This is a genomic window from Streptomyces sp. NPDC058335 (genome assembly GCF_042723915.1).
Classification (GTDB): domain Bacteria; phylum Actinomycetota; class Actinomycetes; order Streptomycetales; family Streptomycetaceae; genus Streptomyces.
In genome coordinates, this window is record NZ_JBHXHX010000018.1 from 1 (window position 1) to 56,287 (window position 56,287).

Below are 56,287 nucleotides of genomic sequence, written 5' to 3' on the forward strand. Positions count from 1 at the left end.
GCTCCCCCCGCGGGCCCCCCCGCTCTCCCCGCGTGCCGGGTCCCCCCCCCCCGATGACACAGCAACCGGGGGGGCGCCCCCCCCGGCGGCCCGCCGGCGGGCCCCCACCACGTCGAGCGGATGTCCGTCGCTGGTCGCTCAGCGGTCGGAACAGCGGAGGTCGCCACGACGAACCAGGCACTGCCGTCCCTGGTCGCCATGCGATACATGCCGACCAGGCCTTTGGCCACACGCCGATCGGAACCGCCCAGGCTGTCCTGCCCATGATCGCGGGACTGATGCTCACCCCCACCCTGGCCACCAGCGTGCTCGCATCTCGGCCTGGTGCTGCCCCCGTCCCCGGCCATGAGCCTGGGCACCTCCGGCATCTCCGCCGAGGACTCCGGAGGCGCCCCCGCCGCCACCACTTACCTGACCGGCAAGGCCCCCTGCGACCCGGCCGTCGCGGCCCAGGCCGCATGGAGAACTACTCCACCTCCTGGTCACCTGCGCCCCTGCTCCTCCGCCGCGGCAAGGTCGACGCAGCCCGGCGCCGGGCCGGTGGTGCCGATGAAGAGGGTGCCGAGGACCCCGGCCCGCCCCGGTTGCCCTGAGGCGGTCCCGCACGGCCGCCCTCCCCGAGGATGTCGACCCAGTGCCCCGGCGACCACGCGCCGTCCTTCCGAGGCAGGCGCTCCAGACCGGCCACAACGTCGGGCTCCTCCGCCATCTCGTCGAAGGCTGAGCGTTGTCACCGGAGGCCGATGGCCGGTAGGTGACTGTGGCGCCGGACTGATCACGTCGAGCTGAGGGTGACTGCTTTTCATCCTCCGGGCATGAACGGGCCGGTCGCGGGGGCTACGCATGTGTCGACGACGGTCTCCTCGCCGGCCGCCGAGCCGTCCAAGCAGAGCCGTCCGCCTCGGTCGCGCAGGTCGAGGAAGAACCGTGTGGCCGTACCGGACCGCCCGAGGTCGTGAATGCGCTCGTCGACATAGCCGAGGTCGTTCAGGGTCGCCCTGACCTCGGCGGGGGTGGGATCCGTCAGGTTCCAGAGCGCTTGGGTGATGCGCTCTTCATGGAGGGCGCCGGCGCACCGGTCGCGAGCGTTCAACTCCACCTCCGGCCCGGTGGTGGGGGCCATGGGCTCGATCGCGTCGCTCGGCGCTGTCCCAGCCGAACCGGGCGGCAGTGTCTGCGCCGGACCGGACGGCGGCGCCTCCGGCGGGGCGCTCGAGGGACACGACTGCGCGACGTCACTCAGCATCTCGGTGAAGGACGCGCTGGACCGGGCCCCGACCGTGTCAGCAGGCTTGCTCTGCGGTCCGCCCGCGCTCGTCTCCTCGCTACCGCAGGCAGTGAGCGCAAGAGCGGCGAGAGCAGTCACCGTGAGCGTGAGTCGCGGGCGGCGCGGGGAGCGGCCAACCGTGCTGTTCCGGGCGGGAGTTCGTCTCATGCGGCCAAGTCTCCGATCGAGCCGCCCCATGCACGTGAGCACCCGTACTCACGTCAGCAGGAATACGCACTCAAACTTCGCTGTGACGTGACCGACCTTCGGTGAGACACGACAACAGTGGCGGCTGCCGTCCGCCGCTGGGTACCCGACGAGGGAGGTGACGGGTCGGGGCCAGGTCGAGGAGCGCCTCGACCTGTGAGCGTCCAAGGACAAGCATCCCCTGAACCTCCCCGTCGCAGCCCACCCCCGTGAAGGGCCGCTCGGGCGAAAGCATGAACACACGGCAGCCCTCTCCGCCCCGACACGATGCCCCTGCCTTGGTGCGTCGACCGCCCGGGGTCCGCTCGCAGCACACGCGTAACGCTGGTCGCGGCCGTGGCCGTGACGGCGAACTGATGTGACGAGATGGGTTTGGGGGCGTTCGGGTGGTCCGCCGCAGGTTGTGCAACTGGCGACCGCGCAGGTCGCCTCCTGGACACCGAGCGAACGGCGAATGCTGGAGGTTGCATGCAGGAATGGACGTACTCACCGACCGCCGTGACGGTGCCTCAGCTGATTCTCGACCCCTACCGCTGCGGCTTCGACGCGCATACGACCCTGAACGGAGCGGAGACGGGAGGGCAGTGGGGCGACGAGGACTGGCGCGTGCCGCCACAGGCGCGGACCGAGGAGGAGGCATCGTGGCGTGTTCTCGATCCGGGCACGCGGCCGCCTGTGGCGCTGGCTCCGGCCGACCGTCGCCGGCTCGAACTGCACGCGGCACTCGTCCGAGCGGGAGTCGCGCCCGCGCCCGGAGACCTGCACGCCGTGGAAGTGCTGAGCATCCTCGACGACACCGTCAACGACGCCGTCCGACGCTGGATCGCCGCGTACTGACAGGAGGGCGAGCCGCGGGGCAGGACCGGCCGGGCGGCGACCCTCCCTTCGGAGGAGTTCGGCGCTGTCTGCGACTGCTGGTCGCAGTCCAGGGTGTTCGGGGACGCGGTGGCGGCGCTGACGACGGCCGCGACGCCCTTGGCGACCGGACCTTGACGGACGCCCGATCCGAGGTGTTCCCCAGCCTGGTGCAGTTGCCCGTGTGCGGCGAGTGCCCTCTGCGGTGGTCCCGCGGCCGGGGGTCAGGCGGTGGAGCAGAGCAACGCGGGGTCGGCGGGGACCGTGGAGCAGGGCGCGGTCACGTGCGTGGAACAGGTGGTGGGGACGGTGACCGCGGCCTGTGATCGGTCTTGCACGAAGACGACCAGGCACAGCACGGCGAATCGTGCGATACCGGCGAGCGCGGAGGCGGACAGGTAGACGGCCTGCTCGAGCATGGCGCTGGGCGCTGCCACCAGCTGCTGCAGGACAAGCATGGCCGCGCAGGTCACGGTGTAGGCGGCCGCCGCGGACCCTGCCGACTGTGCATGTTGGCGCCGGGTCGCGGGCCCGCCCCCGCCGAAGGTGAAGCGGGCGTGCAGCTCGGTGGCGAGGAGCGTGGAGGCCACGGTGATCACGGCGTTGGCCAGGACCCAGGGAATCCACGAGGCGAGGGCTGCCACGGCGAAGCCGGAGGTGAGGCCCACCGCACCGCCGAAGAGTGCGAAGCGGGCGAAAGCGGTGACGGCGCCGGGTGATGGCTGCCGCCTGCTCTGCGCTGTGTGCATGATCCGGCCTCCCCCATTGGTCGCTCGCTCCAGGAGCGGGCACAGCCCGGCCTGTGAGGCCTTCCGCTCGGTGTTTCTTGTTGTGGAAACGCTACGTTGCGTTCAGGGTTCGTGCAATGTATTTATCGCGCGAAATCTATAAAGACGCAGTTAGGAGCAGTGGAATCGTTGCAATGGTTTGGCGGGAACGCAATGAGATTACTCGGTTCGTTGCAATGAAATGAGAGTGAACGCTATAAGGACGTCTCGCGGATCGAGGCCGGGGACACCGTCAGCGTCTCCCGCGCCGACGGCACAAGGCGGTGCCCCACGAAGAAGGACTAGGGAACACCACGCACCCCGAGCTGCGCCTGATCGCCTGCGGCGGGTGACCTCACTGAGGTCATCGGCCCGACAACATCCGCCATAGCGCCCGCTCAGCCTGCCGCTCCCCGGCGTGAGCAGCAGCGTTCGACGACCGCCGCAGCAGGTCGATCGCGGCAGAGACGGCCGACGCCGCCCGGCAACACACCCCGGGCCCAGGGAGATCAGCCGTGACCTCCCCGAGGGCCCGGCCCGAGGGGCGCAGCGTCCAGCGACATCGCGGTCCCGCCGTCACGCGGGTGCCGGCTGCGAGCACCCGCACAGCACAGTGGCCACCTTCCGCGTCAACTTCGCTCCATGCGACGGAGGTCAACTTTCCAGCGCGTCGACGTCGTCGCACAGCCGGGCGCTCAGCCCCGCTTCCAGGGTGCGCATGGTCGGGGCCCGGCCCCGGAGACCGGCCTCCATCAGCCGGAGGCCAACGCCCTGTACCCGTCCGGCCCGGGGGTTGCAGGCTGCTTCCTCCGTGCTGCCGATCTCTTCCCTACCGGATCGCTAATCTGGTCGGGTCGTCGATGGGTACATGGGGGAGTCGTGGCTGAAGAGGTTCTCGAATACGCCGTTGAGAGCTGCGTCGAGTGGAACGCGGCCATGGCGACGTCCGCGACCGTGCGGGTCGAGCCCGACGAGACCGCCCCCGAGGTCATCCTCGTCGCCGGGACCTGCCCCCGCTGCGGCCATGCCTTCGCCCACGCCGAACCTCTCGTCAGCTACCGCGCGATCAACCGCGACGACCCCCTGCGCCCCGGAATCGGTGCCTTGCTGCGTGACGCCGCCCGCCGTGCGACGGCGGCGAACCGCTCGTACGACGTCTTCGGCTCGTGCAGCTGCCGCGTTCCGCACCCGGGCTCGCCGGAGGGTGCGACCGGCTGCGGCGCGTCCTGGTCCCTGCACGTCGAGTGGGGCACCTGACCGATGGCCGTCCGAGTCACACCCGGCCCGACGGACCCTTCGGAGGACCACACGCTCTCGGAGGCCGTCCGAGCCCGCACGGCCGACGAGCTGCGCGAGGTGCGAGAGGTGGCGGCCAACTGGCGTACGGCGCTGGCGGCCATGGTCACTCTGGTCACCGCGGTCTCGGTGATCCGCGGCCGGGACACGATCGTCGGTCTCGCGTCGGGAGCCCGGGTGCTCGTCGGGGTTCTCCTGCTGCTGGCGATCGTCGCGGCATCCGTGGGCGCCTTCCTGGCCTCCCGCTCGGCGTTCGGGCTACCGAAGGCGGAGCGGACGGTCCTGCGGCTCACCGATCTGGTGGCCGCCGAACGCGCCCGCGTTCACCGTGCGGTCCGCGACCTGCGTGCGGCGATCGTCCTGACCTTCGTCACCCTCGCGCTCATCGTCGCCGCGGTGGGCGTGGTCTGGTACGGGCCCGCCGCCTGACCGCTGGTTCAGTCCTGCCACTGCCCCAACGGCCGCAGTCCGGCTCGATGCGCTGCCAGAAGGCGTGGCCGCAGATCGTGCCAGAGCATCTCCACGGCCTGCTCCATGTTCTCACCGAGCCCGATCGCGGCTTCGATCTGAGGCGTGCTGTGACGACTCAACACATGGCGCAGAATCATGCGCCGCAGCACGGACGGTGGATGGGTGCCGGCTTCGGCCGATGTGTTCTCGTGGCCGTGGCGAAGCACGTTGATGGCGCGCTCGATGACGTGCGTCATGGTGAAGTAGAAGTCCGCCCCCAGGAAGCCGATCGGAACGTCGTGGCCCCGGGACTGACCCGCGGCGATCGACAGCGTGAGGCCCTGGGCATCCGCTTCGATCTCCTCCTGGTTGTTCCAGGCCAGCTCCTCCGGATCGGCCAGGTCCGGACCGCCGAGCCAGACCGCCGGGCGCCGTCGGCCGAGATGGCCCTTGAGGATGTGCCCGTACTCGTGCCCGAGCGCGAACAACTGGACGGAGTCGCAGAGCATCTGGGCCCAGGTGTTGCGCACACGGTCCTGCATGTACTGCGGCGCGTTGTACGGCACACCCGTCTCCAGGTACGCGGCCACCAGCTCACCGAACCGCCGCGCCGACTCCGGATGACGCTCGAGTCGTTCGCGGACCTTCGCGGGTTCGAGCTCGAAGGCCGCCCCGCCGTCCGGGGTCCGACGAAACGGCAGCACCTCCGCCACAGCCTTCGCTGCCAGATAGGTGAACCCGGAGAACTCCGACTCGAACAGCACCAGATGCTCGCCGGTGCCGGGCACGAGGAGAGTGATGACATTTACCCGTCCAGTGGGCAGAGTACCGAGCAGCGGACGCTCCGGGACCCGCCACCCCGCGATACGGCCAGCCCGCTCCAGACTGTCGGCCAACTTGTGGAGGGACTGCATCGTGCGCGCGTTCTCGTACTTGCTCACGGTCATGCCGCGCAGTCGCTGCTCGTTCTCGTACAGCCCTTCGCGCAGCCTCTCGAGCTCTTCGGAGCTGACCAGCGCGGCCTGCCTTCGCAGCAGATCCTCGATGATCCGCTCGGCCTCCGCGTCGTCCGCGGCCGAGGGCGGTCTCGGCGTGAGGTCCATGCCCTCCCAGACGTTCTCATGCATACGGTCCAGAAACTGCCGCGCCTGCTGCGAAGCCACGTCTTCTCTCTCCCCGTGCCAAGCCGGAACCCACGTTCTCATAACGGCATTGGCGCGAAAAGTAGTGGGTCAGCGCGCCGGTCGGCCCAGGTGGCGAGACACCCAGTGCAGGGCCGCGGGACGGGCCGCCGGCTGATCGATGGCCTTGGCTTCTCAGCGGACCGATCGTGGTGGTCTGGGACAATCTCAACACCCACCTGGCGGCCGGGCTGAAACGGTACGAGGCCGCACACGACTGGCTCACCACCGTCCACCTCCCGCCGTATGCACCCGACCTGAACCCCGTCGAGGCCGTCTGGTCACCGGTACGCCGCGCCGTGTTCAACACCGCCTTCGACACACCCGATGACCTCGACCGTGTCCTCCGCCGGGAGTTACGGAGCATCCAGCTCCGGCCACACCTGATCGACGGCTGCCTCACCGCGGGGTTGCTGCTCAGGCGTGGGCGTCGTCGTATGCCGGCGCGGCTTCTCTCAGGGTGCACGGGCAGGGCGCTCGGTGGAGTGACGCGTCCTGAGTGGCGTGTGCCGGGCCTGCGGCCTGGTCGGCCCAGGTGTCTGCTCGGCGCATGAGAGCGCGGGGCAGTGCGGGTCGAGGCACGTGAACCGACGCAGGGCGGCTCGGTGGGGGCACCCGTGGGCGGAACTGCGGCCTGCTGCGCCGCAGCCCCGCCTCGGGCGGTCAGCTTTGGCGCTTGGTCTGTGTCCGCTCCGCGTCGGTGGGCTGTCGGCCGGCTTCGTCGACGACGGCGTGTTCCAGCTCGGCCACGCTGGACAGCAGGGTCCCGGCCTTTCCGTATGGGGCGTCCTTGGTCAGGTAGCTGCGGGAGCCCAGGAAAGAGAAGTCCTTCTCGTCGAAGACCCACTCGGTCCGGATGCTGTACCGCGTGTCGTCGCGCGCGATACCGAGGCCCTTGCGGCCGATCGCGTCGCGGGCCTGAGGGGCCGGGGTGACACCCGGGATCTTCGCCGCGGCCCGGTAGAGGGCGGCGGCCGTACGGGGCGGCATCACCCCGCCGAGCAACGATCCGATCTGCTCGAACACCGCCTGATCACGTTCCCGTCCGTCGGCCTGCGGGGTCTTGGAGTACAGATAGGTCAGCAGCTTGACGGGGTCGGCGGGCAGCGAGCTGAGCCAGCGGTAGGTGGGCCGGTTGATACCGGCGGGTGTGCCCTCGGTGTCACCGAGTTCGGCGTTGATGGGCAGCGTCTCACCGTCCTCCCGGACCAGGCCGAGCTTCCGCAGGGGCCCCGGTTCCTCAGCGGCCCACACCTCACGGTCCATCAGCGGGCTGAGGACAGCCTTCCCGCTGGTCAGGTCGGCTCCGCGGGTCTTCTCCCTGGTGTAAAGGAACTGGTCGTCGCGCACCGTGGGGCCGACGCGCGTCTCCGTGGCATCGGAGATCCGGTCCAGGAGCGCGGCCGCGGGCTGCATGTCCGTGGCCGCACGGTGCGACGCGGTGCCGGCGGGCGCCGGGTCACCGCCGGTCAGCGCGATCCCCGCGGTCACCGCGCAGGCCAGGGCCAGAGCGGTCGCCGGCGCCAGGACCGCGGGCCGCAGCAGTCGGCGGACCGGCCCGGTACGGGCGAGCTGGTCGTGGTCGATGTGGTGCATCAGAAGGTCCCTGTGACGAAGGTGCTGCTCGTGCGGAAGGTCCCAGTCGGCCGGGGCCGGGAGCAGGCGGGCGATCTCCTCGCGGTCGCCGCGCCGCTCCGGGGAAGCGCCGGTGGTGTCGTCGTTCATGTGAGCCCCTCCCGTACGGGCAGGGCCGCGATCGCGGCCGCACTTGTCATCTCTCCGCGGGCGGCTGGTGGTTCCCGGTCTTCTTCCGCGAGGTGAGCGAGCTTCTTGCGGGCACGCGAAAGGCGGGACCGTACGGTTCCGACGGCGATGCCCAGCGCTTCGGCCGTCTGCTGGTAGTCCAGGCCGGACCACACGCACAGGGCCAGCACCTCCCGCTCCTGGCGCCGCAGCCGTCCCAGCGCGGTCTGTACGGCAAGCAAGTAGCGTGCGTCGTCGATGCGCCCGATCGTCCGAGGCGCGAAGTCCTCCTCCACACGTGGCTGCGGCTGACGCGCCAGGAACAACTGCCGTCTGCGGACTCCCCGGCGGGCGTTGTCCGCCTTGTGGGTGGCGATGCCCAGCAGCCAGGGCAGCAGGGAGCCGCCGTCCTCCTGCACCCGCTCGCGGGTGCGCCACGCGGTCAGGAACGTGTCGGACATGATCTCTTCGGCTGTCGACCAGTCGCCCGTCAATCGCAGCCCGTGGTTGTAGACGGCGCGGGCGAACTGCTCGTACAGCAGGGCGAACGCCTCTCGGTTCCCCTCGCGCACACGGCGGCGCACATCGTCTTCTGAGTCCCTCACGACCACTTCTCTCCGCGACACGGGAGGAGTTCCTGTGGCCTGTGTCACGAACCGCAGCGAACGCAACGCCGTAGTGCCCACGGCGCCCGCCGAGCTGACGCTGCCCCCATGGCCTTGATCAGGTGCTGACCGTGCCGACCTGCATGACGTCCTCCGCCTCGCCGCCACTCCGGTTACGGAACGGGCGGGCGGCGAAACTGACGTCGAGGCAACGCTCCATGGCCGTAAGCCGTCTCGTCAACCGAGATGGGGCTGAGTCGGTGCCCATCAGGAACGGAGCAAAACGTGTTGATCGGCTTGCTGACCGCCGTTGCGGCATCCGTCTGTTACGGCACAGGCTCAGTCCTGCAAGCCATCGGGTCCCGCAGGTCCGCGCGGAGCGGTGCGGCCACCACTGCCAGCACCCAGTACGGGGGGCCCAGCCTCTCCTCCACCGCGAAGGCCGCGATGACCTGGGAATTCGTCGTCGGTACCGTCCTGGACTTCGTGGGCTTCGCACTGGGTGCACTGGCTGCTCGGCTACTGCCCCTGTTCCTCTCGCAAGCCGTCATCAGCGCCAACCTGGTCATCACCGCCGTGCTGAGCGTCAGGCTCCTCCGAATCCGGCTGACTCGCGCCGAGTGGACGTCCATCGGCGTGGTCTGCGGGGCGCTCGTTCTGCTTGCGACGGCGGCGGGGGAGGAAGGCAGTGGACACGGCATCCCGCTCGCCACGCACTGGTGGCTCCTGGCGATCTCGCTTGCTCTGATGGTGGGCGGCACGCTCGCGGTACGCCTCCTCGGTCCCCGCGCCGCGATTCTTGCCGGACTGCTGTCCGGACTCGGTTTCGGTGCGCTCGGCGTGGGCGTCCGCGTCCTGAACGGTGTTACCCCCTTCGATCCGGCCGCCATGCTGACGGATCCCGCCCTGTACGCGATCGTGACGGCTGGCGTAGGTGGGATGTACCTGCACACCGTCGCCTTGCAGATCGGTTCGGTCAACGGGGCCACGGCGGCCCTGGTCGTCGGCGAGACCGTGTTGCCCGGCGCAATCGGCGTGCTGTGGCTCGGTGACGCCTCACGGGCTGGTCTCGCCTGGATGGCGATGCTCGGCTTCGTCCTGGCGGTGGCAGGCGCGGTCGCGGTGGCATGGTTTGGCGGGCCTGCGGCGCACGTGGAGGAGCAGCCGCAGCAGGCGGCAGAACTGACTCCCACGGGCTGAATACCCGACTCACCAGCACATTGACGGCCGGGTGCTGTTCTGCAGCCCGACCGAGCCCGGTCGCCGCGCAGACATCACCCACGCCCGCCGGTCCGGGCTGGTCAAACTGCTCATCTCAAGCGGCCATCGCCCAGGACGCCACCGTCCGTTTTCCCACCATCGTCTGGTGCAAGACCGCCCACGCGCCGGCCTCTCCTACGACACCCTGCGTGCCGTGGCCCTTCTGCTCCACCGCCGATCCCGCCATCACCCGCGTCCCGTGCCTGCGCGGTCTGGAAGAGCGCGACCTGCACACCCAACTCGCCGGCACCTGGCGCCGTTCGCCCGCAAGGCCTGGGCCGACCTGCAGCACCCCGAGGACGGCGCAGTCCACCTCCGACCACCACCACTACCCGAACATCTGGGCCCTCACCGGCCGATGACCGACGCCGACTTCCTCCCCCTGGAGGAGCCCCAGGACACCAACCCGGTCGTCGAACGGATCGTGGCTCAGGCGATCCACCGCCGGCCGCCGGACACGGGTCGGACTGGATGTCGCGTTCCGGTGGAAAGCCCAGCGGTGACCGAGAGTGCGAGCCAACCGCCGAGCACACGTCCAGCCCGGGGCTCTCCTCGGCCACTCAGCGTCCGGGGCGTCGGTGTACCGGAACAGACGCGTGGGGTGGGCGGTGTCTACGCGGTGCGTTCAGGCGCCTGCGGCGGGATCCCAGCGGTTTGGGTCGTACGGGATCCTGGCCGGGGGCTTCAACGCCTCTTCTCTCGTTACCCGCGCGCCCGTCGAGTCGCGGTAGATCATCTCGCCGTTCACCTTGTCGACGGAGTAGCCGGTACTCCGGTATCCCTCGTGGTACGTGCTGGGATTGAACAGCTTGTTCTCATCGACCTGATGGAATTCCACGTGAGCCCCTTCGGGGAACCACTCGGGCTTCTCCCTGGCGATTTCCTCCAGGATCTCCGGAACGGCCTGGATCAGGTCGAAGGCGACCCCCAGGCGCCCAGCCAAACCCTCGACGAGGGAGGGGCCTCTACCGCGGCTGACCTTGGGGACGGCTCCGGGCGCCGAGGACGACTTGCCCGCCGCCTTGGGTGCTGTGGCCTCGCCGACCCCTCCCGCCTTGGGTGACGCCGCCTCACCTGTGCTCGCCGCCTTGGGTGACGCCGCCTCACCTGTGCTCGCCGCCTTGGGTGACGCCGCCTCGCCCGTGCTCGCCGCCTTGGGTGACGCGCCCTCGCCCGTGCCCGCCGCCTTGGGTGGCGCCACCTCGGCCGTGCCCGTCCCTGTCTTCCCGGCCGGAGCCGGTGCGAGGGTCTCCGGCCCGATCGCTTTCGGCGGCTTGAGGGGCGGGGCGCCCTTGGATGCCGCGGGTGCTTTGGGTACGGCCGGCTTTTTGGAGGTGCCTCCCGCCTTGGGTTTCGTGACGGCTGCCTTGCCCACCTTGGATGCGGGAGCAGGAGGGCTCGCTCCCGCCGGCACGACCTTTCCCTTCTCGCCGATGACGAAGACGTCGCCTTCATTGAAGGGCACCGTGTGCTTCTGGATGTCCCTCATATCCTTGAGGGAGAGTTTTCCGCCTTTGCTGCGGACACGATCATTGATCATCTTGTGCCATCGGTTATGGGCAACGTTCTTCATCAAGACCAGGTTGCCGGGGTCGTTGGGAAACCTGGTCGGGAACCGGTGCGCGAATTCCAAGGGGGTGATGTGGTGGACCTGATACCCCGCCCCGGGCTGCAAGCCCTTCCCCATCGTCGCCGTGCGCCACTGGTACCTCGCGTCCGAGCGCAGTCGGTCCTTCATGCCCTTGGTGAGCTTCCTTCCCTGGGCGATCTGCCGCCTGATCTGGGCCCTTTCCTTGCTGGTCAGGGGGTTGTCGAAACCGCCGACGCCGGGCGAGACCGTCTGGGTCGCCGGAGCCGAGGCCGCCACGGCGGTCTGAGGCGCCCTGGCGATGCCCACGGCCGAGCCCTGGCTGACCGGGGCGGGGCCGAGCCCGTCGGCCCAGCGGGAAGAACCATCACCGGCAGCCCGTTCATGGCTGCCCGAGCCGGCGGGCGCGGCCCCGCCAAGAGCCTGCTGGACCGTGTGGATCAGCTCATGGGCGATCAGCGCCCGGCCCGCGGTGTGCTCGGGCCGGTACTGGCCCGGCCCGAAGACGATGTTCTGCCCGACCGTGTAGGCCCTGGCGCGCAGGGCGTTCGCCGATGCAGCTGCTGCGGGGGAGGTGTGGAGCCGGACCCCCGACAGATCGGCGCCGAGATGCGATTCCATCTCCGCCCGCAGCGACGGTTCGAGCGCGTGCCCGTCGGACGAGGACGCGTCCGGCGCGGTGCGGGCACCTCGCGCCCCCCGGGCCTCTCGGTTCAGGTACGCGCCGACGGCACGGTTGCCTGCGCCAGACGCGATCAGCCGCGCCAGCTCGTCCGGCCACCGTTCCCGCTCGTCCACCTGGGGCCCCGTCGGTGACGGCCTGCCGTGGGAGGCGCCGGCCTGTACGTCTGTGAGTCGTATGTGCTCGGCCATCAGGATTACCCGCTTGCGTCGGGGCCGATGGAATGAGTCCTCTACAGTTTAGTGCCGCCTGCCGGGGCCCGCTCTGCCCGTGGGTGCCGGCGGTGACCGTGCGGGGGATGTACCCGCGCAGCCCGATGAGTGCCCCCGGGCGCCGGCCGTTGAGGCCCACCTCGACAGGCCGGCCCGCCCCCGCATCCCAGCAGGAAGCGGCCGACTGGCCGGAGCCGGGGAGAAGCGGACAGTCTCGTTCCGTCCTTTGTGGTCAGGGAGCAGCGCCAGGGGCGACGCCGTCGACGACGTGGTCCCGGCGGGTGGTCGGTTCCGGGGCCAGCAAGTCCTCCAGGACCCGGATCGCCCCGCCGGTCCGCAGCAGCCCGTCCCGTGTCGCCGCCTCGTCCCGCATCAACTGCTGCAGCTGTGCCTGACCGCGCTGGTAGTCCCGCCTGAGTTCGGCGAGCCGCCCGCGCATCATCTCCTGTACGTCACTCGTCTGCTGATCGCTCATGGTGCAGCTTCTCTCTGTGCTTCACGAGACCGGCGCTCTCTGGCTGGCCGTGCTCCGCGGGGTGCAGGTAGTAGCCGCGGTCCACCAGCGGCTTGTCCTCCTCGACGGCGATGCGGTGGGCCTCGGCCCAGGCGTCCTGCCGCACCCCCGTGACCTGCCAGCAGACCTTGACGCCCGGCTGGTCGGTGCGCAGCGTGAAGCGGTTCTCCTTGATCTCCTCCGTCACTGCTGCGTGGGCCAGGGTGCCGACGGGGGTGAGCTGGTAGCGGAAGTCGCGGTTGATGGTCTCGAAGTACTCGGGGAGTACGACGGTCGCCTCGCCCTCCTCGTCGGTCTCCACCACCCCGTGGTAGAGGTTCGCCATGTCCGGGGACTCGACGAAGGAGTGGCACAGGTACTTGTTGCCGGGGTCCGAGGGGTGGTCGATCCTGAATCCGCCGCCCGCCTTGTCCACTCGGCCCGCCACACGCGCGTTGCCGTTCACGTCGAGCTTCTCCTGAGGGCTGATGGTCCCCAGCCCGAACAGGTCGTGCCCACCGCTGACGGCGACGACGTTGCCGCCGCTCTGGAGGGCAAGGACGCCGCCGCCCGTGTCGAAAACGGTCGAACCGAACAGGTGCAGCACGCCCGGCGCGTCCCGGCTACCGAAGTGCCGGTCGAACACGGCCTCCCCGGTGACGGACAGGCCGTTGCGGCAGGACACCCGCCCCGTCCCGGTGTCCATCACCATCCCCCAGCCGGCCCCGGTGTTGCCCCAGAAGCCGACGCTCGTGTCATTTTCCATCCCGACGAACGCGCGGTCCTCCCCGGGCGCCATCTGGTGGAACCAGATGCCGGCCGAGCTGTCACCGGACCTCTCCCGCACTCGCATCCGTCCCCGGACGTCGAGCGCGTCGCCCGAGTTGAGCCCGATCGAGAGCCTGTCCTCGCCGGACCACAGCCGGGCGGCTCCGGCGAAGGCGTACCAGACCCAGCGCTCCCCGGCGCCGGGGTTCTCGACGAAGTCCCCGAGACCGCGGTCCGCGAAGGAGTATCCGCCCCCACCGCCGCCCGAATGCAGACCCGTCCCGTCCACGTGGACGGCCGCCCGCGGGCTGTCGGCGGTCGACACGGCGAGGCTCTGCAGTCTCGCGTCCGTCGCGGCCAGTGTGCCGGCGCGCACGGTGTTGCCGACGTCGACCTCTCCGGGGACGGTCATGGAGCCTTCGGAATCGACGACCACGAGGTCGGCCTCGTCGCTCTCGTTGGTCAGGTGCCACGCCCCGTCGTCCCCGATGAGCATTCCGTAGGCCGGGCCGACGTCGTCGTTCTCGAGCTCGACGCCCAGCCCCGCCGTGGGCGAGGTGATCCGCAGTCCGTGTCCGGAGTCCCCGTCCGTGTGGATCTCCAGCATCCCGTCGGGCGTCTCCGTACCGATCCCGACCCGCCCGGTCGCCGTCACCGAGAGCGGGGTGAGCTCGCGGCCGTCCGTCTCGGGCACGGTGAGGTCCAAGCCCCCACCGCTTCGGGCGCGCAGTTCCGCCGTCGCCCCCTGGCCGACCCTTGTGACGTCCTCCGACGTCACCCGCGGGCAGTGCAGCTGCACCCGCTCCGTGGGTACGCCCACCGCCCGCCGTGGCCCCGGGGCCAGGGCTGTGACGGCGCCGGCGGCGTCGAGGGAGACCTCGGCGAGCACCACCTGCCGGCCCAGGCCCTCGAAGCCCTCGACCGGCAGCAGCCGCAGCCACGGGGCGTGCAGTCGGAAGAGACGGGTTTCACCGACGACCTCACGCCACGTCAGGGTCAGCCAATGCCTGCCCTCGGCGACTCCGGCGGTGTCCAGCCGAAGGCCGTCGGCGCCCACGTTCACGGTGGGGACGTCCAGCACCTGCTCCGGACCGGAGGCCCGGTCCACCACGGCGACCCCGCCCGCCGCGAGCACGGTGGTACGGCCCGCGGAGTCGAGCGTGGTGCCGGGCCGGACGGTCACCCCCGGCTGTCCCGGCGTCGCCTCCACCTCCAGACCCGCGCAGACGCCCCAGGTGTGCAGGGCGGACCCGCGTGCTTCGTCCAGCGGCCGGTAGTAGTCGTCCGTGTCCACCAGCGTCTCCGCCCGGACCGTGCCGCCACTGCGGGCACTGCCGGTGTCGAAGTTGAAGTACTCCGTGCGTTTGACTGCCATGCTGCTCACCGCTCATCGCTGCTAGGGCTCGGTCATGGTCACTTCGCTGAAGCGGCAGTGGGCGGGCATGTGCTGCCGGACGATGGTCTTGATGGTGCCCACCGCCTGGCTGAGCTCGCGTCGCTGCTCCACGGGGTCCGCCGAGAGCTGTGATCTCGAGAAGTGGATGACCACGTTGATGTCGAAAGGCCCGAACCGGGACCGGTAGCCGTCGAGGCGGACTCCCGATGACTCGATCTGGCCGGGGTCACAGATGATCAGATGCCCGCCGTGCGCCGTCATTCCGGTGGGATTGACGAAGTTCCCGGGCTCGGTGACCCGGAGCGTGCCGCCCGCTGCCTCGGGTGCCGTCTCCACGCGGACGACGACGGCCGGGCGGGCGGTGTGCAGGATGAACGGGTGCTCGGTGGCCGAGGGCCAGAAGGGACGGAGCCCGGCGTCGAGCACGTAGAGGCCATCGGCGTCCGTGCGGGCGACCGCCGTGGGCGCGACGAGCGGGTTCTGCGGCGGCAGCAGCCGGGTGTGCGTCCACTCGGCGTCGGAGCTCTCGCCGCGGACGATCCGCACCAGGTTGCCGCCGCCGGAGTCTTCCAGTGGCAGCGCCTCGCGGTCGCCTCCGTCGCCGACGACGAGCGCGCCGTCGTGATCGACGAACAGCGACAGGGGCTCCCTGACGAAGGCCGGGTCGAGGTCCTTGACCGTCACGCTCAGGGGAGCGGGCCGGACCACGAACACCTTGGGCCGGGCCACCTCCTCCGGCTGGAGTCCGCGGTCCAGGACCAGCAGGTCGCCCCTCCCATCGACCGCCATCGCCAGTCGGAACCCCGAGCCCGGCGAGAGCCTGGTCAGCTCCGTCACCGTCTCCGCCGTATATGGGCTCGGCAGGGCGAAGATCCGGCCGGTGCTGTCCAGGATGTACAGCGTCTCCGGCCGCCCGTCCCGCGCGGGGGCCACGGTCACGGCGATGATCTGACCGAACGTCTGCGCAGGCGCGAGCGGGCGGGGGAGCGGCTGACTGCCGTGGAGGTCCGGTTGCCCCGTCGTCGCGTCGAGCCGCCACACCCGTCGCCGCACCCCGGGGGCGAGATCTGTCGGCAGCCCGCGGTCGCCGGCGAACAGACTGCCGTCGGGACCTCGCGCGAGGCACCAGGGACGCAGCAGCCCCTCCCGCTGCCGTTCGGGGCCGCCGGATTCGTCGAGCAGCGGCCGGAAGGGCGACAGCGCGGAGACCGGCGCCGGCACACCGGCCACGACGTGTGCCACGAACAGGGAGGAGCCGTCGTCCACGGCCACCCGTGGCCGTACCTTGCCCACGGAGTACAGGTCGAGGAACGTGGTGAGCCCCGAACGTAGACCGCGCCGCCGGTGGACCGCGCTGATCGCAGCGGTGGCCTTGCGCCGTTGGTACTCGTCCCACAGCTGCCGGCCCTGTAGCTCGGGGAAGCGCAGCGACACCCAGAATGCCAGCCACGGCAGGTACTCCGGCGGCGTCGTCCAGGGGTCGAACAGCCGGTCCAGCAGGGCGATCCGCTCCGCGATCGAGTGGTGGGTGTGGCTCTCGGCCCCCGACCGCGTGTTCTTGGTGTGGACGATTCGTTCGTCGTCGTCGATGCCGGTGAGGATCTTCTCGAAGACGCAGAGGGCGCTGCCCAGGGAAAAGCCGGGGTCCGGGGCTGCGTCCTTCCACAGCACCGGTGGCAAGTACCGCAGATAGCTGCTCTCGGGCATGGCCGCACCTTCCTCTCTGGTCTCTCTCCGTGCCGCGTCAGGAAGTTGACTGTCTGATGGGCACGTCGGGCTCACCCGCGCAGACCAACTCGTAGTCGGCCACCTGGACCGAGGCCCCGGGCGGCGCCTGAGGGAAGGGGCGCTCGCCGGGATAGTCGTGCGGACCGGCGGTGACGGTGATCTGCTCGATGTATCCGACGTCGTCGGGTGGCATGGCCGCCCGGAACAGATCGGAGCTGAACACGTGCTGGCCCACCTCCCAGCCCCGCCCGGCCGGTCCGCCGCGGGTCGGGTGCAGAAACGCGGTGATCTTCCGCTCGACCTCCGCCTTGACCTCCTGCGGGTCGACCCCCGCGAGGGCCGCTTCCCTCCACACGACGATCGACACCTTCGCCATGACCGGCAGATACCGAGGGCCGAGCACGAACAGCCGCACGGTCAGGTCCCGGCGTTCGTCCAGATAGGTCCGTACCGCGTCGATCAGCTCGGGCGGCGGCTCCGGCCGCGCCACCGCGTCGCCCTGGTCCGGTACGACGATCACCGAGACGTTGCCGGGGGCGCGGTCGATGCCGCCGAATGTCCACGGGGTGCCGCGCGGCGGATGCGGTGCCAGACAGGCGCTGATGCGTACGTCGCTGGTCGCTTCCCGCGCGAGATAGGCGTAGTCGTCCGCCGTCACGGCCCGGTCACGGATCTTCAGCTCCTCGGGCGCCCGGCGCAGGGTGTCCTCGATGGGCTCCTCGTCAGTCCCGTCATTGGCCGCCGCCGGATTGGTGACCTCCAGCCCGCCGGGAACCGTCCCGTCGGGCGCGGTGCCCATCACCACGATCCGGCCGGGCGAGACATTGCCGGCCGATCCCGACGCGACATGCCGGTAGGTCCTCGCCCGGATCAGGCTGCCGGTCGGCGGGATGCTGCCGTGGCCGTCGCTTCGGCGCTCGTCGTGACTTCCGAAGCCGACCTCCCCGGTCACCGGGTTCAGCCGGTACACCTTGCCCGGCCCCGGCAGCAGCTCGGGGACCTGCTGCCAGCTCTCCCAGGCGGGCGGAGTCCCCTGCCCGACCTGGACGTCGACGTGCGCGTAAGGGGCCTTCGCGTCCGGCCCCCGGTACAGCGGACGGTGGCGCAGCGGGAACGTCTGGTAGGTCCCGCCGTCGCTCTTGCCCAGCATCTCGGGGGAGCGCAGGGTGAGCGCGGTGTGCGCGGGAGCGGCGTTGAACAGCACCCGGTCCAGGCCGATCTCCAGCGGCTCCTCGGACGGGTTGTCGATCCGCAGGCCGATCCAGAAGCGCTCCGCGTCGAACGCGGCGGTGTCGGATGCCGGCCGTGCGTCGTCCCAGGATTGCGTCGGGTTCTGCGCCGCCCACGACTGCGGCACGGACGTGGTGACCGGCCTGTCGTGCATGGCGTTCGTCGTACCGGCGGGGCCCACCTCCGGCCAGTCGCCGGGCTGTTCGCCGGGCACCGAGGCGGCCCAGGTCACCGATCCGGCCGGTGCCTCGGGAGCGGGCCGGAAGAGGCGCGGCCGGAGCACGATCTCCCCCTGGACCGCCTTCTCGAAGCCCAGACAGAAATGGGCCGTCAGCCCCGGCGGGACGCCGATCGGCCGCCGGCCGGTCCCCGGGCCGACCAGGTCGGCGGTGACGTCGTCGTAGAGCAGCTGGGAATCGTCCTCGGGATCGGGGGTGAGCAGCAGGGCGGTGGTGAGGGCGGTGGGCAGGACGGTGACGTCCTCGTCCGTCTCGAAGACGATGGGCGCCTCGCCCTCCTCTGGCAGGGTGTGGGCCTGGGTGCCCGCCGGCACGCGCACGGGCGTCGGCCCCTTGGCGCCGAACGACAGATAGGTGGTCGCGGGGGTGGTGGGGTCGCGGGTGATGCCCATCAAGTTGAGGAAGGCGATGTAGTTCTTCTCGGGTACCTGGTTCAGCCGGTAGATCAGCCCTTCGCCGAGCCAGGCGAACAGCTCGATGAGCGTGATGCCGATGTCGCTCGGCCGGTCGTCCGTCCATTGCGGCGCGTACGACGTCCTCAGGGCGCGCATCTGGTCGGACAGGTCCTGCCAGGTCCGGTCGTCCAGGTCGGGGGGCTGGATACGCCCACGCTTCGATTCCGGGGTCATGGCGACGGCTCCAGCGGGAAGGAATGGACGAGCCGGTCGGCGGCGCCGGTCGCGCGGATCCGGTAACTGATGTCGATCAGCAGCGCCGCAGCGCCGTCGTTGGTGACGGTGACGTCGAGGAGTTCGATGCGCGGCTCCCACCTGGTCAGCCCTTCCTCGACGTAGTAGCGGGCGAGGCTGGCCGTCGACGCGTTGTTGGGTGCGAACAGCAGGCGCTTGAGGTCGCAGCCGAAGTCGGGGCGCATCACCCGCTCGCCGTGCTGTGTCTCGAGGATGATGCGGATCGACTCCTGGATCCTGCGCGGACCGGCCGACTCGGCCGGTCCCGAGGTTCCCAGCCGCACTGGGAAGGCGAGGCCGCGGCCGTGGATGTCCGGGTCCATGAGAGCCTCCGGTCACACCGAGGTGAGCTTGGTCTGGTGGGGCGTCGGCTTCGCGAGCGATCCCGCGTTCGTCGTTGCCTCGAGGGTGTGGAGCAGGACGGGCACGCCGCCGGCCCGGAGCTTCTGCGACCTGCCGTCCTGCACGGCGGCAACCTGCGTACAGGGCGCTCCCGCCGCGGTGTTGGGACAGCCCGAAACGCTTTTGAGGACGCTCGTCTCGACGAGCACCGGCTCGCCCTCGACCTTCAGCTTCGCCTCACTGGAGACGGAGACCATGCCGGGCACGGGTGGCTCGGGCAGCGGGCTCGGCGCGTGCTGGCAGGTCACGGTGCTGGCTGTCGTGAGTACGTTTCCCATCCGAGGTCCCTCCTCAGGTGATGTCGACTGCTGTCTCGTTCACGGTGACCTTCGTGGCGCCGCCTGCCGCCGCCAGCGTGACGGACCCGTCGGCCGCGATCTTCAGGGCGCCCGCCGCGCTGATGTTCAGGTCACCGGCAGCGCTGATGGTCAGCGAACCATCGGCGGCGTTCAGGGTGATCCGGCTGCCGCGTCCGCCGTCCTCGATGACCAGTTCGCCGCCGGCCTTGTCGTCGTCGAAGGTGATGGTGTGCCCGGCCCGGCTCTTGATGACGCGGGTGCTGTTCGTGCCGTCGGTGTTGGTCTCCGGAGGCGTCTGGTCGGCGTTCCACAGGCCGCCGAGGACGTACGGCTTGCTCAGATCGCCGTGCTCGAAGGCGACGAGCACCTGGTCGCCGACCTCGGGCAGCCAGTAGAAGCCCATGTCCTTGCCGGCCATGGGGCGGGCGCACGGGGCCCACTCACTGGTGAAGCGGCCGGACAGCCCGGGGAAGGACACCTTGACACGGCCGATCGGAATCTTCGGTGGCACGGCCCTCACCTCGTGGTTGTCCTCGACCACCGCCGGGATCACCCCGTGGAAGGGTTCCGTGCGGTTGGGCGGCGGAGTCTCCGTGATCTGTTTGCGTAGCATGCCGAGCAGGCTCGAGTGACCCTGCTGGCTGATCGAGAAGTCGGTCGTGAAGCCGCCCTCGTCGATCCGGTGGGTGACCTTGCGCAGCCGGTAGGTGCCGCTGAACCGCTTGCCGACGCCGCGGATCTCGATGAACTTGCCCGCCGTCAGCGCGGGAATGCCGATGCACGAGCCGTTGCCCTCGTACATGCCCTCCAGCAGCCCCGTCAGCAGGGACTCCGCGAGGATCTGCGCGTCCAGCGGGTTGTCCAGGACGTGCCGGCGGATGCCCTTGCGCGCCAGGGTGAGGACGAGATCGGCCGCGGAGCTGCCGAGCCGCTCGATGAGCTGCTCCGGACCGAGGTCGGCGGCGAGCGCCAGGCCTTGAATGGTCTGCGCCAGTTCCTGGTTGTAGCCGCGCACGGCCTGCAGCCCGGCGGCGCCCGAGGCCGAGATGCGCGGACTGAAGCTCGACAGGTTCCGGCCCCACTCCAGGACATGGGCGGCGGCCTGTGGACGGGGGAACTGGAAGTGCAGCCGGTCCCACTCGACGTACACGTCGAAGTGGTAGCGGCGGGCGCGTTCCTTGAGGAACGCCATGTCGTTCCCGACCCGGGGGATCTTCTCCTTGAGGCCGGGGGTCGGGTCCACCACGGGGATCAGACCGTTCTCCACGGCGATCTGCGCGGCCACCATGCTGTCGTTCGTGAAGGTGTACTCGGTGGGCTCCTGCTCACCGCCGCGCATGCGGTACGACTTGTCGTAGCCGGACACCTGCACGGTCGGCGCGCCGCTCTGCGGGAACGACGGCTCGACGGCGGCGATCTCCCCGAGGAAGGCCGGCTTGAGGTCGTTGCCGTAGCCGAGGTGGATTTCCACCGTCTTGCCGGGGTCCAGGAGGGGCGAGTCGAGCAGCCGGTTGTCGGGGTTGCGCAGCACGAAGCCGAAGGTGCCGGCGAGGTCGAGGCTGGTCTCGACGGTCAGGGAGACCGCCTGGTCGGCGAGTTCGGCGGCCATGGTGAGTCCGGCGACCCGGATGTCGAAGCGCGGCGCGTACGAGGAGGTGCTCACGGTCGTGTGCCTCCCTGCTGCCGGGGCGGCACGACCAGACGGGTGCTGGGCGCGAGGTGGAGCGGGTCGACGATGGCGTTGGCCCGGGCGATCTCGCGCCACAGAGCGGGATCGCCCAGATAGGCGCCGGCGAGGCCGCTCAGCGTGTCGCCCTCCACCACCACATGCACCACCGGCTCCCGCGACGCCAGGGCCGACTCGGCGGCCGACACGGCCCTGCCCACGACCGCTGAGGCCGTCGGCGACGCGAAGAAGAGGCCGCGGCGCACTTCGACCTCCACCGGCACGTACTCCTGGAAGCGCACCGAGAGACTGGAGCGCACCGGGGTGCCGTTGCGCAGGAACATGGTGAAGCGCTGATTGGCGTCGACCAGGACACAACGGAACTGGAAGCCGCCGAGGGAGAAGAGCAGCACCGGCGGAGCCTGGGTGCCCGGCTGCTTGTTCAGCAGCCGCACGATCGGGCCCGTGTGCGCGCGGACGTCCTCGCCGGTCTCGTACGTGTCGAAGAAGAGGTCCATGGAGAGCGAGCGCGCCTTGCCGCGGACGTACTGCAGAGGCGGCGCGTTCAGCCCCGGGATGCCTATCTCGGCGAAGCTGTTGCCCTGGTCCAGCTTCAGCTCTTCCGGGTTGAACATCACCGGGTGGCTCTCACCCGACGTGGTGTCGATGATCTCGGCCTTGGTCAGGGCCGCGCTGACCGCCGCGGGGCCGCGCGGCGGGGACAGCCGGAAGAGGGCGTTCGCCATGTCAGCCTCCACGCTCGAATTCGGTGCGCAACTGGCGCATGACGTCGTCGATCAACTGTCTGCGCAGCCCCTGCACGTCCAGGGGCGGCGGCGCGACGGCGACGTCTCTGTGACGGTCGGTGTCGGCCCTCTGGGGGCGGAGGGCCGGTGTGGCGAAGGAGACGGGCGCCGGGGCCGGAGCAGGCGCCGGGGTACGTGCCGGGGCCTGCGGGCGGAGACCGGACGCCTCTTCGGCGTCGGTCGACGGCGGTGGCGAGCCGGTGCCGGTCCATCCGCCGAGGGCGACCGCGCGCTCGCTGGCCAGCGCCTTCCCCTCCTCGGTTTCCACTCCCGTGCCTGTCGCCCGATGCCAGGACGCGCCGGGCCGCAGGAGGGCCAGGACGTGCGTGGCCTCGTGCACGAGCAGCCCGAAGCCGCGCCGATCGGCGGGCTGGAGCCGACCGTGGCGGAAGTAGACGTCCCGCCCCACGGTGACGGCATCTGCCCGATGTTGCCGCGCGAGCGCGTCGGACGGGTCGTCGTGATGCACGCGCATCGCGTCGGCCGCGGGACCGACGGCCGGCCGCAGTCGCGACCTGACCTCCGCGGGCAGGGCGTCACCCGCGCCGTGGGGCGCCGCTGCCGCGGTCGGCGGCCGGTGCACCACGGGAGCTTCGGAAACCGGGGCGACCACCGTGCCCGGAGGCGTCGGAGGGGCGGCAGCCGACGAGTCGTCGCCGGTCCGCGGCCGGCGAGCGGCGGCCGTCGTGGTGAACCGGGGCGGACGGTCGGCGGCGTCCTCGATCCGGTCGAACCGGCCCGCGCCCATCACGAGCCCGGCCGCGTGGCCGATGAACACGCGCAGCGGACCCGCCCACGGCAGCGTCGTCAGCAACCGGGCGGCCGTTCGCCGCCCTTGGGCGTCGAGGCGTTCGCCCAGGGTCGGCAGGGCGGAGTCCTCTGTCATGGCGGGTCATCTCCTTCCCGTGCGGTCACGTCGGCGATCTCACGGATCCAGTGCAGTCGTTCGGAGTGGTCGAGGGTGAGCAATTCGGCGAGCGACCAGTGGACTTGGCGTCCCAGGAAGGCCACCTCCCGGCGGATCCGAGCCACGGGGTAGCCTCTTATCCCCCCAGCGGCGGCACCTCCGCCTCGTGTTCCCGGCCGCAGTGGGGGCAGGTGACGAAGACCGTGTCGGCAGCCAGCCCGTTGATCCGGTTGTAGAGATCCTGCAGATGCGCCAGGTCTTCCGAGTACAGGCCTTCGATGACCCCCGGTGTGACCTCCGGGACCCCGCCCAGCCTGGTCACGACGCGGGAGAGCAGCACCACGATCAGATACGCGGGCCAGCCCTGCACGCGCGGATCCTTCAGGGGGTAGATCTCGTCCGCCGCGGTGGCCAGCCGCATCACGCCGTTGCGGTGCAGGTTTCCGGCGTCGTCCACATAGCCCTTGGGCAGTTCGAACTCGACCTCGGTGACCAGCATCGCCATCACGCCCGGATCAGGCCCTCGTGGGCGAGGACGAGCGTGTCCACGGCCACGTCCGTGCCCTTGGCGTTGAACGACGCTCCTTCCCACTTGGAGGGCCAGGCGCTGACGAAGTTCCAGCGCGCCACCTCGCTGTGGTTGCTCAGGTCGAACACCACGATAGAGCCGTTCTTGCGGACCACGTTGCCGTCGACGACCTGCTGCCGCCAGGCCCACAGTTCCCGTGACGGGCTGATGCCCCACTTCAGGGTGATGTCCGAGTAGCTCGTCTTGCCGGGCAGCTTGCGCACCGTCGTGTTGTCGCCGCCCTCGCGGTTCTCGATGACCTCCGTGGTCGATCCGAGGCCGCTGCACTCGCTGAAGCTGGCCTGAGCGATGCCGTCCAGCTCGACAAGGAAGTTGAAGTTGCGGAAGGGATCGACCCGCTGACCTGTCTGTGCCATGTCCCGGTCCTTCTTTCTACGCGTCCTCGCGCGTCCTAGGCCTCGCTGATGGCGCCGCCGCCGGACCACAGACCGAGCCGGATCACAACCTTCTCCGCGGGCAAGGTGGGCGCGAGGCCGATCTCGATGAACACCTGGCCGAGGTCACGCACCGGAGCAGGATTCAGCTCCTCGTCGATCTTGACGTAGAAGGCCTCCTCGGCCATCCGCCCGAAGAGCGCACCGGCCTGCCACACCCGGGTCAGGAACTCCGTGACGGTCCGTTCCAGGGCCTTCCACAGCGCGGTGTTGTTCGGCTCGAACACGGCCCAGCGCAGACCCTGCAGCAGCGAGTCCGAGATGAACGCCACCAGCCGACGCACATTGACATAGCGCCATTCGGTCCGGTTGGCCAGCGCCCGGGCGCCCCACACCATGGGCCGGCCGCCCGGGAAGATGCGCAGCGCGTTGATGCTGAGGTTGTTGAGCCGTCCCTGTTCGGCGTCGTTGAGGTGGTGTGTCAGGTCGAGGGCTCCCCGTACGACCTCGTTGGCGGGCGCCTTGTGCACTCCACGCCGGGCGTCGCTGCGGGCCATCACGCCGGCAACGTGCCCGGAGGGGCCCACCTGCAGCTTGGCCCGCCCGGCGCCGTCCGCCTGCGGACCGGGATCGTCGATGACGATCCACGGCCAGTACAACGCGCCGAACCCGCGGTCGGTCATCAACCCGTCGCGCTGGGTCTCCAGCCCCGTTGTGTTGCCGGGGTCGTCGGTGCTGCGGGCACCGTCGAGGACGGCGAAGCGGTCGCCCATGGCCTCGCAGTGCTCGATGACCTTCTGCTGGTCCGCGAACTCCGTGTGCCCAGGCAGACAGACGAGGCTGACGTCGAGCGTGTGGGTGAGCGCGTCGAGGGCGCCCGGCAGGCCGGTCATGTCGGCCACCGGTACGACGTAGGCCAGCGTGCCGCCGTTCTCGAAGAACCCGCGGACCGCGTAGGGCAGGGCGAGCTGGGGGTCGAACCCGCCGAAATTCTGCACGTACGACGTCCAGTTGGTGACCAGTTCCGGCTTGCCCGGCACGACGGCGTCGCCGACCCTCTGCGCCGTGCCGATCAGGGCCGCCGTACTGGTGCCCGCCCCCGCGATCGGCCCGGCGGTCTCGACCTCCTGGAGATAGATGCCTGGTGCCCTGGTGTCGATGTCGCTCATCGAAGCCTCCTCGGCCTGGTCTGGTCACGGTGGGGGGAGTACGACGGTGTGAACGTGCCGGCCGGGCACGTGTTCCACCTGGGTGCGGGAGTCCGGGCGGTCCGGCCGCCGGACGAGCAGGGTGTAGGTGCCGAAGGTCAGGCGCTCGAAGGTGAACTCTCCGGAGGCGCCCACCACGGTGCCGCGGCCCGCCTCGAGCACCTCGACGCGCACCCCGGGCACCGGCTGCCGCGTGCCGTCCACGTCCTCCAGCAGCCGGCCCCTGAGTCTCGGGTGCGCGGCCGTGGGCTCGATGCGGACCTCCCGGACCCGCGGGACGGGCGCGGGTGGCTCGGGGGACTCGAGTGCGAGGGTCACCGTGAACGACAGCGCGGGCCGGGGCGGAGTGCCGAGGGCCGTCCAGAACTGGCTGGTGCCCGTGCCCTCCTTCGGGCGGCCCACGGAGGCCGGTATGGGGTACGCGGGGGGAGGCTGGGCCATCCGCCCGCGCAGGAAGCGTTCGTCGAGCAGCGGGAAGCGGCCGAGCCACAGCAGCAGTTCACCCAGCAGACGGTGCTCATCCTCGATCCTGACCGCGCCCGTCTTGTGCGACCAGACGGTGACGAGGTACGTGCAGTCGACGCGCAGCGGCGGGCGCCGGACGGTGAAGCTGTCGTCGCCGGCTTCCTCCAGGAGGGGCGCCTGATCCCTGAGGGACCGGTTCTCCTGGACGTCGTGGAGGAACAGGTTGACCGTGTCCTGGGCGGGCTTGAAGTCCTTGTCGGGCGTCATGAAGCTGACGTCGGCGGCGCGGAGGCTCTCGGGTGCCTCGTCGTCGCCCAGCATCGCCCTGAGCGTGGCGTCCAGATCCTGGAGCACGGCTCAGCCCAACTCTCCGCCGTCGGGCTGCCCGGACCCCGGCATCACCTGATCCAGCTTCTGGAACTCCCGCCGGGTGGCCCGCAGCAGGTGCGGCAGCCCGATCGGGGTGCCCGCGGACGCGGCCAGGAACGCGGCGTGCAGCACGACGTTGCGGATACTGCCGCCGGTCAGCGGGAAGTCGCGGGCCAGCCCGGCGAAGTCCAGCGCCGGGTCGCGCGGGGCCTCGGGCGGGAAGCACACCCGCCAGATACGTTCCCGGTCGGCCGGGCCCGGGACGGGGAACTCGACGATGAACTGCAGCCGCCGGGTGAACGCCTCGTCCAGATTGCGACGCAGGTTGGTGGTCAGGACGACCAGGCCCTCGTACTCCTCGATGCGTTGCAGCAGATACGCGATTTCGATGTTGGCGTAACGGTCGTGCGCGTCCCGTACCTCCGAGCGTCTGCCGAACAGTGCGTCGGCCTCGTCGAAGAGCAGGACGGCGTCGGTGTCGGTCGCGGCCCGGAAGATGCGGTCGAGGTTCTTCTCCGTCTCTCCGATGTACTTGCTGACCACCGTGGCGAGGTCGATCCTGGCCAGGCCGAGCCCCAGCTCATGGGCGATGACCTCCGCCGCCATGGTCTTGCCCGTGCCCGGCGGGCCGGTGAACAGACAGCTGACGCCCTTTCCGCGCGACAGGGTGTGCTCGAAGCCCCAGTCGTCCATGACCCGTCCGCTGTGTGCCACCCGTTCGCACACTTCGGTGAGCTGGGCGGCGCAGCCGGGCGATAGCACGATGTCGTCCCATCCGTGGACGGTCTCCACGTGCTGCGCCAGGCCCGCCAGGCGGTGACTGTTCTGGGCCCGGGCGGCGGCGAACAGCTCCGGCCGAGTCGGTGCCGCATCGGCGACTGCGTCCTGGGAGCCGGCCCGTGCCGCGCGCCGGCCGGCCTCGCCGACAGCGGTCAGAGTGGCGTCGGCGATCCGGTCCGGGCCGAGGTGGAAGCGGGCTGCGACATCGCGCACGTCGGCGGGGGCAGCGGTCACGCCGTGGGCGGCCAGTTCCCGCTCCCACAGCGCCCGCCGCGTGGCGAGGTCACAGCGGGGGACGGGCACGGGCACGACGCCGAGGGCGTGCCGGGCCGGGGGAGTCCAGTCGTGCTCCCCCTCCATGACGACGGGGCCGTCGTGCTCCGCAAGGAGGTCGCCGAGGACCCGTTCCGGGAGCCCGAGGTGCTCGACGCCGTCGATGTTCAGGAGCGCGCCAAGCAGCGACGCCTCCCGGAAGACCAGGGCCAACAGGTGCGCCGCCGCGTCGGTGTCGTCGTTCGGGAGCCCGGCGGGGTCCAGGGTCAGCAGCGCGACGCCCAGGCCCGCCGCGAGATCGTGGGCGAGCCGGCTTCTGGGGGACCCGGCAGGCCCCTGGGCGTACAGGCGCACCGGGCGTCGCCCGTCGGCCCAGCCGGCCCTGCGGGTGAGGTCCGCGTCGAGGGCCGGTGGTCCTTCCAGCCGGCAGCACCCGGCGAGTCTGCGGTCCAGGCCGCTCTGCCCGAGGAGTACGTCGGTGATCTGCTCGTCCGGCACCAGGAAGTGCGCGAGGAACGGAGGGGCCACTGGCCGGGGGTCGGGGACGAGGGTGAGGATGCGTTGTCCGAGCAGCGGCGCGTCGGGCGCCAGGACGCCCCGGATCGCGGGCCGCTCCTCGGGAGTGGCCGCCAGCAGGTCGAGGACGAGCCCGACCAGAGGGCGGCCGCGGCTCAGGTTGTCTTGGAGATAGCCGTAGATCCGCTCGTAGCGGAGGTCCACCTCGGGCGCCAGCGCCATCAGGACCAGGTCGAGTTCGAGGTCGGTGAGGGCGTGGCGGGTCCGCAGCCAGGACCAGCCGACGTGATCGTCCATGATGCGGTCCCAGCCGGGCCGGGGATCGATCGGCGGGCCCGCGCGGGGGAGTTGGAGCAGACGCCGGGCCCGGAAGGCGCTGATGTGCAGGCCAGGGATGATGGTGTCGGCCGCGCTCTCCGCCTCCCCACGGTCCGTCACCGCCTCGACGGCCTGGGCCAGCAGGTCGTCGAGGCGGGAGAGAGCCAGGAGCTGCGGTGCGTCCGGCAGGGGGCGTGACGGGGCGAAGACTCCTGACATGTCTACCACCGTCCTTGAGGATGTCTCGCCGGTGCCGAAGACGATGTCCCGGCCGGCCGTGTGGCCCGCGCCCGCACCGCGTTCGCCGACCGGGTGGCGGGGCCGGACAGGTGCGGCCATGAGGCTGGATCCCTCAGGGCCAGACCCCGGAGAAGTCGATCCGGCGGGCCCAGTCGGGATGGTCTATCAGCGGATTCCGGTTGCCCTGGAGTTCCGCGATGGCCGCGTTGCGGTGCAGCTCGTATTCGGTGACCGGCTCCCGCTCGTGCCACTTCAGCAGCACGGGCAGCCGGTCCTCGGGGAACTCGCGCGCGGCGTCGCCGACCTGTGCCGGATACCGGAGCAGGAAGTACAGAGTGGCCCGGGAGACCGCTCCCTTGCCGTTCTCCGGCTCGAATCCCACACTCTCGCGCATCCCGCAGTCGTCCCGGACCGCTTCCTCGAAGTCGGGGAAGTCGAAGTACGGGAAGTTGCCGCGGAAGCTGTTGCAGCCGACCTCGCAGGCGAACAGGTGGTGGAGATCACCCCGCATCGGCTCCTGCTTGGCGAACCACGACTGCGGAACCACGTGCTCGCAGTTGAACGGCATCGACGCCTCCAGCGCGTCGAACTCCGCCTCGAACTCGGCCGGACCCGCCGTGCTCTCCTGGAGCAGCAGTTCCTGCACCCTCGCCAGCCGCACCTCGGCGACGGCCGCGTCCGCCCTTATCAGCTCCTCGGGGGAGAAGTCCTTGCCCGAGTAGATGCTGCGCAGCCGGCCGTCCTTGTGCAGGTCGACCCAGGGGTAGACCAGCCGCATCGGCTTGTAGCGGGGCTGCGGGGTGTGGGTCTCCTCCAGCAGCGCGGTGAGCGCACGGCGCAGCGCGTCACCGTCGTGGGTGTCCACGCTCGCGTAGTACGCCTCGCGCGCCGCCGCGTCGGCGCTGCGGTCGTAGTACGGCCGCTCCTGCGCGAGCCGGTGGTTGACCAGCGCGGCGTCGACGTCCTTCTCGACCGCTGACACGACGTCCGTCCGCCCGGCCGAGGGCTGCGGCCCTGCTGTCGGCGACGGCGCGAGCGCAGGCATGGAGGCGAGGAGGCCGGCTGACGAGACCGACGAGGTGCCGAAGTCGACGGTAATCCGCAGCGGGACGGTGAGCTGCGCGGCACCGCCGGCCACCGGTGATGGCAGACCCTGTGCCTGTGCCTGTGCCTGTTCCTGCGCCTTCGAGTGGGCCTGGGTCCCTGACCCGTTGGTGCCCGCCATGAAGGTGCCGCCGCCGCCGTCGGCCGTCGGGGTGGGCATCGGCGGGGCACTCTCCACGGGCGACGGCGTGAGTCCGGTGGTGAAGACTTCGTCCCGCAGCCGGGCCGCCTCACCGGTCAGGTTGACCTCGCGCAGCGCACTCAGCACCCGGCTGATCCGCACGCCTTCGTTGGCCCGCCACGCCAGTTGCTGGTCACCCATGTCCGGGCGCCACACCGAGCCGTCGATGCTCAGTGGCCGGCCCTGGTCGTCGGTCTTCGGGACGGCCGAGTGGTGCAGGGCGACGACCTCCCACTGGTCGTTGAAGACGGGCGACCCCGACGAGCCCTCACGGGTGTCGGACTCGTAATGCAGGAACCGCTCCAGCACGTCGACAATCTGGTTCTCGCGCAGCGCGATCTGCTTCGGCTCGCCCCGGGGGTGCTGGATGATGTTGACGAACTCCCCGATGATGACCTTCCCCTGGGCTTCGCTGAGGACCAGCCGGCCGAACGACGACAGCGCCTCCCCCTGCGTGCCGCGCGGGGCCACTGCGACGAGGCTGTAGTCCAGCGCCCGGTCGGTGACGAAGAACCGCTGTGGCTCCAGTGCGAAGACCGCCGGCACCAGCGGGCCACCGTCGACGCCGTCCTGGAACGCGAACGCGACCCTGCTGCGGTGTGCGTCCTCGGGGTTGCGCAGCACATGGTTGTTGGTGAGCAGCAGGGACGGGGACACCATGAAGCCGGTGCCGTGTCCGCCGCCCGGTCCGGTGATCGTGACCCGGCCGACCGAGCGGGAGACTTGGAAGCCCTCCTCCAGGAACGCCACCGGGGCGAGGTTGTTGCGCCCGATGATGCGCTCCAGGCCCAGCACATCACTGGTGAAGGCATCCGGGGGCAGTTGCAGAGTGCTTCCCGCGCTGCTGGCGGGCTCCGTAGGTGTCCGCTCGATCGCCCGCGCCATCGCCCAGTCGGCGCCGAGCCGCGCCAGCCGCTTCTCGACCCGCTCGGGGGCGTCGGCGTACAGCACGCCGCGCGTCTTGAGAACGGTCTGGTTTCCCTCCCGCTGTTCGGTCCGGTTCTCGTAGCGTGCCGCGGCCATCGTCAGTTGCGACAGATAGTCCGACTCCCGTTCGGAAGTGAGTTCCGCCGTGGCCATGATGTGCCTCCTGGCCTGATCAATTGTGGCGGTCGTGTCTGAGAGACACAGTGTGCGTGGCAGGCGAGATGGCGTCGGATGAAAGGCGTCGGCTCTGCCGAGGTGCGGGCGGGCGGTGTCGCGCTGGCCGCATTCTGTACACGTTTTCCTGCTATCGATGCTTGCAGACATTGGAAACATGCGCAAAGTAGCCCAGCAGACCTGGTGGTTGAAGGTTCATCGGGTGACGGCGCAGTGCGGAACGCCCTGTCCCGCGGGGTCAGCGCGAGATCCGTCGGCTGGATCGGCTTGCGGTCGTCACACCCGGGCACGAACACTCGTACGCGGCGTTCGGACAGCCGCGCAGCTGCTCCACGGCCGCCTCGGTGCGGAACTCGCCGCCGTACCAGTGCGGCGCCATGAAGCCGGGGCCCCGCTGTTCGGCCCTGATGAAGCGGTCCAGCCAGCCGCCGGCCGGTCACCGCCATGGGACACAGCCGGAAGGCTGGTCGCCTCCGGCTTCGGCCGGAGGCCGGAGCCATGTCGCGGCGCAGGCCGCGGCAGACGGGTCTTCGCCGAGCGACCCGCTGTGGCCGACGACGACCCAGAGGGCGGAGACGTGCCCATCGCCTCCGTCGTCCAGCTGTCCGTCATCTACTTCGTCAACCCGGCCCTGCGGCACCTGTCCGTTCCGGACGTCGTCTGGCGCGGCTGATCCACCGCCCGCTCGAAGAAGAGCCGCGCTAGGTGCCGAAGGGCTGCTGACCGGCGGCGCGGGCGGTCCGGCCGTCGCGGCGTGGCTGTCAACTGCGATCGCCGGTGATCACGCCAGCGCGGCCGGAATCAGCTGACTCAGGTCGGGCCGGTTTCCGATCCGCTGGGTGGCCGGGCGTCCGGGCGCGTCCTGCTGAGGCCAGCCGGTGTTCCTCAGCAGGTCCCGGACCTGCCACCCGTCCAGTGGGCTACGGTCGCTTGCCTTCAGTACGCCCTGCACACAGGCGACAGCGCCAACGACGATCGGGGACGCGCTCGACGTCCCGCTGAACCTGTCGGTGTACCAGAAATCGGGATTCTCCCCGGCCTGCAGGTCGCCGTATCCCGTTGTGGTGACCTCTCGGCCCCAACCCTGCGTGTCCAGGCACGAGCCGAAGTTGGAGAAGTCGAGGCGGGAACGGTCGGGGCCCCAGTCCGCGCCGTGGGTGCCGGGCGGGGGAGCGCCGGCGCCGACGACGACGGCACCGGAGTCGAGCAGGCTGCGCCGGAAGGGGTTGGTCCACCACAGGGGGAAGCCAGGGGACTTGTCGTACACCGGGTCGTCGAGATTCTCCGCGCCGTTGCCGGCGGCTTCGACGACAACCACGCCTTTGCCCGTGGCATACCGGATGGCAAGAAAGTCATCCGGCCACCACTCGACCGCGATGAAGCCCTGCTGGCCTGTCCCGGTGGCCCGTGGCCCCGGCCGGTGAATCTCAAGGAGAAGGACGTCCCCGGGACCCAGTCGGTCCGCAGCGGCCCGGATGGCGGTCGCGGTCGGCAGAGAGAACGACGAGGCGCTGATCACCGCGTCGGGCGCGATGCCGGTGACGCCGAACCCGTTCGTGTCACCACTGATTTCGCCGAGGACGGCGGTGCCGTGATTGGTGTCGGTGCTGTTGATTCCTGAGATGACACCCCCCTGGTTCTGGAGCAGGTCCTCATGTCCGAAGCGCCAGCCCCATTCGCAGTCGATCACCCGGACCCCCTTCCCTGTGCCGCCCGGCTGCTTCCATGCGTGGCGGGCATTGATGCCGGCCGGTCCCGGGTCCAGGTAGATCTGGCGGACCGCGTAGTCGGGCGTCATCGACGGAGCGTCCGGCCCAATGGGGGCCATGTCGTTGATGGGCGATTCCTTGCGCTCGTGGGCCCTGAAGTAGGGGCGTGTCCAGGTCCGGGCCTCGGTTCCGGTCCGGGCGAGTTCGGCAGCAGGCTTGACGTAGGCGGTCTCGATGACGTCGAGTTCCCGGAGTCTTTGGGCGAGTTCCTCGAGCCGCTCCTCGGGCGCGTCCACCTGGTAGAAGCGCACCATTCTGCCGAGGTTCTCCTCAGCCTGATCAGCGGACTCGCCCGCCCGCGGCGTCTGTTGGGCCCTGCGGCCCAGCCGCGCCAGGTCCGTGTCGAACAACGGCTTCAGGACGAGGTCCGGCGCAGCCGCCAGCTCATTCAGTCCGGTCACATCAGCCCCTCGGGCCGAGGACGCGCCCGAGGGCGTGATCTCCACGCCCATGTCTTCCGCCACCACGCAGATGAGTTCGGGATGTCCTCGTGCTTCGTCGTACTGCGGCCGGCGGTTTGCGTCATTCATTCCCTGCCTGGGCATATTCGCTCTCCTTTCCACATCATGACGCGTGGCAGTCTGCGTTGGGGTCGGACCGAATCCGGCATGCGCCCTGCACCGGAAAGCCATGGTCTGCCGTACGGGGCTTCAGCCGCTGGCCTCCTGCGTCGGACGAAAAAGACATGCGGCACGATGCCACCGGCTGGGTCGGGTACGGCCCATCAGGCGTCGGCCTGCTCCGTGAAGTGCCGGAGAAGGGCTGCCTGGACGTGCTCGAGGAACAGGGTGTTCTGCTTGATCTGGGACAAGCGGGTCGTGGCGTGGGCGGCGTACTCCGGTCCTTCCACGGCCGAGGCCAGGAGGAAAGCGGCGAGTACGTCGATGCCGCACGCCGTATCCGCGAACTGGCCCACGGGGACCAGACGGCGGTCGAGCGGGACGGCGTCGTCGGCGACCACGTCGGTGGCCAGCGACGGCTGCCAGCTGTCCGCGTTGTTGAGCGAGTAATGGGTGTCGAACCGGATGGTGACTGTCTCACTGGCCGGCACATCGACGCTGTACGAGCCGTCGTCGTTGGTGTAGGCATGGCCGATGAGCGTGAGATCGGGGCGGTAGACGCTGACCTTGATCATGAAGATCGGCTCGTCCCCGGTGATGGCTTTTACATGCCCGTGCATGAGAGTCTCCTCTCTCGGGCGCGGCCGGGATTCTCGTCGAGGACGTGCGGGCGCGGCCCAGATCGGCGAACGCAAGCCTGATTGAATAAAGCTTCTGGGGGCCGTTCATGCGCGCCTGATTCCAGGTTCGCTCCGTGCGCAGACCATGTCAATTTCGGTCGGGGCGTGCGTCCGCGCTGCACAGGGGCTCCGGCCGTACGCCCACGACGTGGAGGAGCGCGTGGGTGGCCCGCTGCGATTTGGTGCGGATGCCGCCGTTGATTCACTCGCTGCCGTACCGCATCGAGGCACCTCCTGCTCGACATGGACCACGGCAATAGCACGTCCTCTTCACACAACGTTACAACCGTCCGTAAGAGGGCGGAAAGCGTGGAGCTGCACGATGATCAGCTGTCTCCGGCGCCCGGAATCGGTCAACAGTTTTGATGGCGAAAGCCGAATTCGGGTAACCGCTTCCTGTAGTCTTCACGATTTGCTGTCGGCCCCGTATCAGGCGCATCGTGGGAAGCACGGGCGGGGAAGCCCTGCTGCACGGCCCGTTGTTCGTCCGGTGCGCCTTCCCCGTTGCACCCGCTGCACCCCGATCATGTGCGGTGCGGGAGGGAGGATGCCAGCATGCCCAACCCGTGGATGCCCCAAGCTCTCAAGGTGGACGTGGGGGACCATGCGCCGTGTGACCCCGAGTTCCCGGCAAGGGCGATCGCGCACATCACGGCGGACAGGGAGGCAACCGCCGAAGCTCCTCTGGATCTGGTCCCGTTCGCCAATCTCATGGGCTTCTTCACCGGCAGCGGCAGAGGCCGGGCTCCGCATATCCTCTGGAATCCCTTCACCGGAGCGTTCGCCCAGTTCTTCCCGGCCACATCCCGCGCCAAAGCCCTGTTCGACGCGGTCGGTGGTACTCGTACGAACCGGGCCGGCAAAGTCGTCATCCAGATCGAGTCCTTGTTCTTCCCGCACTGCCGGGTGAACGGCAAGGTGTTCGCAAGGCTGATCGACACTCCTTGCGAGGGCTGGGACGATCTCCATGCATGGATCAGCTCATGGGGCGTACCGGACGTCTGGCCCATGGGCCGCCCCACCTCTCTGTCCCGCAATGCGTGTCCCGCCGACAAGTGGCGGACTCAAGGCGGGTGGTACGCCCATGCCCATGTCCCGGAGAACGACCACGTCGACCCGGGTTCCTGGCCGGCGTTCGTGTCCCAGCCGACCGACCCGTCCTCCGCTGAGAGCCAGTTCGAGCCGTTCCCCGGTGCGTCGTTCTTCCAGGCGGGAAGTAAATCTCCCGTCATCGAGGGAATGCACCGCCGACTGGTCGCCGAAGACTGTGACCGCTACACGTCCAATGCCGGTCTCGACGTGTGGGGAGCGGGCGATGTGAGGTCGTACACCGCCTGGCAGCAGAAGCTGGGCTTCGTGGGAAACGCTGCCGACGGTGTCCCCGGCCGGTTCAGCTGGGACAGGCTCGAGGTCCCGAAGGTCTGAGGGTGTCCGGGCCAGGCCACCGGAGCGCCAGGGCTTCGGTGAACTGCTCGTCAGGGAACCCGCCTGCCAGCGGTTTCCGGGTTTGCGCGCGACTCGCATCGGCCGCATGGTGGAAACAGGGTAACTGTGACCGACCGGCAGACGTACTCCCTGACCGGCGGCCTCCACGCTGCGGAGGAGGCGCGATGGTTGCTCTCTCCACAGTGCGCTTCGGGAAGCGCAACGATGAGGTCAAGGAAGTTCAGGCGGCGCTCATCGCAGTCGGAATAGACATACCCGCCGGCGTCACCGGGTTCTTCGGCGAGCAGACCAGAGCGGCCTACGCGAAATGGCAGCGCATGCTGGGACTCACCGGTTCGGCTGCCGATGGATTCCCCGGCTGCTCCTCACTGGTCCAACTCGGCGCCAGAGCAGGTTTTGCCGTGGAATGCCGCCATCCCGGTGCTATCGCCAAGAGTTCCGTACGCTTCTCGAAGAACTCGGGTGTGGCCGCGGGCGAGGCGACGGCCCGCGCGTTCGCCGAACGGGCATGCGACCTGGCCGGGGCGCCGAGGAGCTGGGTCACGGGAGTCGGCAACGGAGCGAATCTGCTGACCCTCATATTCCGGGAGTCGTCCCACCGGCCGAACGCGGTGAACCAGGCCGACGTGAACGCAACAGGCCCGGTCCAGGCGGACGGTGCGAAGCTCAACTGCTCACGCGGCTACGCCCAGGTGATACCCGGGACGTTCGCCGAGAACCACCAGGCGGGCACGTCCGACCGGATCTACGACCCGGTGGCCAACATCGCGGCAGCGATCAACTACATCTGGCGCCGGTACGGTGACATCTCGCGCGTTCAACAGGCCAATCCCCATCGCGATCCGGCGCCTTACTGAAAGGAGAGGACCATGCCTTCCTTGGCGCCATTCCCAGGAACGGGCTTCTTCCACAAGGGACAACGTAGCCCCCTGATCGCCTCGATGGGCAAACGCCTGGTGACGGAAGGGTGCGGCAAATACCGGACAGGTCCCGGGCCCGAGTGGACGGACGTCGACCAACAGTCCTACGCCGCCTGGCAGCGGAAGATCGGATTCGAAGGGGACGATGCCAACGGCATTCCAGGCAAGACCTCCTGGGACCGGCTTCGCGTCCCGACGCCCTCTGCTGTTTCTGGTGGCCGCGTCGCATCCCCTGTACCGAGGCACCGTGTCACGACCGCGTACCGCATAAAGGGACCCAACTGGAGCCTGGGCTATCACACGGGCGCTGACTACGCCGCTCGGGATGGCACACCATGCGTCGCGGTGCTCGGCGGTTCCATGGTCCGCAACGGACGCGACCGCAGTTTCGGCAACTTTCTCGTGCTGCGCGCCGGCGGGTTCGACTACTGGTACTGCCACCTCTCCGAACAGACCGTCAAAACGGGTCCGGTCAAGGCCGGCCAGAAGATCGGGGAAGTCGGCTCCACCGGGAACTCCACCGGCCCTCATCTCCACTTCGAGAAGCGCCCGGCCGGGGGCGGCTTCGGATCCGACGTGAAACCCACCTGGTAACCGTCGGAGGAATCCCTCCAGCCCAGGATGCGTGCAGAGAGATGCGATGGACCTGCTACCGATCGAGATCAAGGTCAACATCGAAGGTGACGTGCCGGCGGCAGTCTCGTCCCTCGGCGGATCACGCGGCCCGATGACGTCCCGCCGGATCTGGTTCGCGGAGGAGCGAGACAGTGCCGCAGAGGGCCGGGTGCCCCTGCTGGACGCCGGTGTGATCCTGCGGTTGAGGATCGGCGGGAACCGCGACGATCTGACCGTCAAGTTGCGTCCGTGTACCCGGGAACAACTGGTGGGCCGCTTCTCAGCCCCCTTCGAAGCGGAACCGTTCACGTACAAGATCGAGGAGGACTGGTCGGGGCACCGCCGGGTGATGGCCGCCTCTTTGGTGCACGCTCACCCGGCGGGGACACTCTCGGACGCGGTAGAGCCGGGGGCCGACCCCGCCGCGTCCGTGGACGCGGTGCAGGACCAGTTCCTGCATGCCTGTGCGCCCGCCGTCCCGCTCGAGGGGCTGGTCGCGCTGGGGCCGGTCCACTCGACGAAGGCCGACGACGTTCCACTCGACGACTTGGAGGTCGACCTGGAGGTGTGGTCGGTCACCGGCCTGGACTTCCTGGAGGTCTCGATCCGGGTGAAGCCCAACGACGATGACGACCTCGATACGTTCACGGCGCGGGCCGAGCGGGAGCAGCGGAAACTGGAGGACGCGGTGCGGGAGCGCGGAGTGGCCCTCTCCGAGCACTCCGACAGCAAGACCCGACGCGTCCTCACCGCCCTGGCCGCGGCCGAGCAGCCATGAGACGGCAGCGCGCCCACGGAGTCGGTGGCTGTGGGGCAGAACGTCAGCATGAAGAGACAACTCGCCCTGTTTGACCCGACGACGTAGGCCGCCCTTCAGCCCGTGCTCCCCTCAATCCTCCGGCTTCTCCTCAACGGCCGCGACGCCCCCGGCGAAGCTCGCCGGGGGACTCAGCGCCATGCGTGTGCTGGTCAGCCAGATGGCCGTGCGGGCCGCCGGATCATCGGCAGGGCAAGGCTCACGGCTGCGCTGCTCGGCATCGAAACGGGGAACGGGGGGCGCCTGGCCGGAAACGGTGCAGCGTGTGGAGGACCTCCGCGAGGAAGGCCTAACCTGCCCCGGCACCAGCGCGAGGGGGGAGTGGGCGGCGTGGGTTGACGCTGCGCGGTGACGTTGTCAGGTGGCGCGGTCGCGCCCGCCCGGCGCTTGGGCCGTCGCCCCCGGGCCGGGCTCCGCGGGAGGCATGGGCGGCAGACCCGCGGCGATGCCCGGCAGCAGCACCGGCTCCAGCCGGATCGAGTCCTGACCGCCCAGGTAACGCTCCAGCTCCGGCGGCCGGTAGCCCGGGTCGCGGTCGTAGCGCTCCTTGGTGGGCACCGCGAGGAACTCGTTGCCATCGGGCTCACCGTCGTCCCTCACCGCTTTTCCGAGAGGCCGGTGCAGGGGCTTGGCCAGTCGGTACATGCCCGTCCGCGAGGCGTGTAGCGGGCCCGAACCGTCCGGCTGTACACGGAAGTCGATGCTTCGCTCCGGCTTCATCACCTTCGGCCCGGCCGCGCTGAGCACATCGGCATCGAACTGCAGCCCGTGTCTGCGAGCCTGGTCGACCATCCACAGCAGGGTGATGTCGGACAGCCCCGCCTCCTTGTAACCGCCACCGACATCGCAGTGCACCCCGGCGAACCACACCTGCTTCAGCTCCTGGCCCTGCTCGGCGGCGCCGGACTGTTGGTGCCACAGGGTCGGCCGGAACGCCGAGCGCTCTTCGTCGACGGCCAGCGCGTGGAAGGCCGCCCTGACCCAGCTGCTCAGCTCGGTGTCGTGGAACGCCCACCGGTGGTTGAACCGGTTCACGGAAGGCTGTAGCCATGCGGTGTCGGGCAGCGGGACACCCAGGGCTCCGACTGTGTCCCACACTCCGATGAAACGGATCTCCGTCTCGCGCGCGTACGAGCGACGGAACAGCGTCGCGGCCGCGCCGGTCGGTCGTTCGATCCGGTCCCGGTAGAGAGCCCAGGCTTCCGGAATCCGGTCGCGGTGATCCCGGCGCAGAATCCCGCAGTTGCGCAGCAGGCCCGCCAGGCTGCGCGCAGTGAACGCGCCTCGGCTGAAGCCGAAGAGGAACAGTTCGTCGTCGGGCTCGTACGTCTCGACGAGGAACCGGTAGGCGTCGATGACGTTCTGGGACAGACCCATGCCGAACGCGCCTCCGCGCAGCCGCTCCCGCCGATGGGTGCCCACGCCGCGGTGGTAGTAGACGCGCTGCTCCTTCCCGGCTTCGGAGCCAGGGCGCACGGACAGGGCGACCTTGGCGACGTTGGTCTTGCTCGGTTGGTCGGCGAAGTTCCACGTGCCGTCGCAGCAGACGACCAGACGCTTGGCCATGACGATCCCTCCTCGCATGGGCGTGGAGCGGCGCCTATCACACATCCATGCTTCCACCACTCGGCAGGCCATGCCATACGAGGGCTGCTCACGCCCGTCGTGCGCGTGAGATACGTGGCGCGCATGGTGATCACCGGTCTGCCGGCAACTGATCGACCGTCACCTGACCGCGCAGGCCGAACCGGTCACCGCACGGTCCTGTCGGGACCGTGCGGTCGGCGGACCAATCAGTCTGGCTGGCGCGGGCCCCGGTGGCTGCTGCCTTCACCTGCCAGATGATGCGCAGCGGCGCGTCGAGGATCGGATCCCCCGTGATGGAACCTGACGCGGATCTGAGGGGGCAGGATCACAGCACCTTGTGCACAACCGGATCGACACCGACATATGGACGTGGGGCAGCATCAAGACCGGATGGCAGAAGGTTCCTCGCTTCCTGGCCACCTCCTTCGGCTGGATGGTCGCCGCCGCTCGAATCCGTCGTGCAGGGGCGGCAGGTGGCGGCATTCGACGCTGTGAAATCGTCGGGTGACCCCTTTGACGTCGGGCGACCCGGCTCGAAAGGCGAACGGGGTAGCTCCGCGTGCACGATGCCGGCCCAGGCTTGAGTCTGTGGTCATGAGTATCCGTCCATGGGTCATCGTGGAGCCGCCGGACAGTCGTGGTCTGCGTCGCGTCACCATCGGCGGCGAGACGGTCGGCAGTGCCTGGTCACCGGCCGAGCTGCGGAAGATGCTCGGCCGCCGCGGTTACCCCGAGAACATGGATCTGGATGATCCGGCATCTGTGTGCTGGCGCGGGGGCGACAGCGGAGCTTGGCCCGATCGACCCTGGAGAAGGCGCTCCACTATGTTGCTCATGGTGGCCGGGCTGCTTGTTTCCATGGTTTTCAACGCAGTCATCGGATGGCCGGACGCCTCCGGGGCTCTGACTTTCGCGCAGCGGATTACCGGAGTGTTGTTTGTCCTGTCGGGTGCGGTACTGGGAATTGCGGCAATTGCGGCGCTCGACTACTGGGGGAGACGCCACTTCAGGGCCTCTGGTGCGGTCGTACTATTCGGGGTAATTATTGTGCTGGCCACCGATGGCCTCCTTCTTCTTCTCTGGTTCGAGGAGAGGGAGTATACGCGCTATCTCTTGGTCTACCTGCCGGCGTTGTGCTGGTCCGTATGGGCGCTGTTTGTTCTTGTGCGCAAAAAATCTTGGAAGGGAATACCGCAGCCCAAAAGATTCGCGGCCGGGGTGGTCGCCACGGTACTCCTGACGGCTGTCAGTCTCGCGTATTCCACTATGTACCAGCCTGCGTCCGCCCCTATGCACTTTACTTTGAAGGCAGAATTCGGAAAGGCGTGGGAGGATAAGAGGCTTCCCTTCCTGCATGTCCCGCTGACGCTTTACATGAAAAACACCGGAGGGATCCCGGTATACATCGTCAACGACATCTACACGGTTCGTGGCAGGGTGGCCGTGTATTCTCTGGAGGAGGGGGATCCGACGGCGGAGTGGAGGGAAAGTGTCGGGAGGCAGGGGGCGCGCGAGGGGGAGGCCGAGCTCTACGTCGGCCAGCCCGATTACACCACGGTGAGCAGTGGAAGATTCTACGAGTCCGGTAGTTCGCTCGACGTCGGGCAAGAATATTCTTTGAAGCGTATATTTCAGCTTCCCAGAAACGTCGGGTATGACGTCCTGAGCGTTGCATTGCAGATCTCGTACATGAGAAAGGACCGGGGCAGGCTCGACGTGGAGGAGTTCGGTTTCCCTCATGTTTCGTGGAACGAACACGAGGGGCGCTATTACTGTGAACCGGCGATCTGTGGAGAGCAGCTGGTTTATCGTGGAAGGGTGCGCCACAACAACAATTTGATCAACGTGACACGTAAGCCGCGTTATGTGACTGCTGTCTGGTCTCCGGGGGGCCGGTTCACCTCTTCGATTTCTTCCTTCCCGTACAGATTCTCCGGGGTGGGTGACTACGGAGAAGAGAGGAGGGAACTGCAGAGATATGGAGCTGCGAGATCCCGGGCTGATTCAGAGATCTCCGTGGCGGAATTGTTGAGATCTGCCGGGGTCTGACGGATCACTCGCCGGCCTTGGTGAGCCAGGTGCCCACTGTGACCCCGTCTTCGTCAAGGTACGCGGCAGTCTGCTCGCAGGACAGGGCAGAGGCTCCCAGGCTTCCGAACAGTCTGTTGTGCGGTACGAGCTCGGCGAGTTCGGTGATGAGCGGTATGACTTCGAACGGGCCGTGGGTGTGTTCATCGTTCCGCAATTGGGCGAGGACGTCGAGCGTATCGTCGCTCTTTTCCTCAGCCTTCCAGAAGTCCTTGACCCCTTCCGTCTCCCACTGCGCGGGAAGCAGCTTATCCAGCGCCCGCGCGAGGGAAGACTCGGAGATGGACTCGAATATGGCGCTGGTGCAGAACGCGGCGGCCTTTCCGAGCGACTCTTCCGGGCGCTTCTGGGCAGAGGCGGATTGCTCCTGCTGGTCTTTCATGCGAGAGGTTTTCTCATCCAGTTCTTTCGTGAGCCTGGACCGCTCGTCCTGTGACGTCCCGGGGTCACTGATTTTCCTCAGCAGTGCGCTGACCTGCCGTGTGATCTTCGCGATCTTTTCTTGTTCCCTCTGCGGTGTCCCCTTGTCGTGCATTATGTCCTGAGAGGAGCTGTCCGCCAGCAGGCTGTTCGAAAATTTCTTCTCCGCCGAGCTGGCCTGAGTCCCATCCTGGCTTCTCTCCGCGGCGTAGGTCGTATCTTTCACGATGGCGATCATGTGGGCCCGCAGGTCCTGTGGCGTCCTGGGATTGCGGATCAGGTCCAGGGTGGATGTGGTCCGTTTGACCACCAGGAGAGACATGGACCGTTCTTCGGCTGCCCCCTGGGGACCGTTCACCGTCTCGAGCGCCGAAGCCACCTGCTTCACGATCGAGGTCAACTCCCTCCGCAGCTCGGGAGGTGTTCTCGGATCGCTGATCGCTGCCAGCGTGGTGGACAGATTCTCCGTGCTCTCGATGACCCCCTGCCTGTCCTGTGGCGACGTCTCCGGACCCTCGACCGCGCGGACGATGGTGATCAACGTTTCCACGGTCGGCACGAGTTCCTGGGGGACTCGCTCCTTCTCCTTGTTCAGGGTCTTCGTCGCCTCGTCGATTTCCACCTTCTGTTCCGGCGGGACTTCGGACGTCTGTTCGTCCGTGTCCGACGGCTCGGAGGTGTCGGACGTCCCGCTCGGTGTGGAAGAGGGAGGCGTCGTGGATCCCGTGGGACCGCTCGGTTCGGGCGACGGTGGCGAGTCGGTGGGCGTGGTGGGTCCCGTCGAACCGCTCGGCGTATCGGTAGGAGACTGTGGAGGATCCGTGGACTGAGCCGGTACTCCGGCACGGCCCTCGTTCAGCCTCTGAGAATCTGCTGCGGCAATCGGCAGACCTGTCGACAGTGCGAGCGCTGCGGCCAGAATGGATGCGTTGGCCGCGTGAAGGATTTTTCGCCGAGAAATTCTGGCCATGATGGTTCCAGATACGCTTGGCGTAGTCGTTCCGTCCGTAATGGATTCTTCCTTGTGAGGCGGTAGCTCCAGGAAATTGGGAGCCGGAAGAATGCAGAACCGATATAAATCAACTCTCCACCTGTCCAGCGCCGCCTGCAACGGGAGCGCCAGGCCGCGCGCTGTGCCGGCGCGCCGCGGTCATCGGCTGGGGAGCCTCCGCCTTCGCTGCACTCGCCTACCTGACCGACCTCGCCCAGGCCGACGACGGCAAGGCCAGGCACGGGTTGTGGGTCCTGCGCCGGAAGCTCCACCTCCACCTCCACGCCCACGGCGAGTCGCGAACCGTCCCAGTTGTGGCCGTGCCGTTCTCGGTCACCCAGGCGGTGACGTCGTACATCTGGGTGACGGGTGCGGGGTACGGCCGCCGCGGGGCGACGGCGTAGTCCATGTTGATCACCACGCAGCCGGCCGTGGCGGCTATGTGTCGACAGATGGGTTCGTCCTGCTGGGGGCGGGTGCCGCCCCGCTTGTTCGTCCAGGACCCGTGTGGCTCCAAGCCCACCCGGCTGCGTCCGTCGGGGGTAGCAGAGGCTACGCCCGCTCCGTGAGCTCCGGAGCCTGCTTGGGTTTCCTCGTGGCCAAGTGGGCGTGTGCCGTGGTGGGCGCGGGTGGCCGTGACGGTTCGAGTCGGCCACGGCTGGGCGGTCCGAAGAGACCCCAGTGCACGCCGGATCCGGTGGTCGGCGGCTTGCAGTGGCCCCGGGGGTTGGCGTGACGCGGCCCCGCCAGGTCGGCGGCTGTCGCCAGCTGGGAGAATCAGCTGGTTCGGATGCGGCCAGTGAGACGACTGGAGGAGCGAGTGACTCCTCAGTCCTGTGATGAGGCTCCGGCGACGGTGGCCACGGACGCCGGAATGCTCGTCATGTGGGACCCGAAGCGGTTCGAGGCCGTCGCCGATTACGACACCTGGGAGGACGAACTCCTGGAGGACGAGGACATTGTCCGTCATATCCGGGCGGGTGCTCTTGTTCCGCTCAACGTCGGAGGAGACGGCGCCTTCGGAGTTCTGGTCCGCTCGGGCACTGCGGACGCGCCAGCACGGTTGACCGATCGGGAGACGGCCCATCAGCTGGTCGCCTCCCAGCCCTACCTCTTTGTCGCCCGCGGTCGTGCACTCGTGGGCGGCATCGAAGACGTCAGCGCAGACGGCTCGGACGACGTGATCGAGTGTCTTGTGCCCGAAGGCCGCCATACCGTGATCGTCCATTTGATCGACTGGCAGGCCGAACCTGGCAGCCAGGGCGAGGACGGGCGGCCCGTTCCCGGAGCCCTGCCGGACTTCGTGGTCCTGATCAACCCTGCTCAGCCCAGTCAGGGGGCATACCGGACCGCCGTTCAGACGTTCGAGGCCCCAAACGGCTGACGTCGGCGGATCAGGTTCGGACAGCCGCTGGCTCACCACCGTCCACCTCGCGGCGTATGCACCCGGCCTGTATCCCGTCGAGGCCGTCTGGTCACCGGTACGCCGCGCCATGGCCAAGACCGCCTTCGACACACTCGATGACCTCGACCGTGTCCTCCGCCGGGCGTCACGCAGCATCCAGCTCCGGCCACACCTGATCGACGGCTGCCTCACCGGCACCGGCCCGACCCTCGCACCACCGACCCCACCCCGAAAACCTCAGTAATCGCTTTTCGCGTCTGGTCGCCGAGGGCTAGTGTTCGGGGGCAGTGAGTGATCCACGAGGAGTCGAAGACATGATCGGTCGTCCGAGCGCGCGCTGACGTTGTAGGCCGTGATCGGTCTGTCATCGCGTGCTGCCCTTGATGTTGCGGCACAGCGAGCCTTCTCCCGCCCTGAATCGCCGGTGCACCTCTTGTGCGCCGGGTGACGGGCTTCGTTGTCGGCGATCCAAGGGATCCTCGTGCATCCGTCCGCTTCCTGTGCTGTATCCGATTCGGGTCGACCGTCACGTCTGTGGCGGGACGGCGACTTCCGCAGACTCTGGGTGGGGCAGACGGCCTCCCAACTCGGTGAACACGCAAGCCTGGTGGTGTTGCCGCTCTTCGCCGTCCTGACGCTGGACGCCGGTGCCGGCCAGTTGGGCGTCCTGCGCGCGGTGGGGCAGGCGCCGATTCTGTTGCTCTCGCTCCTCGTCGGCGCGTGGGTCGACAGGTGGCGGGCCCGTACGGTGATGGTGCTGACGGACGTCGGGCGGACTCTGGCACTGGGCGCCGCCGCCGTGGCCGGCCTCTTCGGTTGGCTCGGCCTGCCGGGGTTGTTCGTGGTCGCCTTCACCATCGGGGCTCTGTCCGTGTTCTTCGACGTGGCATACCAGACCTCTCTGGTACGTCTGGTGAGACGCGATCAGTTGGTGCGCGGCAACAGCGCGCTCGAGGGCAGCCGGTCCGCGGCGCAGATCGGCGGTCCCGCCCTCGGTGGCGCGTTGGTGTCACTGCTGTCGGCGCCGGTCGCGGCCGCTTCCGGCGCGCTGTTCTTCGCGTTGTCGTTCCTGTCGATCCGGCGCATCCGTCGGATCGAATCGCTTCCGAAGAGCTCGGAACGTCCCCCTCGGATCTGGCGGCGTATCCATGAGGGCCTCCGGTTCGTCGTCGGCGATGCCTCGCTGCGGACCGTGTGTCTGGCCTCGGCCGCCTTCCAGTTCTCCTTCGCGGCCGTGATGACCGTCTACCTGCTCTTCCTGCCGCGGGAACTGCACCTGTCGGGCACGGCCGTCGGGCTGGCGCTCGCGGCGACGGGGCCCGGCGCGCTCCTGGGCTCGGTGCTGGCCGCCCGCCTGCCGAGCCGGTTCGGTCACGGAGCGGTGCTCGTGTCCGCGGCGATACTCGGCGACGGCGTGTTCCTGTGTGTGCCCGCGCTGCACGGCTCCCCTGCAGTGACGGTTCCCGCGTTGCTTGCGGTCAACTTCGTGTTCGGTACCGCAGGCCAGTTGGTGAATGTCACGGTCATGGCGGTGCGGCAGGCCCTCACCCCGGACGGGATGCAAGGCCGCGCGGCCGCGACGATCACATGTGCCGGCATGGGGCTGACCCCACTCGGCTCGCTACTCGGCGGATTCCTCGCGGAGGAGTGGGGGTTGCGCGCCACCCTGCTGGTGACGGCCGCAGGCATGATGCTCTCTCCGGTGCTGATGGCCATGTCCCCACTCGCCCGCCTGGGACGGGAGCTTCCACAATGACCGACCGGGCCCAGGAGCACTGGGGCGTCGCCCACGACCTGCACGGGTGGCTGGGCCGCCCTGCCGAAAGAGGAAGAGAAGGGAAGCCTTCCGAAGGGAAGCCTGCCGAGAGGCGGATCAGCGCCCAAACAGCCGTCATCACCGGCAAGCCGCAGCGGGGTCGGCGAAGCTGCGCCCGCGGCCGACTGGCAGCGCGCCCGCCCGTATGCGGGCTACGCCCTCGCACGCCGGGAACCGGCAGGCCCCGACATCATCGGCGGGACTGTGGTCGTGCTGTACCCGTCCCAGGAAGTGCTGGCCATGCGCATCACCTCCGCACCGCTCCGTACACGTCCGCCCGTGAACAGGGCGCCGCCGACCAGGAGATGCGGGCGATCACGGCCGAAGGCTGAAGGACGTGCACGTTGTAGCTGGCGAGCTGAGCATTGCGGCTGGTGAGCGAGTTGAACGCTGTCTGGCGACGGTGCCTGCGGATGTCGTTGCGGAGCGGCTGCATAGGATCGCCGGCATGACACTGCGACCTGTCCTGGTGAACATGAAGGCTCTTGACGACTCGAAGGTCGGCCGATTCTGGGCGGAGGCGCTCGGCTGGCGTGTTACCAGCCAGGAACCAGGAGCGACGGCCGCCAAACCCGTCGGCTTCGATTGGCTGGACCCGGTCACCGTCTGCGTCGACGTCATTGCCGTCCCGGAACCCAAAACGACGACGAAGAACCGTGTCCATCTCGATCTCGCCACCACCTCCGCGGCCCATCAGGCGGAGTTGGTCGCGCGCCTCCGGGCTCTCGGCGCGACGCCCGCCCACGTGGGCCAGGGCGACGTGCCGTGGACGGTCCTCGCCGACCCGGAGGGCAACGAGTTCTGCGTGCTGGAGCCTCGGGAGATCTACCAGGACACCGGGCCGATCGCCAGGGTGGTCGTCGACTGCGTGGATCCGCGGGCCATGGCCCGGTTCTGGGACGAGGCGATGGACTGGACCCTGCACGAGGTCACCGACGACCATGCGGTGTGGCGCTCGGCCAAGGGCGTCGGCCCGTATCTCGAGTTCCTCCGCACTGGCGTGAAGACCGTGCCTGACCGCGTCCATCTCGACCTGGTGCCGGACGCCGGTGACGACAGAGCAGCGGAGGTGGCCCGGCTGCGGGCCCTCGGCGCCACCGACCTCGACGTCGGCCAGGGCGACGTCCCGTGGACGTGCCTGGCCGACCCGGAGGGCCACGAGTTCTGCGTCCTCGCCCGGTCCTGACGCGGAGCCTAGTTACTTGACCACAATTCCTCCCGGCATGGGACGTGGCTCACGACGACGGGCAGCACCGCCGCCCATGACCGCGAGTCCGACATCATGATCCCCGATGAGGATCACGGCGGGAGCGCCACCCACGCTCCACCGCTGTGACCTCGCCAGGGGATTGCTGACGGGTGCGGTCGGGATGTCGCCAGCCGTCGGCCGCATCATCGAGCGGCTTCATTTCTGACCGGACGGTGGTGGAGCGGCACGGGCAGAGCGGTCCCGCGGCGTGCTGCGAGAGGGCGGACCTCGGGGTGACGGGTCGAGATTGGCCTTCATCGCGGAGGCGTCCAGTCGCGAGCCGTCGTGGAACGTCACGTCCTCGCGGAGCGCGAAGGTGTATGTCCGGCCGCCCTCGCCGACCTTCCACGACGTGGCCAGTCATGGCTGCAGATCGCCGTTCGGCGGCTGGAGGACGAGTGAGTCGAAGACGGGGCGCTGCACCAGAGCCGTGACGTCCCGCGCGCTGGCGTGCGGATCCCAGCAGTCCGGTTCCTGGTCCGCGGCGTACGTCAGGGCGCCGTCGTCCCGACGGTGTCGGTGCCGTCGCCCGTCGACACCCTGGCCCGCAACCTGGATGCCCGGCGGGCGCTGTGTGAGGTGCCGCAGCTTCGGGGAGCAGGCGTCGACGAACCGGTCCGCTACGACGGCGCCGTCCCGGCCGCGTCCGGGGCGTGGCTCAGTGGTCGTCGCGGATGGTGGTCGCGATGCCGTTGCTGATCACGACTTCGGCGCTGAAGCCCTTCTTGGCGGCCGCCTCCAGTTCGGTCTCTGTGTACCCGGTGCCGCCCTGGCCCCCTTCACCCGTGCTCGTGTCACCGCAGATGTCGCCGTAGCCCCGGATCTCGGTGTCCGCGGCGAGGAGGAACTGCTCCTCGACGCCCTTCGTCTCGGCTATGTCGATGAGAACCAGCAACGCTGCTCTGCCTGAGGGCCCTTCACCCGGCCGTGACATGGCGGCACTCCACGACGCGGGAAGCGCTCTCGGGCCGCTCGGTGATCCGAGCAGCACTGCCCGGCTGCGGCGGCGAGTACGCCTCCAGGCTGATACGGCGGCCATGCGGTTATGCCGTATGGGGGATGGTGTTCATGCCGTGGCCGGACGCGGGCGGCGGGGGCCTGCGAAAGCATCAGGGGCGTCGAACGACGACGTTGATCGAGGAGCGTGCCGCATGCCCACCACTGTTCCCTTCTCCGAGAACGTGCCGACCGAAGGAAGGCATTTATCCGACCGCGCATCGGATCGGACCGTCCCGGGTGTCCCGGCCTGGGCGCGACGTGCGGCGGCCGCGGTCGTCTGGGTGTCTCTGCCATCGGCTCTGTGGCGCCTCGCCGCCGTGCTGGGTGTTCCGCTCGGACTCGCGCAGTCCGAATACGATGCGATGCTCCTGCCCGGCTGGGGCCTGCTGGTGCTGCCTTTGCTGTCGCTGGCCCAAGAAGGCCTGGCCTGGCTGACACTGGGGTTGGTGCGGCCGTGGGGAGAGGTGTGGCCGCGCTGGCTGCCGTATCTCGGAGGCCGTCCGGTTCCGGTACCTGCTGCGGTTGTCCCGGCGGTGGTCGGCACACTCGCGTGCAGCGTCTACGGCGTATTGCTTGTCTGGACGACCCTGCACGCTCAGATGGAGATCACGCCGTGGGGCAACTGGCTCCTGACCGCCTGCTATCTGCCGGTGGCCGCCTGGGGGCCGCTGCTGGGTGTGGTGACGGTGCACTACTACCGACGCCGCACGCGCGGGTGAGGAGTGGAACCCCGGCACGAAGGGACGAGGAAGGCCTTCGTCCCGTCTGGGGCTGGCACATGTTCCTGTCGGAGGATCGCCGCTGCCACCCGCCGGGATCAACTCCTGCAGTACTGCCCTGACCGCCGATCAGTGGGAGTTCCAGTCCGGGTGTGTCGAGGCGTTCGTCGCTTCGTGGCGGGCACGCGGGGTTCAGCCCAGTGACGGTCGAGAACGAGATCGGCCTGCTGGAACGAACGCTCGTGGCCCTCCAGCAGGTTCCCGGGAGGTCCGCCCGACCGTCCCATCAGTGTTTGAGCCATGGGCGAGCGGCTTTGCAAGCTCCGCATCGACGTCACGGTCGCCGTCACATGGCAGTGGGCCGCAGCCGGAGACCGGGCCGCCTGCGCGGGCTCTGCCGTCGGGGTGAATTGTCTGACCTGCGTGGAGCAGTTGGACCCGCCGGCGAGGACCGGTGTGCCCTGCGGCCCGCGTCAGGGCAGTGTCTGGAGCCTTTCGGAGACCCTCGTCCGTGGCGGATCGAGGTCTGCTGTGGAAAGTCTGCCGCGGTGGCACCGCGCGCGCTCTTTTTCCCTCTGTTCAGTTAGCCGAACTCACCTTGCACCGTGAGCGCTTGGCCACACATCGACCCAGGGGGACGAGAACCATGACCACTCCACAACGCATACCGAGACGATTCGGACGGCTCACAGCCGTCGGAGCCGCGCTGACAGCGCTCATGGCCGGCGTGACGGGGACGGTGACCCAGGCGGCGGCCTCGCCGAAGACACCTGAGAAGCCGCCCGTGCCGTCGCTCGCCTGGACCGACTGCCAGGGCGGCTTCGAGTGCGCGAACGCCGACGTTCCGCTCGACTACCGCAAGCCGCACGGCAAGTCCATCACCCTCGCAGTGGTCCGTAAGAAGGCCGCGGACCAGACGAACCGCAGGGGCACGCTCTTCATGCAGCCGGGAGGGCCCGGCAACTCCGGTGTGGACTTCGTGCGGAACAACCACGCCGACCTGCCGGCCGCGCTCCGCGACTCGTTCGACGTCTTCGGCTACGACGTCCGTGGCGTCGGCCGCAGTTCGCCGCTGACCTGCTTCGACGACGCGCGGTACACGCGGGCCGTCACGGAGGCCAAGGGGGTGCCAGGTCCGGGAGCCTTCGAGCCGGCGCTGCGTGCGGCCGCCGAATTCGACCAGGCCTGCGTGAACAACTCGGGCGAGCTGCTGCCCTACGTCGGCACCGAATACGTGGCCCGTGACATCGACCTGCTGCGGGAGGCGCTCGGAGAGCAGCAACTCACCTACTACGGGCGGTCGTTCGGGTCGTACATCGGAACCGTGTACGCCGCCATGTTCCCGAAACGGGTGCGGGCGCTGACTCTCGACGGCGCGTACGACCCTGTGCACTACGCCAACCGTCCGTACGCCTACGACCGGCCGCAGTACCTGGCGCTGGACGGCGCGATGAGCCGCTTCCTCGACTGGTGCGCCGTCGACCAGGCCACCTGCGGGTTCGGTGAGGGCGACCCGCGTGCGGCGTTCGAGAAGCTGAAGACCGACCTGGACGCCGGCCCCGTGCCGACGGCGAACGGCGGTCAGGCCAACGGCTACACGCTGGTCTACCGGCTGATGTTCAACATCAACGAGGGCAAGGTCATCTGGCCCTCGCTCGGCGCGGCACTGCGCAAGGCCCAGCTGCGGGACAACACCTCCTTCCTGCTGCGCCCGCCCTCCCCGGCCAGCTTCGACTTCCTGGGCCCGAACGTGGCCGTCGAATGCGTCGACCGGGACTACCCGCGCGACCTGCGCCGGCTGAAGCGGAACGTCACGGCCAACGCGAAGGCGGCGCCGCTGCTCGGCCCGGCGATGGCGTACGGCCCTCCCACGTACGACCACCAGCACGCCACCGCCTGCGTCCAGTGGCCGGGTGAGCGCGTCAGCCGCTACGACGGCTCCTACCGCGCCAAGGGCTCGGCGCCCATCCTCGTCCTCGGCACCACCGGCGACCCGGACACCCCGTACAGGGACGCGGTGGCGCTGTCCCGGCGGCTCGACAACGCTTCGCTGCTCACCTTCCAGGCCGAAGGGCACACCGCATTCGGCCGCAGCGCCTGTGCGACGGACGCGGTCGTCGGCTACCTGGTCGACCTCGAGGTCCCGGCCTCGGGCACGACGTGCGTGGACGAGACCCAGCCGCCGTCCGCCACACCGACCACGGCCCCGCCCGGCACCACGCTCAGCGAACTCCGTAACGGCGTCAACGAGCGCGTAGAGCGCATCGGCGCCGTGAACTGACCTTCCTGCACCGACCCCCGGAGGGCGCCGGCCTTTCACGGTCGGCGTCCCTCGCGGTCCGTCAGTCCGGGTGGAGCAGGACCGGACCGTGGTGTCGGAGACCAAGGACTGGGCCCGGGACCGTCCTGGCGGATCGCGCGTATTCGTTCCGTATTCGTTCCGTGCGGTCCGTGGGCATCGGCCCACACCAGTGGGTCACGGCCGGCCGTGGAGCCCGGGGGCGCCGATGCCGTGAGTAGGCCAGGCGGCGCGGGCGGGACTCCCGCACTCGGGTAGACGCCCGCGCACGGGTACGGCACACCTCCCAGTGCGCCGGCGATCTCCGACGCCGCCTCTCCCCACACCCGCGGCGGGGACAGGCGGCGTCGACTGTCGGCTCGCCACAGCCGGGACGGGGTTGCGACGCGGCGAGCGCCGGCCCTTCGCCCTCTGCGGCTGACGTAGGCCCTCAGCCTGGTCCGGAGCTTCGCCGCGCCTCGTCCGCGACGTGCCGGCCGGAGTCACGTGCCTGTTCAGTGACCTGGCCGGCCTGGTCACGCGCCTGGTCCTGTGTGGTGCGTGCGGCTTGCGCGGCACTGTCCTTCACTTCTGAGGCGGCACTCTGCGTCACCTCCTTGGCGCCTTCCTTCAGGTGCTGCGCGGAGTCGCCGACTGCCTGCTTGACCGGCTCCAGCGCATCACTCTGCATGAGGTCGGAGGCCTTTTGCTGCTCAGCCTCGGAGGCGGGCAGCATGGAGGAGGCCAGCACCCCGACGCCGAAGGCGACCAGGCCGGCTGCCAGCGGGTTGCCGCGCGTCTGGCGGCGGGCCAGGTCGGGCGCCTGCTGTACGGCCTGGCCCGCCTGGCCGGCGGTGTCGCGCACCGAGTCGGCCGCCCGTCCGGTGCCTTCCTGGACGGAACCGGCCGCGGACTGAGCGGTGCCGGCCACACTCCGTGCGGTGTCCGACGCCGTACCCATGACCCGCTCCCGGATGCCCGACACGGCGCCGCGCATCCTTTCCTTGCGGCGGTGTACCGCCCGTCGAGGACTGGTGCGATCGGCGAGCTGGTCCACGTCCGCGGACAGCCGGCCGCGGGTGGCCTCGATCTCGGCCCTCATTTGGTCGGGTGACGTGCCCATTCCGCGTTCTCCTTCATGGTCTCGACGGTTCGCTCGGGCTTCGGGGAGACGGCGCTCATTCGTCCGCGGCCCTTCTGGTACAGCACGGCCGCCACGACGGCCCACACGGCGGTGACGATCAGGGCGGCCCAGCCCTCGTCCATCACGTTGGCCAGACCGAACACGGCAGCCAGCGACAGGAACAGCAGGACCATGTAGCCGGCGAAGCCGGCACCGCCGAACATCCCGGCGGCCTTGCCCGCCTTCGTCGCTTCGTCCCTGATCTCCGTCTTGGCCAGCTCGACCTCCTGACGGAAAAGCGTCTGGAGGTCCGCAGTCACCACGGACAGCAGCTGCCCCATGGACCGGTCCTGCCCCTGCGGCTCCGCCGCGCCGGGCGTGGGGGAGATCGAAGCCATCTCACACCTCCGGGTACGGACGACCCGGTGTGCCGTCCGGCGGCGTACCCGTGACCGGGGGGACCGACGGAGCGGGCGGCGCCTGCGGAGGGGCGTTGTGGACGGCCCCCGTGGGGGAGCCGGTCGGCAGAGCGGGGGAGGCGGGGGCGTCCAGTGTCCCTTGGTCCGGTGTTGCGACGGCCTGCTGCTGCCCGTCTCCACCGGCCCTGGCTGATCCCGCCACCCGTGCCAGGCGCCCGACAGCCATTCCGGCAAGCACAGCGCCTCCGAGGAAGGCGCCGGGACGTCGGCGGGCGAAGCCCTGGAGGTCGGAGACGAGGCCGTCGACGCCCTGCTTGTCCAGGTAGTCGGCCGCCCGGTGACCCTTGTCGGCCGCCTGGGCCGCGAGGCTGCGGGCGGGCGAGTCCTTCTGGGCGTTCTCGGCCAGGCCGGAGAGGTCACTCGCCCACTGCCGCAGCGTGTCGGCAGCCCGCTTGGTCTGGCCCTCGGCCTCGCCCATCGCGCGGTGCCGCAGTTCGCCGATGACCGTGCCCGCCTGCTGCCGTGCTTCGCCTACTACGCTCTGGACCTGTTCCGCCGCGGTTCCCGCCACCTGGGTCGCGGCCTCTTTGGCCTGGCCGGCCGTCGCCGAGGTCTCCGCCTTGGCCTTTTCTCGGGTGGACCCGTTCCCCGTTCCGGTCTGTATGGACTCAGTCATCGGCGGCTTCTCCTCATCAGATGTTGTGTCTCTAAGGGAGGCGGTATGCCGGACATCATGCACAACCGTCCGTTCTCGTTACGAGTGGCCCTTTATTCCTATATGACACCTTTTGGAGCGGTGGGAGGGGAAGGTGCTCCGGACTCCCCCCGCCCGCGACGACGCGCCTCGCACACCGGACAACGGGGTGTCGCCGGTGGTGCAGTCGCTGCCGCCGACGGCGGTCCTGGCCAGTACGCGAGCAGGCTCCGAATCTTCCGGGTAGGTGGCCGTCTGCCCACAGCCAGTTCCTGCGCGGTGCGGGTGCTGTCCAGGGTGGTCACGATCCGGGTCCCGGCCCCGTTGATCACGATCAGCCGCCGCTGAGGCCAGCGGTCGCCGCCCTCTGGTGGGCCGCGACCGCCTGATCGGAACAGTGAGAGTGAATTTTCGAGAAGGCCGGGAGCTCCACAGCCCCAGTCCCCGGCGTCTCCCGGGGCGGGCGGCCCGGCTCAGGAAGCGGCCTTCACGGCGAGGACCGGGCAGCCGGCTCCCAGCAGGATCTGCTGCGCGGCGGAGCCCATGATCAGCTTGCCGACCGCGCTGCGGCGGCGCAGCCCGATCACCACCAGGGACACGTCCGCCTGCTCCGCCAGCTCGATGATCTCCTCGGCGGCATCGCCCGCGCCGAGCACCTGGCGGATGTCGAACTCGATCCCCAACGCGGCCAGGTCCTCGCGGACATGAGCGAGATCGGGCTCCTGCGCGAAGCGCGGGTCCACATAGGCGTCACCCCGCGAGGTGTTCACCACCAGCATCTTCTCGCCGCGCAGGCGGGCCTCGTCGATTCCCGCGCGCAGCGCGGCCTCACCCTCGGGCGAGGGTACGTATCCGACCAGTACGGTCATGTCTGCTCTCCCTCCCAGGTACTCTCAGGCACTTCGCTCACGCGGTGGACGTACGACGAACCGCCGCAGCAGCGGCCAGGCGAGGACCAGGACGATCACCGTGTAGACCGCGTAGGACACGGGTCCGCCCACCAGCCCTGACAGTTCGCCGCCCGACAGCTGCAGGGAGCGCCGTCCCTGCAGTTCGGCCCGCGGGCCGAGGATGACGCCGAGGATCAGCGGCAGCACCGGCAGTCCGAACCGTCGCATCGCGAAGCCGAGGAGTCCCAGCATCAGCAGCAGGAACAGATCCAGGGGCTGTGCGTTGACGGCGTACGCGCCCATCGACGCGAAGAACAGGATTCCCGCGTACAGGTAGGGTCGCGGAATCCGCAGCAGTTTCGCCCAGGTCGGCGCGAGCGGCAGATTCAGCAGGAGCAGCAGGAGATTGCCGACGAACAGGCTGGCGATCAGTACCCAGACCAGGCTCGCCTCCCGCTCGAACAGCAGCGGACCGGGCTGGATGCCGTACGACTGGAAAGCCGCCAGCATGACCGCGGCGGTGGCGTTCGTCGGCAGCCCGAGGGCCAGCATCGGGACCAGCGTGCCCGCCGCGGAGGCGTTGTTCGCCGCCTCCGGCCCGGCCACCCCCTCGATCGCCCCCTTGCCGAACTCCTCCGGGTGCTTGGTCAGCCGCTTCTCCGTCGCGTACGACAGGAACGTCGGGATCTCCGCACCGCCGGCCGGAAGCGCACCGAACGGGAAGCCGAACGCGGTGCCCCGCAGCCAGGGCTTCCAGGACCGCCTCCAGTCCTTCTTCCCCATCCACGGCCTGCCGACGGGGATGACCTCCACAGGCTTGCGCCGCAGGTGTGCGGCCACCCACAGTGCCTCGCCGACGGCGAAGATGGCGACGGCCACGACGACCACGTCGATCCCGTCGGCGAGTTGGGGGACGCCCAGGGTGAGCCGCTGCTGTCCGGACACCGTGTCGATGCCGACCAGACCGATCGTCAGGCCCAGCAGCAGCGAGATGAGACCACGGATGCGTGACGCGCCCAGCACGGATGTGACCGCGATGAAGGAGAGCAGCATCAGGGCGAAGTAGTCAGGCGCGCCCAGGCTGATCGCGAAGTCCACCACGGTCGGGGTGACGAGCACCAGCAGCAGGGTGCCGATCGTGCCCGCCACGAAGGAACCGATCGCGGCCGTGGCGAGCGCCTGCGCCGCCCGGCCGGCCTTGGCCATCTTGTTGCCCTCGATGGCCGTCACCACCGAGGAGGACTCCCCGGGCGTGTTCAGCAGGATCGACGTGGTCGACCCGCCGTACATGCCGCCGTAGAAGATGCCGGCGAACATGATGAACGCCTGTACCGGCTCCATGCCGTAGGTGATGGGCAGCAGCAGGGCCACGGTCATCGCCGGGCCGATGCCCGGCAGCACACCGACCGCGGTGCCGACCAGGACGCCGATCAACGCCAGCAGCAGGTTCATCGGGGCTATGACGTCCTCGAAGCCCTGCATGAGGTTGTTCAGGTCGTCCATCACAGGATCCCTTGCAGCACACCGGCCGGGAGGTTCACACCGAGCCCGACCGCGAAGGCGTAGAACGTGGTGAGGGACAGCGTCACCGCGATCAGCAGATTGCGTACGTAGTGCCGGTTCCCGAGGGCGAAGGCCGTTCCCCAGAACAGCAGCGCGCCGCTGATCACCCAGCCGAGCCGTTCGATCAGCACCGCGTTCACCACGAACGCGCCGATCAGCAGCAGCACTGTGCGCCAGTCGATGCCCTGCGACAGGTCGACGTCCTCGCCGGCCTCCGGCTCACCGTGACCGCCCCGGGCCACATCGACCGCGTAGAGCACCGCGACCACCAGGAGCAGAGCGCCCAGGAGCACGGGCACCGCGCGCGGTCCCACCGGGTCGGTGCTGCTGGTGACGTGCGGGATCCCGAGCCCGTCCACGATCACCGCCGTGCCCAGCAGGGCGAGGAAGGCGCACACACCGTACTGTGCGCGATCCTTGCCCCGGGGCGGACGGGCGTCCTCGACGCTCAGTCCGTCGGTCGGGGAGCTCATGCCAGTCCGAGCTCTGTCAGCAGGTCGGCGACGGACTTGTCCTGCTCCTTCAGGTAGGAGCCGAACTCGTCGCCGGTGACGAAGGCGTCGGTCCAGCCGCGCTTGGTCAGCTCGGACTTCCACTGCTCCGAGTCGTGCATCCTGGTCAGGGAGTCGATCCAGGTCTTCTTCTGCTCGTCGGTGATCCCGGGCGGGGCGACGATGCCGCGCCAGTTGGTGAAGACCAGGTCGATGCCGGAGCCCTTGAGCGTGGGGGCGTCCTTCACGGCGGCGATGGGCTCGGCGCTGGTCACCGCCAGCACCCGCAGCTGCCCCGCCTCGATCTGGTCGAGGAACTCACCGAAGCCACTGGCACCGAAGGCCACCTTGTCGCCCAGGACGGCGGGCAGCAGTTCGCCGCCGCCGTCGTATCCGACGTAGTTGACCTTCTTGGGTTCGATGCCGACCGCCTTCGCCAGTTGCATGGGAAGCAGATGGTCCGGGCCGCCCGGCGACGAACCGCCGCCCACGGG

52 protein-coding genes and 1 pseudogene (1 of these 53 cut by a window edge) are annotated in these 56,287 nt (G+C 69.3%); 17 read left to right on the forward strand and 36 right to left on the reverse strand.

All coding sequences use genetic code 11. The features are described 5' to 3' along the window. Positions 1-802 precede the first annotated feature (802 nt). A complete protein-coding gene (locus ACFWJX_RS30270; RefSeq protein ID WP_383249373.1) occupies positions 803-1,123 on the reverse strand; it encodes a hypothetical protein in 321 nt (106 codons plus the stop codon). An 819-nt stretch (positions 1,124-1,942) separates the two neighbouring features. Here ACFWJX_RS30270 and ACFWJX_RS30275 point away from each other — a divergent pair. Then, on the forward strand, positions 1,943-2,311 hold the full coding sequence (locus ACFWJX_RS30275; protein WP_383249375.1) for a hypothetical protein: 369 nt from the start codon (positions 1,943-1,945) through the stop codon (positions 2,309-2,311). Between the two features lie 242 nt (positions 2,312-2,553). Here the strand turns inward: ACFWJX_RS30275 and ACFWJX_RS30280 are convergent, their stop codons facing one another. Then, a complete protein-coding gene (locus ACFWJX_RS30280) occupies positions 2,554-3,078 on the reverse strand; it encodes a hypothetical protein (protein WP_383249377.1) in 525 nt (174 codons plus the stop codon). 897 nt (positions 3,079-3,975) lie between these two features. Between ACFWJX_RS30280 and ACFWJX_RS30285 the strand changes: the two genes are divergently transcribed. Further along, positions 3,976-4,353 (forward strand): hypothetical protein, encoded by a 378-nt coding sequence (locus tag ACFWJX_RS30285; RefSeq protein ID WP_383249379.1) that lies wholly within the window; start codon positions 3,976-3,978, stop codon positions 4,351-4,353. A 3-nt stretch (positions 4,354-4,356) separates the two neighbouring features. Beyond that, positions 4,357-4,821 carry a hypothetical protein gene (locus ACFWJX_RS30290; protein WP_383249380.1) on the forward strand — a complete coding sequence of 155 codons (465 nt, stop codon included), beginning with the start codon at positions 4,357-4,359 and terminating at the stop codon, positions 4,819-4,821. An 8-nt stretch (positions 4,822-4,829) separates the two neighbouring features. Here the strand turns inward: ACFWJX_RS30290 and ACFWJX_RS30295 are convergent, their stop codons facing one another. Further along, positions 4,830-6,005 (reverse strand): hypothetical protein, encoded by a 1,176-nt coding sequence (locus ACFWJX_RS30295; protein ID WP_383249382.1) that lies wholly within the window; start codon positions 6,003-6,005, stop codon positions 4,830-4,832. 170 nt (positions 6,006-6,175) lie between these two features. Here ACFWJX_RS30295 and ACFWJX_RS30300 point away from each other — a divergent pair, with 170 nt between their 5' ends. Beyond that, positions 6,176-6,577: a transposase gene (locus ACFWJX_RS30300; RefSeq protein WP_383249630.1), complete on the forward strand. Its 402-nt coding sequence runs from the start codon at positions 6,176-6,178 to the stop codon at positions 6,575-6,577. Between the two features lie 109 nt (positions 6,578-6,686). Here the strand turns inward: ACFWJX_RS30300 and ACFWJX_RS30305 are convergent, their stop codons facing one another. After that, complete coding sequence (locus ACFWJX_RS30305) at positions 6,687-7,748, reverse strand: CU044_5270 family protein (protein WP_383249384.1); 1,062 nt, start codon at positions 7,746-7,748, stop codon at positions 6,687-6,689. Further along, on the reverse strand, positions 7,745-8,350 hold the full coding sequence (locus tag ACFWJX_RS30310; protein ID WP_383249632.1) for an RNA polymerase sigma factor: 606 nt from the start codon (positions 8,348-8,350) through the stop codon (positions 7,745-7,747). The genes ACFWJX_RS30305 and ACFWJX_RS30310 overlap by 4 nt, the downstream gene beginning before the upstream one ends. Before the next feature lie 306 nt (positions 8,351-8,656). Between ACFWJX_RS30310 and ACFWJX_RS30315 the strand changes: the two genes are divergently transcribed. After that, positions 8,657-9,571 (forward strand): hypothetical protein, encoded by a 915-nt coding sequence (locus ACFWJX_RS30315; protein ID WP_383249386.1) that lies wholly within the window; start codon positions 8,657-8,659, stop codon positions 9,569-9,571. Between the two features lie 209 nt (positions 9,572-9,780). Further along, positions 9,781-9,993, forward strand: coding sequence for a hypothetical protein (locus ACFWJX_RS30320; RefSeq protein ID WP_383249388.1), 213 nt, complete (start codon positions 9,781-9,783; stop codon positions 9,991-9,993). Positions 9,994-10,256: 263 nt separating this feature from the next. Here the strand turns inward: ACFWJX_RS30320 and ACFWJX_RS30325 are convergent, their stop codons facing one another. The 17 genes from ACFWJX_RS30325 to ACFWJX_RS30405 form a co-directional block, all read right to left on the reverse strand. After that, a complete protein-coding gene (locus ACFWJX_RS30325) occupies positions 10,257-12,017 on the reverse strand; it encodes a DUF4157 domain-containing protein (protein ID WP_383249390.1) in 1,761 nt (586 codons plus the stop codon). A gap of 328 nt (positions 12,018-12,345) precedes the next feature. Further along, on the reverse strand, positions 12,346-12,588 hold the full coding sequence (locus ACFWJX_RS30330) for a hypothetical protein (protein ID WP_383249392.1): 243 nt from the start codon (positions 12,586-12,588) through the stop codon (positions 12,346-12,348). Further along, entirely contained in the window at positions 12,566-14,749 is a 2,184-nt protein-coding gene (locus ACFWJX_RS30335; protein ID WP_383249394.1) for a hypothetical protein, read from the reverse strand. Before ACFWJX_RS30335 ends, ACFWJX_RS30330 begins: the two co-directional genes overlap by 23 nt. A gap of 21 nt (positions 14,750-14,770) precedes the next feature. Continuing rightward, a complete protein-coding gene (locus ACFWJX_RS30340; protein WP_383249396.1) occupies positions 14,771-16,477 on the reverse strand; it encodes a phage tail protein in 1,707 nt (568 codons plus the stop codon). A 37-nt stretch (positions 16,478-16,514) separates the two neighbouring features. Beyond that, entirely contained in the window at positions 16,515-18,596 is a 2,082-nt protein-coding gene (locus ACFWJX_RS30345; protein ID WP_383249398.1) for a putative baseplate assembly protein, read from the reverse strand. Beyond that, positions 18,593-18,979 carry a GPW/gp25 family protein gene (locus ACFWJX_RS30350; protein WP_383249400.1) on the reverse strand — a complete coding sequence of 129 codons (387 nt, stop codon included), beginning with the start codon at positions 18,977-18,979 and terminating at the stop codon, positions 18,593-18,595. Before ACFWJX_RS30350 ends, ACFWJX_RS30345 begins: the two co-directional genes overlap by 4 nt. A gap of 12 nt (positions 18,980-18,991) precedes the next feature. Next, on the reverse strand, positions 18,992-19,336 hold the full coding sequence (locus ACFWJX_RS30355) for a hypothetical protein (protein WP_383249402.1): 345 nt from the start codon (positions 19,334-19,336) through the stop codon (positions 18,992-18,994). Between the two features lie 13 nt (positions 19,337-19,349). Next, a complete protein-coding gene (locus tag ACFWJX_RS30360) occupies positions 19,350-21,020 on the reverse strand; it encodes a phage baseplate assembly protein V (protein WP_383249404.1) in 1,671 nt (556 codons plus the stop codon). After that, positions 21,017-21,769 carry a LysM peptidoglycan-binding domain-containing protein gene (locus ACFWJX_RS30365; protein WP_383249406.1) on the reverse strand — a complete coding sequence of 251 codons (753 nt, stop codon included), beginning with the start codon at positions 21,767-21,769 and terminating at the stop codon, positions 21,017-21,019. The genes ACFWJX_RS30360 and ACFWJX_RS30365 overlap by 4 nt, the downstream gene beginning before the upstream one ends. A gap of 1 nt (position 21,770) precedes the next feature. Further along, positions 21,771-22,715: a DUF4157 domain-containing protein gene (locus tag ACFWJX_RS30370; protein ID WP_383249408.1), complete on the reverse strand. Its 945-nt coding sequence runs from the start codon at positions 22,713-22,715 to the stop codon at positions 21,771-21,773. Next, the gene (locus ACFWJX_RS30375) at positions 22,712-22,861 is read right to left on the reverse strand and encodes a DUF6760 family protein (protein ID WP_383249410.1); all 150 of its coding nucleotides are present in this window, start codon (positions 22,859-22,861) and stop codon (positions 22,712-22,714) included. The genes ACFWJX_RS30370 and ACFWJX_RS30375 overlap by 4 nt, the downstream gene beginning before the upstream one ends. Before the next feature lie 11 nt (positions 22,862-22,872). Further along, on the reverse strand, positions 22,873-23,241 hold the full coding sequence (locus ACFWJX_RS30380) for a hypothetical protein (protein ID WP_383249412.1): 369 nt from the start codon (positions 23,239-23,241) through the stop codon (positions 22,873-22,875). Then, positions 23,241-23,681, reverse strand: a complete 441-nt coding sequence (locus tag ACFWJX_RS30385; RefSeq protein WP_383249414.1) for a phage tail protein — start codon at positions 23,679-23,681, stop codon at positions 23,241-23,243. Before ACFWJX_RS30385 ends, ACFWJX_RS30380 begins: the two co-directional genes overlap by 1 nt. Before the next feature lie 35 nt (positions 23,682-23,716). Further along, on the reverse strand, positions 23,717-24,868 hold the full coding sequence (locus ACFWJX_RS30390; RefSeq protein WP_383249416.1) for a phage tail sheath subtilisin-like domain-containing protein: 1,152 nt from the start codon (positions 24,866-24,868) through the stop codon (positions 23,717-23,719). 24 nt (positions 24,869-24,892) lie between these two features. Continuing rightward, complete coding sequence (locus ACFWJX_RS30395; RefSeq protein WP_383249418.1) at positions 24,893-25,726, reverse strand: Pvc16 family protein; 834 nt, start codon at positions 25,724-25,726, stop codon at positions 24,893-24,895. Positions 25,727-25,729: 3 nt separating this feature from the next. Beyond that, on the reverse strand, positions 25,730-27,847 hold the full coding sequence (locus ACFWJX_RS30400) for an AAA family ATPase (protein ID WP_383249420.1): 2,118 nt from the start codon (positions 27,845-27,847) through the stop codon (positions 25,730-25,732). Between the two features lie 133 nt (positions 27,848-27,980). Next, positions 27,981-30,233, reverse strand: coding sequence for an endonuclease (locus ACFWJX_RS30405; RefSeq protein ID WP_383249422.1), 2,253 nt, complete (start codon positions 30,231-30,233; stop codon positions 27,981-27,983). A gap of 568 nt (positions 30,234-30,801) precedes the next feature. On the opposite strand from ACFWJX_RS30405, the gene ACFWJX_RS30410 reads away from it, so the two are divergent. Beyond that, positions 30,802-30,927, forward strand: a complete 126-nt coding sequence (locus tag ACFWJX_RS30410; protein WP_383249424.1) for a hypothetical protein — start codon at positions 30,802-30,804, stop codon at positions 30,925-30,927. Between the two features lie 108 nt (positions 30,928-31,035). Here ACFWJX_RS30410 and ACFWJX_RS30415 read toward each other — a convergent pair whose 3' ends face one another. Together ACFWJX_RS30415 and ACFWJX_RS30420 are read right to left on the reverse strand one after the other, a co-directional pair. After that, positions 31,036-32,568, reverse strand: a complete 1,533-nt coding sequence (locus ACFWJX_RS30415) for a S8 family peptidase (protein WP_383249426.1) — start codon at positions 32,566-32,568, stop codon at positions 31,036-31,038. Between the two features lie 179 nt (positions 32,569-32,747). Continuing rightward, complete coding sequence (locus ACFWJX_RS30420) at positions 32,748-33,203, reverse strand: carboxypeptidase regulatory-like domain-containing protein (protein WP_383249428.1); 456 nt, start codon at positions 33,201-33,203, stop codon at positions 32,748-32,750. Positions 33,204-33,818: 615 nt separating this feature from the next. Here ACFWJX_RS30420 and ACFWJX_RS30425 point away from each other — a divergent pair. The 4 genes from ACFWJX_RS30425 (at position 33,819) to ACFWJX_RS30440 (ending at position 37,022) form a co-directional block, all read left to right on the forward strand. Beyond that, positions 33,819-34,688, forward strand: a complete 870-nt coding sequence (locus ACFWJX_RS30425) for a peptidoglycan-binding protein (protein WP_383249430.1) — start codon at positions 33,819-33,821, stop codon at positions 34,686-34,688. Positions 34,689-34,873: 185 nt separating this feature from the next. Next, the gene (locus tag ACFWJX_RS30430; RefSeq protein WP_383249432.1) at positions 34,874-35,566 is read left to right on the forward strand and encodes a transglycosylase SLT domain-containing protein; all 693 of its coding nucleotides are present in this window, start codon (positions 34,874-34,876) and stop codon (positions 35,564-35,566) included. Positions 35,567-35,578: 12 nt separating this feature from the next. Then, a complete protein-coding gene (locus ACFWJX_RS30435; RefSeq protein WP_383249434.1) occupies positions 35,579-36,223 on the forward strand; it encodes a peptidoglycan-binding protein in 645 nt (214 codons plus the stop codon). A 46-nt stretch (positions 36,224-36,269) separates the two neighbouring features. Then, the gene (locus ACFWJX_RS30440; protein WP_383249436.1) at positions 36,270-37,022 is read left to right on the forward strand and encodes a hypothetical protein; all 753 of its coding nucleotides are present in this window, start codon (positions 36,270-36,272) and stop codon (positions 37,020-37,022) included. Between the two features lie 396 nt (positions 37,023-37,418). On the opposite strand, the gene ACFWJX_RS30445 is transcribed toward ACFWJX_RS30440, so the two are convergent. Next, positions 37,419-38,627, reverse strand: a complete 1,209-nt coding sequence (locus ACFWJX_RS30445) for a DUF2235 domain-containing protein (protein ID WP_383249438.1) — start codon at positions 38,625-38,627, stop codon at positions 37,419-37,421. 855 nt (positions 38,628-39,482) lie between these two features. On the opposite strand from ACFWJX_RS30445, the gene ACFWJX_RS30450 reads away from it, so the two are divergent. Then, entirely contained in the window at positions 39,483-40,697 is a 1,215-nt protein-coding gene (locus ACFWJX_RS30450; RefSeq protein WP_383249440.1) for a hypothetical protein, read from the forward strand. Positions 40,698-40,701: 4 nt separating this feature from the next. Here the strand turns inward: ACFWJX_RS30450 and ACFWJX_RS30455 are convergent, their stop codons facing one another. Together ACFWJX_RS30455 and ACFWJX_RS30460 are read right to left on the reverse strand one after the other, a co-directional pair. Further along, positions 40,702-41,778: a hypothetical protein gene (locus ACFWJX_RS30455; RefSeq protein ID WP_383249442.1), complete on the reverse strand. Its 1,077-nt coding sequence runs from the start codon at positions 41,776-41,778 to the stop codon at positions 40,702-40,704. A 653-nt stretch (positions 41,779-42,431) separates the two neighbouring features. After that, positions 42,432-42,622 (reverse strand): annotated as a pseudogene (locus ACFWJX_RS30460) (alpha/beta hydrolase fold domain-containing protein); the annotation flags it as partial. Between the two features lie 381 nt (positions 42,623-43,003). Here ACFWJX_RS30460 and ACFWJX_RS30465 point away from each other — a divergent pair. From ACFWJX_RS30465 to ACFWJX_RS30475, 3 genes are all read left to right on the forward strand, one after another. Further along, the gene (locus ACFWJX_RS30465) at positions 43,004-43,531 is read left to right on the forward strand and encodes a hypothetical protein (protein ID WP_383249444.1); all 528 of its coding nucleotides are present in this window, start codon (positions 43,004-43,006) and stop codon (positions 43,529-43,531) included. Positions 43,532-44,084: 553 nt separating this feature from the next. Then, positions 44,085-45,308: an MFS transporter gene (locus tag ACFWJX_RS30470; RefSeq protein ID WP_383249633.1), complete on the forward strand. Its 1,224-nt coding sequence runs from the start codon at positions 44,085-44,087 to the stop codon at positions 45,306-45,308. 508 nt (positions 45,309-45,816) lie between these two features. Beyond that, entirely contained in the window at positions 45,817-46,554 is a 738-nt protein-coding gene (locus ACFWJX_RS30475; RefSeq protein ID WP_383249446.1) for a VOC family protein, read from the forward strand. Positions 46,555-46,773: 219 nt separating this feature from the next. On the opposite strand, the gene ACFWJX_RS30480 is transcribed toward ACFWJX_RS30475, so the two are convergent. Next, positions 46,774-46,977 (reverse strand): ABC transporter substrate-binding protein, encoded by a 204-nt coding sequence (locus tag ACFWJX_RS30480; RefSeq protein ID WP_383249634.1) that lies wholly within the window; start codon positions 46,975-46,977, stop codon positions 46,774-46,776. A gap of 298 nt (positions 46,978-47,275) precedes the next feature. Then, positions 47,276-47,512: a hypothetical protein gene (locus ACFWJX_RS30485; RefSeq protein WP_383249448.1), complete on the reverse strand. Its 237-nt coding sequence runs from the start codon at positions 47,510-47,512 to the stop codon at positions 47,276-47,278. A gap of 256 nt (positions 47,513-47,768) precedes the next feature. Between ACFWJX_RS30485 and ACFWJX_RS30490 the strand changes: the two genes are divergently transcribed. Together ACFWJX_RS30490 and ACFWJX_RS30495 are read left to right on the forward strand one after the other, a co-directional pair. Then, positions 47,769-48,335 carry a hypothetical protein gene (locus ACFWJX_RS30490; protein ID WP_383249450.1) on the forward strand — a complete coding sequence of 189 codons (567 nt, stop codon included), beginning with the start codon at positions 47,769-47,771 and terminating at the stop codon, positions 48,333-48,335. Between the two features lie 646 nt (positions 48,336-48,981). Continuing rightward, positions 48,982-50,616, forward strand: coding sequence for an alpha/beta hydrolase (locus ACFWJX_RS30495; protein WP_383249452.1), 1,635 nt, complete (start codon positions 48,982-48,984; stop codon positions 50,614-50,616). A gap of 448 nt (positions 50,617-51,064) precedes the next feature. Here ACFWJX_RS30495 and ACFWJX_RS30500 read toward each other — a convergent pair whose 3' ends face one another. The 7 genes from ACFWJX_RS30500 to ACFWJX_RS30530 form a co-directional block, all read right to left on the reverse strand. Beyond that, positions 51,065-51,736 (reverse strand): DUF3618 domain-containing protein, encoded by a 672-nt coding sequence (locus ACFWJX_RS30500; RefSeq protein ID WP_383249454.1) that lies wholly within the window; start codon positions 51,734-51,736, stop codon positions 51,065-51,067. Beyond that, complete coding sequence (locus tag ACFWJX_RS30505) at positions 51,712-52,134, reverse strand: phage holin family protein (RefSeq protein WP_383249456.1); 423 nt, start codon at positions 52,132-52,134, stop codon at positions 51,712-51,714. Before ACFWJX_RS30505 ends, ACFWJX_RS30500 begins: the two co-directional genes overlap by 25 nt. 1 nt (position 52,135) lies before the next feature. Beyond that, entirely contained in the window at positions 52,136-52,831 is a 696-nt protein-coding gene (locus ACFWJX_RS30510; RefSeq protein WP_383249458.1) for a hypothetical protein, read from the reverse strand. A gap of 491 nt (positions 52,832-53,322) precedes the next feature. Continuing rightward, positions 53,323-53,718 (reverse strand): universal stress protein, encoded by a 396-nt coding sequence (locus ACFWJX_RS30515; RefSeq protein ID WP_383249460.1) that lies wholly within the window; start codon positions 53,716-53,718, stop codon positions 53,323-53,325. Positions 53,719-53,742: 24 nt separating this feature from the next. Then, positions 53,743-55,242, reverse strand: a complete 1,500-nt coding sequence (locus tag ACFWJX_RS30520; RefSeq protein WP_383249462.1) for a tripartite tricarboxylate transporter permease — start codon at positions 55,240-55,242, stop codon at positions 53,743-53,745. Continuing rightward, the gene (locus tag ACFWJX_RS30525) at positions 55,242-55,775 is read right to left on the reverse strand and encodes a tripartite tricarboxylate transporter TctB family protein (RefSeq protein WP_383249463.1); all 534 of its coding nucleotides are present in this window, start codon (positions 55,773-55,775) and stop codon (positions 55,242-55,244) included. The genes ACFWJX_RS30520 and ACFWJX_RS30525 overlap by 1 nt, the downstream gene beginning before the upstream one ends. Next, on the reverse strand, positions 55,772-56,287 hold the 3' portion of the coding sequence (locus ACFWJX_RS30530; protein ID WP_383249635.1) for a Bug family tripartite tricarboxylate transporter substrate binding protein. 447 nt of this gene lie beyond the right edge of the window; only the last 516 of its 963 coding nucleotides appear in the window; the start codon falls outside the window, past its right edge; the stop codon is at positions 55,772-55,774. The genes ACFWJX_RS30525 and ACFWJX_RS30530 overlap by 4 nt, the downstream gene beginning before the upstream one ends.

What these genes read in the sequence shown, in the direction of transcription:
- ACFWJX_RS30270 (WP_383249373.1), bottom strand. Translation starts at nt 1,123, where the DNA reads ATGGCCCCCACCACCGGGCCGGAGGTGGAGTTGAACGCTCGCGACCGG.
- ACFWJX_RS30275 (WP_383249375.1), top strand. Translation starts at nt 1,943, where the DNA reads ATGCAGGAATGGACGTACTCACCGACCGCCGTGACGGTGCCTCAGCTG.
- ACFWJX_RS30280 (WP_383249377.1), bottom strand. Translation starts at nt 3,078, where the DNA reads ATGCACACAGCGCAGAGCAGGCGGCAGCCATCACCCGGCGCCGTCACC.
- ACFWJX_RS30290 (WP_383249380.1), top strand. Translation starts at nt 4,357, where the DNA reads ATGGCCGTCCGAGTCACACCCGGCCCGACGGACCCTTCGGAGGACCAC.
- ACFWJX_RS30305 (WP_383249384.1), bottom strand. Translation starts at nt 7,748, where the DNA reads ATGAACGACGACACCACCGGCGCTTCCCCGGAGCGGCGCGGCGACCGC.
- ACFWJX_RS30330 (WP_383249392.1), bottom strand. Translation starts at nt 12,588, where the DNA reads ATGAGCGATCAGCAGACGAGTGACGTACAGGAGATGATGCGCGGGCGG.
- ACFWJX_RS30335 (WP_383249394.1), bottom strand. Translation starts at nt 14,749, where the DNA reads ATGGCAGTCAAACGCACGGAGTACTTCAACTTCGACACCGGCAGTGCC.
- ACFWJX_RS30340 (WP_383249396.1), bottom strand. Translation starts at nt 16,477, where the DNA reads ATGCCCGAGAGCAGCTATCTGCGGTACTTGCCACCGGTGCTGTGGAAG.
- ACFWJX_RS30345 (WP_383249398.1), bottom strand. Translation starts at nt 18,596, where the DNA reads ATGACCCCGGAATCGAAGCGTGGGCGTATCCAGCCCCCCGACCTGGAC.
- ACFWJX_RS30350 (WP_383249400.1), bottom strand. Translation starts at nt 18,979, where the DNA reads ATGGACCCGGACATCCACGGCCGCGGCCTCGCCTTCCCAGTGCGGCTG.
- ACFWJX_RS30355 (WP_383249402.1), bottom strand. Translation starts at nt 19,336, where the DNA reads ATGGGAAACGTACTCACGACAGCCAGCACCGTGACCTGCCAGCACGCG.
- ACFWJX_RS30365 (WP_383249406.1), bottom strand. Translation starts at nt 21,769, where the DNA reads ATGGCGAACGCCCTCTTCCGGCTGTCCCCGCCGCGCGGCCCCGCGGCG.
- ACFWJX_RS30370 (WP_383249408.1), bottom strand. Translation starts at nt 22,715, where the DNA reads ATGACAGAGGACTCCGCCCTGCCGACCCTGGGCGAACGCCTCGACGCC.
- ACFWJX_RS30380 (WP_383249412.1), bottom strand. Translation starts at nt 23,241, where the DNA reads ATGGCGATGCTGGTCACCGAGGTCGAGTTCGAACTGCCCAAGGGCTAT.
- ACFWJX_RS30385 (WP_383249414.1), bottom strand. Translation starts at nt 23,681, where the DNA reads ATGGCACAGACAGGTCAGCGGGTCGATCCCTTCCGCAACTTCAACTTC.
- ACFWJX_RS30390 (WP_383249416.1), bottom strand. Translation starts at nt 24,868, where the DNA reads ATGAGCGACATCGACACCAGGGCACCAGGCATCTATCTCCAGGAGGTC.
- ACFWJX_RS30400 (WP_383249420.1), bottom strand. Translation starts at nt 27,847, where the DNA reads ATGTCAGGAGTCTTCGCCCCGTCACGCCCCCTGCCGGACGCACCGCAG.
- ACFWJX_RS30405 (WP_383249422.1), bottom strand. Translation starts at nt 30,233, where the DNA reads ATGGCCACGGCGGAACTCACTTCCGAACGGGAGTCGGACTATCTGTCG.
- ACFWJX_RS30415 (WP_383249426.1), bottom strand. Translation starts at nt 32,568, where the DNA reads ATGCCCAGGCAGGGAATGAATGACGCAAACCGCCGGCCGCAGTACGAC.
- ACFWJX_RS30420 (WP_383249428.1), bottom strand. Translation starts at nt 33,203, where the DNA reads ATGCACGGGCATGTAAAAGCCATCACCGGGGACGAGCCGATCTTCATG.
- ACFWJX_RS30425 (WP_383249430.1), top strand. Translation starts at nt 33,819, where the DNA reads ATGCCCAACCCGTGGATGCCCCAAGCTCTCAAGGTGGACGTGGGGGAC.
- ACFWJX_RS30430 (WP_383249432.1), top strand. Translation starts at nt 34,874, where the DNA reads ATGGTTGCTCTCTCCACAGTGCGCTTCGGGAAGCGCAACGATGAGGTC.
- ACFWJX_RS30435 (WP_383249434.1), top strand. Translation starts at nt 35,579, where the DNA reads ATGCCTTCCTTGGCGCCATTCCCAGGAACGGGCTTCTTCCACAAGGGA.
- ACFWJX_RS30440 (WP_383249436.1), top strand. Translation starts at nt 36,270, where the DNA reads ATGGACCTGCTACCGATCGAGATCAAGGTCAACATCGAAGGTGACGTG.
- ACFWJX_RS30445 (WP_383249438.1), bottom strand. Translation starts at nt 38,627, where the DNA reads ATGGCCAAGCGTCTGGTCGTCTGCTGCGACGGCACGTGGAACTTCGCC.
- ACFWJX_RS30450 (WP_383249440.1), top strand. Translation starts at nt 39,483, where the DNA reads ATGGTGGCCGGGCTGCTTGTTTCCATGGTTTTCAACGCAGTCATCGGA.
- ACFWJX_RS30475 (WP_383249446.1), top strand. Translation starts at nt 45,817, where the DNA reads ATGACACTGCGACCTGTCCTGGTGAACATGAAGGCTCTTGACGACTCG.
- ACFWJX_RS30490 (WP_383249450.1), top strand. Translation starts at nt 47,769, where the DNA reads ATGCCCACCACTGTTCCCTTCTCCGAGAACGTGCCGACCGAAGGAAGG.
- ACFWJX_RS30495 (WP_383249452.1), top strand. Translation starts at nt 48,982, where the DNA reads ATGACCACTCCACAACGCATACCGAGACGATTCGGACGGCTCACAGCC.
- ACFWJX_RS30500 (WP_383249454.1), bottom strand. Translation starts at nt 51,736, where the DNA reads ATGGGCACGTCACCCGACCAAATGAGGGCCGAGATCGAGGCCACCCGC.
- ACFWJX_RS30505 (WP_383249456.1), bottom strand. Translation starts at nt 52,134, where the DNA reads ATGGCTTCGATCTCCCCCACGCCCGGCGCGGCGGAGCCGCAGGGGCAG.
- ACFWJX_RS30510 (WP_383249458.1), bottom strand. Translation starts at nt 52,831, where the DNA reads ATGACTGAGTCCATACAGACCGGAACGGGGAACGGGTCCACCCGAGAA.
- ACFWJX_RS30515 (WP_383249460.1), bottom strand. Translation starts at nt 53,718, where the DNA reads ATGACCGTACTGGTCGGATACGTACCCTCGCCCGAGGGTGAGGCCGCG.
- ACFWJX_RS30520 (WP_383249462.1), bottom strand. Translation starts at nt 55,242, where the DNA reads ATGGACGACCTGAACAACCTCATGCAGGGCTTCGAGGACGTCATAGCC.
- ACFWJX_RS30525 (WP_383249463.1), bottom strand. Translation starts at nt 55,775, where the DNA reads ATGAGCTCCCCGACCGACGGACTGAGCGTCGAGGACGCCCGTCCGCCC.